The 55,823-nt window shown below is 69.9% G+C and carries 56 protein-coding genes (2 of these 56 cut by a window edge); 17 read left to right on the top strand and 39 right to left on the bottom strand.

What is annotated here, in order from left to right; all coding sequences use genetic code 11:
• From BLQ39_RS02130 to BLQ39_RS01990, 29 genes are all read right to left on the bottom strand, one after another.
• A protein-coding gene (locus BLQ39_RS02130) for a hypothetical protein (RefSeq protein WP_092321441.1) crosses the window boundary here: on the bottom strand, positions 1 to 417 show its 5' portion. The gene continues 465 nt to the left of window position 1, outside the view; only the first 417 of its 882 coding nucleotides appear in the window; its start codon is at positions 415 to 417; the stop codon falls past the left edge of the window.
• Complete coding sequence (locus BLQ39_RS02125) at positions 392 to 2,443, bottom strand: flagellar biosynthesis protein FlhA (protein WP_092321440.1); 2,052 nt, start codon at positions 2,441 to 2,443, stop codon at positions 392 to 394. The genes BLQ39_RS02130 and BLQ39_RS02125 overlap by 26 nt, the downstream gene beginning before the upstream one ends.
• Position 2,444: 1 nt before the next feature.
• Positions 2,445 to 3,608 (bottom strand): EscU/YscU/HrcU family type III secretion system export apparatus switch protein, encoded by a 1,164-nt coding sequence (locus BLQ39_RS02120; protein WP_092321439.1) that lies wholly within the window; start codon positions 3,606 to 3,608, stop codon positions 2,445 to 2,447.
• Entirely contained in the window at positions 3,608 to 4,366 is a 759-nt protein-coding gene (locus tag BLQ39_RS02115; RefSeq protein ID WP_092321438.1) for a flagellar biosynthetic protein FliR, read from the bottom strand. The genes BLQ39_RS02120 and BLQ39_RS02115 overlap by 1 nt, the downstream gene beginning before the upstream one ends.
• Positions 4,367 to 4,642: a flagellar biosynthesis protein FliQ gene (fliQ, locus tag BLQ39_RS02110; protein ID WP_092321437.1), complete on the bottom strand. Its 276-nt coding sequence runs from the start codon at positions 4,640 to 4,642 to the stop codon at positions 4,367 to 4,369.
• On the bottom strand, positions 4,642 to 5,433 hold the full coding sequence (gene fliP / locus BLQ39_RS02105) for a flagellar type III secretion system pore protein FliP (RefSeq protein ID WP_092321696.1): 792 nt from the start codon (positions 5,431 to 5,433) through the stop codon (positions 4,642 to 4,644). Before fliP ends, fliQ begins: the two co-directional genes overlap by 1 nt.
• Before the next feature lie 65 nt (positions 5,434 to 5,498).
• Positions 5,499 to 5,990, bottom strand: a complete 492-nt coding sequence (gene fliO, locus BLQ39_RS02100; protein WP_092321436.1) for a flagellar biosynthetic protein FliO — start codon at positions 5,988 to 5,990, stop codon at positions 5,499 to 5,501.
• A complete protein-coding gene (fliN, locus tag BLQ39_RS02095) occupies positions 5,991 to 6,698 on the bottom strand; it encodes a flagellar motor switch protein FliN (protein WP_092321435.1) in 708 nt (235 codons plus the stop codon).
• Positions 6,695 to 7,612, bottom strand: coding sequence for a flagellar motor switch protein FliM (locus BLQ39_RS02090; protein ID WP_241982775.1), 918 nt, complete (start codon positions 7,610 to 7,612; stop codon positions 6,695 to 6,697). The genes fliN and BLQ39_RS02090 overlap by 4 nt, the downstream gene beginning before the upstream one ends.
• A 61-nt stretch (positions 7,613 to 7,673) precedes the next feature.
• On the bottom strand, positions 7,674 to 8,546 hold the full coding sequence (locus tag BLQ39_RS02085; protein WP_092321434.1) for an OmpA/MotB family protein: 873 nt from the start codon (positions 8,544 to 8,546) through the stop codon (positions 7,674 to 7,676).
• Positions 8,543 to 9,307 (bottom strand): motility protein A, encoded by a 765-nt coding sequence (locus tag BLQ39_RS02080; protein WP_092321433.1) that lies wholly within the window; start codon positions 9,305 to 9,307, stop codon positions 8,543 to 8,545. Before BLQ39_RS02080 ends, BLQ39_RS02085 begins: the two co-directional genes overlap by 4 nt.
• On the bottom strand, positions 9,307 to 9,540 hold the full coding sequence (locus BLQ39_RS02075; RefSeq protein ID WP_092321432.1) for a flagellar FlbD family protein: 234 nt from the start codon (positions 9,538 to 9,540) through the stop codon (positions 9,307 to 9,309). The genes BLQ39_RS02080 and BLQ39_RS02075 overlap by 1 nt, the downstream gene beginning before the upstream one ends.
• Before the next feature lie 100 nt (positions 9,541 to 9,640).
• Positions 9,641 to 10,813 carry a flagellar hook protein FlgE gene (locus BLQ39_RS02070; protein ID WP_092321431.1) on the bottom strand — a complete coding sequence of 391 codons (1,173 nt, stop codon included), beginning with the start codon at positions 10,811 to 10,813 and terminating at the stop codon, positions 9,641 to 9,643.
• A 73-nt stretch (positions 10,814 to 10,886) separates the two neighbouring features.
• Positions 10,887 to 11,321 carry a flagellar hook assembly protein FlgD gene (locus BLQ39_RS02065; RefSeq protein ID WP_338419103.1) on the bottom strand — a complete coding sequence of 145 codons (435 nt, stop codon included), beginning with the start codon at positions 11,319 to 11,321 and terminating at the stop codon, positions 10,887 to 10,889.
• 15 nt (positions 11,322 to 11,336) lie between these two features.
• Positions 11,337 to 12,632 (bottom strand): flagellar hook-length control protein FliK, encoded by a 1,296-nt coding sequence (locus BLQ39_RS02060; protein WP_135109221.1) that lies wholly within the window; start codon positions 12,630 to 12,632, stop codon positions 11,337 to 11,339.
• Positions 12,633 to 12,649: 17 nt separating this feature from the next.
• Complete coding sequence (locus BLQ39_RS02055; RefSeq protein WP_092321428.1) at positions 12,650 to 13,285, bottom strand: C40 family peptidase; 636 nt, start codon at positions 13,283 to 13,285, stop codon at positions 12,650 to 12,652.
• Complete coding sequence (locus BLQ39_RS02050) at positions 13,282 to 13,716, bottom strand: flagellar FliJ family protein (RefSeq protein ID WP_092321427.1); 435 nt, start codon at positions 13,714 to 13,716, stop codon at positions 13,282 to 13,284. Before BLQ39_RS02050 ends, BLQ39_RS02055 begins: the two co-directional genes overlap by 4 nt.
• On the bottom strand, positions 13,713 to 15,041 hold the full coding sequence (locus BLQ39_RS02045; RefSeq protein WP_241986894.1) for a FliI/YscN family ATPase: 1,329 nt from the start codon (positions 15,039 to 15,041) through the stop codon (positions 13,713 to 13,715). The genes BLQ39_RS02050 and BLQ39_RS02045 overlap by 4 nt, the downstream gene beginning before the upstream one ends.
• On the bottom strand, positions 15,038 to 15,646 hold the full coding sequence (locus BLQ39_RS02040; RefSeq protein ID WP_167738511.1) for a FliH/SctL family protein: 609 nt from the start codon (positions 15,644 to 15,646) through the stop codon (positions 15,038 to 15,040). The genes BLQ39_RS02045 and BLQ39_RS02040 overlap by 4 nt, the downstream gene beginning before the upstream one ends.
• Positions 15,636 to 16,664, bottom strand: coding sequence for a flagellar motor switch protein FliG (gene fliG / locus BLQ39_RS02035; protein ID WP_092321425.1), 1,029 nt, complete (start codon positions 16,662 to 16,664; stop codon positions 15,636 to 15,638). The genes BLQ39_RS02040 and fliG overlap by 11 nt, the downstream gene beginning before the upstream one ends.
• Positions 16,661 to 18,256: a flagellar basal-body MS-ring/collar protein FliF gene (gene fliF, locus BLQ39_RS02030; protein WP_092321424.1), complete on the bottom strand. Its 1,596-nt coding sequence runs from the start codon at positions 18,254 to 18,256 to the stop codon at positions 16,661 to 16,663. The genes fliG and fliF overlap by 4 nt, the downstream gene beginning before the upstream one ends.
• On the bottom strand, positions 18,256 to 18,588 hold the full coding sequence (gene fliE, locus BLQ39_RS02025; protein ID WP_092321423.1) for a flagellar hook-basal body complex protein FliE: 333 nt from the start codon (positions 18,586 to 18,588) through the stop codon (positions 18,256 to 18,258). Before fliE ends, fliF begins: the two co-directional genes overlap by 1 nt.
• Positions 18,588 to 18,980, bottom strand: coding sequence for a flagellar basal body rod protein FlgC (locus BLQ39_RS02020; RefSeq protein WP_092321422.1), 393 nt, complete (start codon positions 18,978 to 18,980; stop codon positions 18,588 to 18,590). The genes fliE and BLQ39_RS02020 overlap by 1 nt, the downstream gene beginning before the upstream one ends.
• Positions 18,980 to 19,321 (bottom strand): flagellar basal body rod protein FlgB, encoded by a 342-nt coding sequence (locus BLQ39_RS02015; RefSeq protein WP_092321692.1) that lies wholly within the window; start codon positions 19,319 to 19,321, stop codon positions 18,980 to 18,982. The genes BLQ39_RS02020 and BLQ39_RS02015 overlap by 1 nt, the downstream gene beginning before the upstream one ends.
• A 153-nt stretch (positions 19,322 to 19,474) precedes the next feature.
• Positions 19,475 to 19,780, bottom strand: coding sequence for a hypothetical protein (locus BLQ39_RS02010; RefSeq protein ID WP_134574508.1), 306 nt, complete (start codon positions 19,778 to 19,780; stop codon positions 19,475 to 19,477).
• Positions 19,773 to 20,201: a flagellar export chaperone FliS gene (locus BLQ39_RS02005; RefSeq protein ID WP_092321420.1), complete on the bottom strand. Its 429-nt coding sequence runs from the start codon at positions 20,199 to 20,201 to the stop codon at positions 19,773 to 19,775. The genes BLQ39_RS02010 and BLQ39_RS02005 overlap by 8 nt, the downstream gene beginning before the upstream one ends.
• Positions 20,201 to 21,511, bottom strand: a complete 1,311-nt coding sequence (fliD, locus tag BLQ39_RS02000; protein WP_241982773.1) for a flagellar filament capping protein FliD — start codon at positions 21,509 to 21,511, stop codon at positions 20,201 to 20,203. Before fliD ends, BLQ39_RS02005 begins: the two co-directional genes overlap by 1 nt.
• A 162-nt stretch (positions 21,512 to 21,673) precedes the next feature.
• Positions 21,674 to 22,864, bottom strand: coding sequence for a flagellin N-terminal helical domain-containing protein (locus BLQ39_RS01995; protein ID WP_092321418.1), 1,191 nt, complete (start codon positions 22,862 to 22,864; stop codon positions 21,674 to 21,676).
• Between the two features lie 83 nt (positions 22,865 to 22,947).
• Positions 22,948 to 23,811 (bottom strand): sigma-70 family RNA polymerase sigma factor, encoded by an 864-nt coding sequence (locus tag BLQ39_RS01990; protein WP_092321417.1) that lies wholly within the window; start codon positions 23,809 to 23,811, stop codon positions 22,948 to 22,950.
• Positions 23,812 to 24,115: 304 nt separating this feature from the next.
• On the opposite strand from BLQ39_RS01990, the gene BLQ39_RS01985 reads away from it, so the two are divergent.
• The 5 genes from BLQ39_RS01985 (at position 24,116) to BLQ39_RS01965 (ending at position 28,134) form a co-directional block, all read left to right on the top strand.
• Positions 24,116 to 24,607 carry a flagellar protein FlgN gene (locus BLQ39_RS01985; RefSeq protein WP_092321416.1) on the top strand — a complete coding sequence of 164 codons (492 nt, stop codon included), beginning with the start codon at positions 24,116 to 24,118 and terminating at the stop codon, positions 24,605 to 24,607.
• A gap of 10 nt (positions 24,608 to 24,617) precedes the next feature.
• A complete protein-coding gene (gene flgK / locus BLQ39_RS01980; protein ID WP_092321415.1) occupies positions 24,618 to 26,075 on the top strand; it encodes a flagellar hook-associated protein FlgK in 1,458 nt (485 codons plus the stop codon).
• A 15-nt stretch (positions 26,076 to 26,090) separates the two neighbouring features.
• Positions 26,091 to 26,969, top strand: a complete 879-nt coding sequence (gene flgL, locus BLQ39_RS01975; RefSeq protein ID WP_338419102.1) for a flagellar hook-associated protein FlgL — start codon at positions 26,091 to 26,093, stop codon at positions 26,967 to 26,969.
• On the top strand, positions 26,966 to 27,349 hold the full coding sequence (locus BLQ39_RS01970; protein ID WP_092321413.1) for a flagellar assembly protein FliW: 384 nt from the start codon (positions 26,966 to 26,968) through the stop codon (positions 27,347 to 27,349). The genes flgL and BLQ39_RS01970 overlap by 4 nt, the downstream gene beginning before the upstream one ends.
• Positions 27,350 to 27,468: 119 nt before the next feature.
• Positions 27,469 to 28,134, top strand: coding sequence for a nucleotidyltransferase family protein (locus BLQ39_RS01965; protein WP_092321412.1), 666 nt, complete (start codon positions 27,469 to 27,471; stop codon positions 28,132 to 28,134).
• Between the two features lie 24 nt (positions 28,135 to 28,158).
• Here BLQ39_RS01965 and BLQ39_RS01960 read toward each other — a convergent pair whose 3' ends face one another.
• Positions 28,159 to 29,472 (bottom strand): glycosyltransferase, encoded by a 1,314-nt coding sequence (locus BLQ39_RS01960; protein ID WP_092321411.1) that lies wholly within the window; start codon positions 29,470 to 29,472, stop codon positions 28,159 to 28,161.
• A complete protein-coding gene (locus BLQ39_RS01955) occupies positions 29,469 to 31,709 on the bottom strand; it encodes a glycosyltransferase (protein ID WP_092321410.1) in 2,241 nt (746 codons plus the stop codon). Before BLQ39_RS01955 ends, BLQ39_RS01960 begins: the two co-directional genes overlap by 4 nt.
• A gap of 101 nt (positions 31,710 to 31,810) precedes the next feature.
• On the opposite strand from BLQ39_RS01955, the gene BLQ39_RS01950 reads away from it, so the two are divergent.
• Positions 31,811 to 32,149, top strand: coding sequence for a hypothetical protein (locus BLQ39_RS01950; protein ID WP_092321409.1), 339 nt, complete (start codon positions 31,811 to 31,813; stop codon positions 32,147 to 32,149).
• Between the two features lie 161 nt (positions 32,150 to 32,310).
• The gene (locus BLQ39_RS01945) at positions 32,311 to 32,679 is read left to right on the top strand and encodes a hypothetical protein (protein ID WP_134574511.1); all 369 of its coding nucleotides are present in this window, start codon (positions 32,311 to 32,313) and stop codon (positions 32,677 to 32,679) included.
• Here the strand turns inward: BLQ39_RS01945 and BLQ39_RS01940 are convergent.
• Positions 32,676 to 33,476 carry an HNH endonuclease family protein gene (locus tag BLQ39_RS01940; RefSeq protein ID WP_134574512.1) on the bottom strand — a complete coding sequence of 267 codons (801 nt, stop codon included), beginning with the start codon at positions 33,474 to 33,476 and terminating at the stop codon, positions 32,676 to 32,678. The genes BLQ39_RS01945 and BLQ39_RS01940 overlap by 4 nt on opposite strands.
• Positions 33,477 to 33,600: 124 nt before the next feature.
• Here BLQ39_RS01940 and clpS point away from each other — a divergent pair, with 124 nt between their 5' ends.
• Both clpS and BLQ39_RS01930 read left to right on the top strand, forming a co-directional pair.
• Positions 33,601 to 33,843: an ATP-dependent Clp protease adapter ClpS gene (gene clpS, locus BLQ39_RS01935; RefSeq protein WP_092321690.1), complete on the top strand. Its 243-nt coding sequence runs from the start codon at positions 33,601 to 33,603 to the stop codon at positions 33,841 to 33,843.
• An 8-nt stretch (positions 33,844 to 33,851) separates the two neighbouring features.
• Positions 33,852 to 34,415 (top strand): DUF2017 family protein, encoded by a 564-nt coding sequence (locus tag BLQ39_RS01930; RefSeq protein WP_166784342.1) that lies wholly within the window; start codon positions 33,852 to 33,854, stop codon positions 34,413 to 34,415.
• A gap of 24 nt (positions 34,416 to 34,439) precedes the next feature.
• On the opposite strand, the gene BLQ39_RS16305 is transcribed toward BLQ39_RS01930, so the two are convergent.
• Both BLQ39_RS16305 and BLQ39_RS01925 read right to left on the bottom strand, forming a co-directional pair.
• Positions 34,440 to 34,541 (bottom strand): MFS transporter small subunit, encoded by a 102-nt coding sequence (locus BLQ39_RS16305; protein WP_422386334.1) that lies wholly within the window; start codon positions 34,539 to 34,541, stop codon positions 34,440 to 34,442.
• Position 34,542: 1 nt separating this feature from the next.
• Positions 34,543 to 35,937 carry an OFA family MFS transporter gene (locus tag BLQ39_RS01925; RefSeq protein ID WP_092321405.1) on the bottom strand — a complete coding sequence of 465 codons (1,395 nt, stop codon included), beginning with the start codon at positions 35,935 to 35,937 and terminating at the stop codon, positions 34,543 to 34,545.
• Between the two features lie 149 nt (positions 35,938 to 36,086).
• Between BLQ39_RS01925 and BLQ39_RS01920 the strand changes: the two genes are divergently transcribed.
• The gene (locus tag BLQ39_RS01920; protein WP_092321404.1) at positions 36,087 to 38,399 is read left to right on the top strand and encodes an FdhF/YdeP family oxidoreductase; all 2,313 of its coding nucleotides are present in this window, start codon (positions 36,087 to 36,089) and stop codon (positions 38,397 to 38,399) included.
• Positions 38,400 to 38,555: 156 nt separating this feature from the next.
• On the opposite strand, the gene fdhD is transcribed toward BLQ39_RS01920, so the two are convergent.
• Positions 38,556 to 39,416: a formate dehydrogenase accessory sulfurtransferase FdhD gene (fdhD, locus tag BLQ39_RS01915; protein WP_092321403.1), complete on the bottom strand. Its 861-nt coding sequence runs from the start codon at positions 39,414 to 39,416 to the stop codon at positions 38,556 to 38,558.
• Positions 39,417 to 39,422: 6 nt separating this feature from the next.
• Entirely contained in the window at positions 39,423 to 40,532 is a 1,110-nt protein-coding gene (gene moaA / locus BLQ39_RS01910) for a GTP 3',8-cyclase MoaA (RefSeq protein WP_092321402.1), read from the bottom strand.
• A gap of 549 nt (positions 40,533 to 41,081) precedes the next feature.
• On the opposite strand from moaA, the gene BLQ39_RS01905 reads away from it, so the two are divergent.
• Both BLQ39_RS01905 and BLQ39_RS01900 read left to right on the top strand, forming a co-directional pair.
• The gene (locus tag BLQ39_RS01905) at positions 41,082 to 41,399 is read left to right on the top strand and encodes a hypothetical protein (RefSeq protein WP_092321401.1); all 318 of its coding nucleotides are present in this window, start codon (positions 41,082 to 41,084) and stop codon (positions 41,397 to 41,399) included.
• On the top strand, positions 41,396 to 44,779 hold the full coding sequence (locus BLQ39_RS01900) for a DNA polymerase III subunit alpha (protein ID WP_241982768.1): 3,384 nt from the start codon (positions 41,396 to 41,398) through the stop codon (positions 44,777 to 44,779). Before BLQ39_RS01905 ends, BLQ39_RS01900 begins: the two co-directional genes overlap by 4 nt.
• A 10-nt stretch (positions 44,780 to 44,789) precedes the next feature.
• Here BLQ39_RS01900 and BLQ39_RS01895 read toward each other — a convergent pair whose 3' ends face one another.
• A complete protein-coding gene (locus BLQ39_RS01895) occupies positions 44,790 to 47,117 on the bottom strand; it encodes a transglycosylase domain-containing protein (RefSeq protein WP_166784343.1) in 2,328 nt (775 codons plus the stop codon).
• Between the two features lie 201 nt (positions 47,118 to 47,318).
• Between BLQ39_RS01895 and BLQ39_RS01890 the strand changes: the two genes are divergently transcribed.
• The 5 genes from BLQ39_RS01890 (at position 47,319) to BLQ39_RS01870 (ending at position 53,544) form a co-directional block, all read left to right on the top strand.
• The gene (locus tag BLQ39_RS01890) at positions 47,319 to 48,158 is read left to right on the top strand and encodes a TIGR00645 family protein (RefSeq protein ID WP_135109219.1); all 840 of its coding nucleotides are present in this window, start codon (positions 47,319 to 47,321) and stop codon (positions 48,156 to 48,158) included.
• Positions 48,159 to 48,187: 29 nt separating this feature from the next.
• The gene (locus BLQ39_RS01885; RefSeq protein WP_166784344.1) at positions 48,188 to 49,669 is read left to right on the top strand and encodes a maltokinase N-terminal cap-like domain-containing protein; all 1,482 of its coding nucleotides are present in this window, start codon (positions 48,188 to 48,190) and stop codon (positions 49,667 to 49,669) included.
• Positions 49,670 to 49,804: 135 nt separating this feature from the next.
• Positions 49,805 to 51,538 carry an NAD(P)/FAD-dependent oxidoreductase gene (locus BLQ39_RS01880; RefSeq protein ID WP_166784345.1) on the top strand — a complete coding sequence of 578 codons (1,734 nt, stop codon included), beginning with the start codon at positions 49,805 to 49,807 and terminating at the stop codon, positions 51,536 to 51,538.
• On the top strand, positions 51,535 to 52,920 hold the full coding sequence (locus tag BLQ39_RS01875; protein WP_092321397.1) for an adenylate/guanylate cyclase domain-containing protein: 1,386 nt from the start codon (positions 51,535 to 51,537) through the stop codon (positions 52,918 to 52,920). The genes BLQ39_RS01880 and BLQ39_RS01875 overlap by 4 nt, the downstream gene beginning before the upstream one ends.
• A gap of 84 nt (positions 52,921 to 53,004) precedes the next feature.
• Entirely contained in the window at positions 53,005 to 53,544 is a 540-nt protein-coding gene (locus tag BLQ39_RS01870) for a flavodoxin domain-containing protein (protein ID WP_092321396.1), read from the top strand.
• A gap of 23 nt (positions 53,545 to 53,567) precedes the next feature.
• On the opposite strand, the gene BLQ39_RS01865 is transcribed toward BLQ39_RS01870, so the two are convergent.
• Together BLQ39_RS01865 and BLQ39_RS01860 are read right to left on the bottom strand one after the other, a co-directional pair.
• Positions 53,568 to 55,229: an ABC transporter permease gene (locus BLQ39_RS01865; protein WP_092321395.1), complete on the bottom strand. Its 1,662-nt coding sequence runs from the start codon at positions 55,227 to 55,229 to the stop codon at positions 53,568 to 53,570.
• A protein-coding gene (locus BLQ39_RS01860; protein ID WP_092321394.1) for an ABC transporter ATP-binding protein crosses the window boundary here: on the bottom strand, positions 55,226 to 55,823 show its 3' portion. 344 nt of this gene lie beyond the right edge of the window; 598 of the gene's 942 nt are visible here — the last part of the coding sequence; the start codon falls outside the window, past its right edge; its stop codon occupies positions 55,226 to 55,228. The genes BLQ39_RS01865 and BLQ39_RS01860 overlap by 4 nt, the downstream gene beginning before the upstream one ends.

The raw sequence follows: 55,823 nt of genomic DNA, 5'->3' as shown, positions 1-55,823 counted from the left end.
GTCGCCGGCTCCGGCGAGGACTGCCGGGGCCACACGTGCCTTCGCCGCGGCCGGCGGGGTTCCGCCGGTGGCAAAGGTCAGCTCGTCCATCAGCGCGGCGAACCTGTCCGACCCGGTGGAGAGGCGATCCGCGGCGGCCGGATCGTGCGCGCGGGCCTCCGCCTCGTCCGCATCATCCAGCAGGGCCGCGATACCGAGGCGAGTGGGCAGGGCCACGCTGTCGCGGGCGTGCAGAGGACGGCGCGCCGGCATCTCGACGGTGACCTCGTAGTGCTGGCGGGCGAAGAACCCGCGGATGCCGCCCACCGTGACCCGCTCGGCGGCGACGATGGTGGCCTCGGGCCCGTGTTCGGCGAGGATCCGGGCCTTCAGTTCGCGCAGCGTCGCACCCTCAAGCTGAAATCGATTCGGTTCCACGGACCACCCCCACGGTTTCGATGGTCACGTTTGCCGACGTGGCCTCGGGGTACGACAGCACCGGGAGGCCCAGGGTCAGGGTGGACACGAGGCGGCGCACGGCGGGCCGCAGGGCCGGCGCGCACACGAGCACGGCCGCCAGGCCGCTGGACTCGACGGCCGCGACCGACGCCCGCACCGAGGCGAGGACGGCCTCAATCCGGGCGGGGTCGAGCATGATCTGGGTGCCCTGGTCCGTCGGGCGCATGCCCTCCATCATCGACTGCTCCAGCGCCGGTTCGATCATGATCACCCGCAGCAGGGAACCGTCGAGGTACTGGGCGCTGAGCGCAGGTCCCAGGGCCTGGCGGGCCGTTTCGATCAGGCCCTCCGGTTCGACGGAGACCTTGGCCCGGAGCGAGAGCGCCTCGTAGATCCGCGGGAGGTCGTTGATCGGGATCTGCTCCTCGAGCAGCCCCTGCAGCACCCGCTGCACCTCGGCCAGGGAGAGCAGGCCGGGGATGAGGTCGTCAACGGCCGCCGGGTTGACCTGTTTGACCCCCTCGGTGAGCACGCGCACATCCTCCCGGGTCAGGAGCCGTGCCGCGTTGCTCGTGATGATCGAGGAGAGGTGGGTGATCAGCACCGAGACGCGGTCGATGACGGTGGCGCCGGTCATCTCCGCGCTGTGCCTCAGCTCGCTCGGCACCCACTTGCCGGCGAGCCCGAACACCGGCTCGACGGTCACGATTCCCGGGAGCGAGTCGAGCGCGTCGCCGAGGGCGAGCACCTTGCCGGCCGGCGCTATCCCCCGGCCAGCCTCAACGCCGGAGATTCGGATCACGTAGGTCGACGAGGGCAGCTCGACGCTGTCCCTCGTGCGGACCGGCGGCACGACGACCCCGAGGTCGAGTGCGATCTTGCGGCGGAGGCCCCGCACCCGGGCCAGCAGGTCGTCCGAGGCCCCGCTGACGATGTCGACGAGGTCGGCGGCGAGCAGGATCTCCAGCGGGTGGACCCGCATTTGTTCGATCAGGTCTTCCGGGGTGTCGGAGCGAGGGGCGACCTGGTCAGCCATCACGGCGGCATCCGTCGTGAGCTTCTCGGCGTCCTCACGCAGCTTGATCCGTTGCGAGACGATGACGAGCACAGCCCCCACGACGATGAACGGGATGATCGGCATGCCCGGGATGAACGCCATCAGGATCGCGGCCCCGCCGGCGATCATCAGCGCGTTGCGGGACTGCGTCAGCTGGGCCCCCGCGGCCTGGCCGATGTCGCTTTCGGCGTTGGACCGGGTCACGATCATGCCCGTCGACACGGCCATGAGCAGCGCCGGGATCTGCGTCACGAGGCCGTCGCCGATGGTCAGCAGGGCGTACGTGTCGAGCGCTTCCGTGATCGACAGCCCGCGCTGGAGCATCCCGATCGTGATGCCGCCGATGATGTTGATGATGATGATGACGATCCCGGCGATCGCGTCACCCTTGACGAATTTCGACGCACCGTCCATGGCGCCGTAGAAGTCCGCCTCGGCGGACACCTCGGCGCGGCGTTCCCGGGCCTCGGTGTCGGTGATCAGCCCGGCGTTCAGGTCGGCGTCGATGGCCATCTGCTTGCCCGGCATGGCGTCGAGGGTGAACCGGGCCCCGACCTCCGCGACGCGTTCGGCGCCCTTGGTGACCACGACGAACTGGATCACGACGAGGATCAGGAAGATCACCGCGCCGATGATCATCGACCCGCCGACGGCCACATGCCCGAAGGCCTCGATGACCTGTCCGGCGTAGCCGTCGCCCAGGACCAGGCGCGTGGATGCGACGTTGAGGCCGAGCCGGAACAGGGTCGCGACGAGCAGCAGCGAGGGGAAGACCGAGAAGTCCAGGGGCTTCTTGACGAACATCGTCGTGAGCAGGGTCACCAGCGCCAGCATGATGTTGACGATGATGAGCAGGTCGAGGACCGGCGCCGGCACCGGCACGACGAGCAGCAGGATGATCCCCACCACTCCCACCGGTACGGCGAGCTTTGCGAGATTGCGGTTCATGTCAACGGCCTCCGGTACGGGCTGGTTCGGCGGTGGGTTCGACGGTCGGTGTGATCAGGGCTGGTGGGGGTCCGGGAGGTTCGTTCATCGCCGGCTGCCGCATGGTGTGCACGCCGGTCGAGCGTGCCCGGGAGCCGAGCGCCATCACGAAGGCGAGCACCCTCGCGACGGCGTTGTAGAGCTCGAACGGGATCTCCTGCCCGATGTCGCAGGCACCGTGCAGGGCGCGCGCGAGCGGGATGTCCTGCACGATCGGCACCTTGTCGGTCACGGCCTGCTCCCGAATGCGCGTGGCGATGTGCCCGACACCCTTGGCGACCACGCGCGGCGCGGACTTGCCAGGCTCGTAGCGGAGGGCGACGGCCACATGCGTCGGGTTCACCAGCACGACGTCGGCGTCGGACACGGAGGCGATCATCCGGTTGCGGCTCATCTGGAACTGGCGGGCGCGGCGCTGCGACTTGATCAGCGGGTCGCCGTCGGAGTTCTTGTTCTCGTCCTTGACTTCCTTTTTCGTCATCCGGGTCTTCTTCCGGTTGCGGCGCATCACGACGAACATGTCGGCGGCCGCGAGGACGAGACCCGCGATGACGGCGGATTGCAGCAGTGAGCCGGTCCCGGCTCCCGCCGCGGTGAGCAGCGCCGAGACGGGAAGACCGCCGGCGGTCATCAGGATCGGCATCAGGCCCTGGATCACGATGACGAGCACGAACCCCACGACGGCGGTCTTGGCGAGGGCCTTCACACCCTGCCACAGTGCCTGGGTGCCGAAGGTCTGCTTGATTCCGTTGATCAGGTTGAACTGCTCGAACTTGCCGGCGAGCTTCTTGACATGGATGCCGCCCTGGCCGACGGCGCCGACCAGCACGACCACGACGACAATGACGAGCATCGGGGTCAGCGTGCCCGCCAGGGAGTCGAAGGCCTGTGCCATCGCCTGCACGGCGGCCGCCGGGTCGGGGTTCATCACGAGGCTCTTGACCGTGAACAACTGGTCGGTGGCGGCCTGGCCGCCGACCGCGATCGTGGCCGGGATCATGGCCCCCGCCGCGCCCACGCCGAGCCAGGCCGTCACGTCCTGCGACTTCGAGAGCTGCCCCTTGGAGCGGACCTCCTTCATCCGCTTCTGGGTGGCTTCTTCTGTGCGTTCCCCGGTGTCGGACATCAGCGCACCCCGGTCAGGGCGTCGACGGCCAGCCCGGTCAGGGACGCCACGATCCGGGGCAGGGCCACGAAGACCAGGCCGCCGAGCATGAGGGTCAGCAGGATCTTCAGCGGGAAGCCGAGCGCGAACGCGTTGAGCGCGGGTGCCACCCGGGTGAGCAGGCCCAGCCCGGCGTCGGCGAGGAACAGTACCACGAGCAGGGGTCCGGCGATTTGCACCGAGGCCAGGAACATCTGGGTGACCGCGCCGACGGCGGCCTCGACGGGGTGGGCGAGGTCGATGCCCCCGCCGAGCGGCAGCGCGCTGAACGTGCGCACCAGTCCGCCGATGATCAGCTGGTAGGCGTCGGAGGAGAACATGAGGGCCAGCGCGGTCATCTGGAAGAGCCTGGTGAACTGGGCGCCGTTGATCATCGACTGCGGATCGAAGGCCTGGGCCAGCTGGAATCCGCCGAACATGTCGATGAGGCCACCGGCAGACTGCACGGCGGAGAAGATCACGTAGACGAGGAAGCCGAGCACCGCGCCGACGAGCACCTCGAGCACGACCGCGCCGAAGAAGGCGGCGGTGTCCATGGAGACGTAGCCCGCGGTCACCCGCGGCGACACCGCCAGGGCGAGGGCGACGGCGAGCATGCCCTTGACCCGCAGCGGGATCGCGTTGTACGAAAACGGCGGGGCGATGACGATGAAGGCGACCATGCGAACACCGGCGAGCATGACCGCTTCCAGCCAGGCGAAGTCGAGGGCGAACGCCACCTAGCCACCGCCGAGGAGCGACGGGATCTTCTCGAACATCTGCCGGGTGAAGGAGACGGACTCGGCGATCATCCAGTGCCCGGAGACGAGCAGGGCGAGGGAGACGGCGATGGCCTTCGGCACGAAGGACAGCGTCACCTCCTGGATCTGCGTGATCGACTGCAGCAGCGAGATGGCGAAGCCGACGACGAGGGCGGTGACGAGCACCGGTGCGGAGAGCTTGGCGGCCAGGATCAGGCCCTGCAGGCCGATGTCCAGTACGGCGTTGGTGTCCATCAGCCCATCCGATAACTGGATATGAGGGAGGTGATGATGAGTCCCCAACCGTCGACGAGCACGAAGAGCAGGATCTTGAAGGGCAGGGAGATCATCACCGGCGGGAGCATCATCATGCCCATCGACATGAGGGCGGAGGAGACGACGATGTCGATGACCAGGAACGGGATGAAGATCACGAAACCGATGATGAACGCGGCCCGGAGCTCGGAGATCATGAAGGCCGGGATCAGGGTCGGCAGCGCGACGTCGTCGGGGCCCTGCGGGTTCGGCAGGTCGGCGGCGCGGGTCATCAGCGCCAGGTCTTCCTCGCGGGTGTTGGCGAGCATGAACTGCCGGAGGGGTTCGGAGGCCGCGGCGAGGGCATCCGTGAAGCTCATCGAGCCGTCGAGGTAGGGCGTCACCGCGAGGTTGTTGATGTCGGTGAGCACGGGCGCCATGATGAACAGCGAGAGGAACAGGGCCAGGCCCGCGAGCACCTGGTTCGGCGGGATGGACGGCAGCGCGAGCGCATTGCGGGTCATCGCCAGGACCACGAAGATCTTCGTGAACGAGGTCATCATCAGCAGCAGGGCCGGCGCAACCGACAGCAGTGTGATGCCGATCAGGGTGACGACCGCCGAGGACGGCGCGCCGTCCGGCCCGTTGAGGTCGATGGTCAGCCCGCCGCCGCCGCCGGGTGCGACGGGGGCCGTCGGGTCGGTCGGGTCCGTGGGCGGAACGGGGTCGCCCGGCACCGCATGGCCGGCCGAGGCGGTCGCGATGATGATGGCCGCCACGATCAGCAACATCAGGGTGATCAGGATGCCCAGCCGGACGGTTCGGTTACCCGTCCACGTGCGAGGAGCCCCGGCCCTCACCGTTCTTGCCGGAGCACGGCGGCCGTCTGCTGCCACGTTGCCGGCGACAGGATCGACCCGCCGAGACGACCGGCCTGCCCCGACTTGCGGCGCGGCCGGAACTCGAGCGGCGGCTCCGGCGCAGTGTCGCCTCCGGACAGGTCGCTGCCGGCCAGGTCGGTGCCGGCCAGGTCGGTGCCGGCCAGGTCGGTGCCCTCGGCCACCGACATCGACTGCGCGAAGGTTTCCGCGCGGTCCCCGACTCCCCCGCCGCCCTGCAGCACGGTCACCTGGGCCTCCGTCACGCCGAGGATGAGCCGCCGGCCGTCGATCTCGACCACCACGACGGACGCCTTGGAACCAAGGCTCTGCCGGCCGACCACGGAGACCAGGTTCGAGGCCCCGCGGGCGCGGCCTCCTCGCGACAGGCGTCGCTGCATGACCCAGAGCAGCCCGAGCACAACGGCCAGGGACAGCACGACGCGGAGTCCGACGAGGAGGGTGTCCACCTAAGCGAGCACCTCGGCGACGTCGAGGATCTTGGTGATTCGGACGGCGTAGTCCTGGTCGACAACGACGATCTCGCCGTGGGCGATCAGGCGGCCGTTGAGCAGCACGTCGGCCGGGGCGCCGGCGGAGCGGTCCAGTTCGATCACGGCGCCGGGTTCGAGGGAGAGCACGTCGCGCACCGACATCCGGGCGCGGCCGATCTCCACGGTCAGCGACATCTCGACGTTGTTGATCCGGCCGAGCTTGCCGGTCACCGAATCGGTGGCGCGCCTGCCGTCGCCGCCGACGACGCCGTTCTCCCTGAGCCGGATGGCGAACCAGCCCGTGACCGCGCCGTCCCCGGTCAGCTCGAACACGGTCGTGGAGGGATCGGCGAAGAGCGTCGACGCGTCTTCGACCCGGCTGTCGGCGAGCACGCCGGCTCCGAGCACCGCGGCGGCGCTTTCGAGGGCTGGGCGGAGCACGTCGTGACCGGACACGAGCGGCGACTCGGTGCCGGCGGCGGCGCCGAGCGTGTTCGGCTGGCTCAGCACCAGAGCGAGGTCGGCCGAGGTGGCTCCCACGAACGAGGCGACGACGGCTGCGGCGACCCGGCCGGCCGGGGCTGCGGCGCCGGAGCAGGCCGCGGAGTCCAGGGGCAGCCCGGTGGGCAGCACCCGCACGAGTGCCTCGACTGCGGCGGACGGTAGAGCGCGGGTGGTGCTCATCGGGGCTTCTCCTTCGATTCGATGATGATGCAGGCGAGGCGCGAGCCGTTGGAGCCGACCGCGGCCCTGGCCAGGGACAGGCCGTCAACGGCCAGGTCGAGCGGCCGGTGCTTCGGATGCGGGATCGGCAGGATGTCGCCGACGGCGAGGTCGAGGATCCTGCTGGGCAGCACACGCACCGGGGTGAGCCGCAGCGACACCTCGACCGGCACCCGGCTGAGCTGTGCCTGGAGCAGTTCCTTGGACTTGGCTCGCGATCCCGTGGGATGCACCTCGCCGAGTTGTTCCAGGAGGATTCGGGCCGGCAGCGCGACGGTGGCGATGCTGCTGCCCTCCCCCACCTCCAGCGCGAACGAGGCGACGATCATCAGGTCGGCCGTGGCCGCGGCCTGGGCGAACTGCGAGTTGTACTGGATCGCGTCGACGCTGATCGGCACCACGAGCAGGGCGCCGAGGGAATAGCGGAGGTCTTCGAGCGCATCGCTCATCAGACCCCGCACGAGGGCCTCCTCGATCTGGGTGAACTTGCGCTCAGGGGCGATCCGGTTGCCGCTGCCGCCGAGCATGTGGCTGACCCAGGTGAGGGCGGTGGACGCGGGGAACTGGATGACCGCCTTGGCGCTCGAGCCCTCGAGGTTGCACAGCACCATGGCCGTCGACGCCGGCAGGCTCGACGCGTAGTCGTCGTAGGTCTGCATGAGCACCTGGTCGCAGGTGACCTGGCAGACCATCCGCACCTTCGCGGTCAGCTGGGTGCCCCACTGGCGGGCGAAGGTTTCGAAGGCGAGTTCGAGCACGCGGGAATGCTCCCGGGCGAGCGTCGTCGGGCGTCGGAAGTCATAGACCTCGACCGTCTTCGTCGCCGCCGCGGCCCTCGCGGGCGCACTGATGCCGTACTGTTCCTGGACCGTCACGGTCGCCACTATCGGCCGGCGGATGGGCAATGTTAGGCGATCGCCATTCTTGCCAGGGGGATCACCCGTGCGAACTCTTCGCGGGGGCCGGTTTGTCGGCCTTGACCGCCTTCCTCGCCTTGGCGGGCGGCTCGATCGCGGTTCCGTTCACGACGCCGGGGATGAGTTTGCGGATGCTGTCGGGCTGGTTCGAGAGCACGACGACGTCGACCCGCCGGTTCCTGGCCATCGAGATCGGGTCGGCGCGGGCGGTGACGGGCCTGGCCGAACCGTAGCCGACCGCTGCGATGTGCTCCTGCGGCACTCTCCCGTGTTCGACCATGCGCCGGAGCACCTGGGTTGCCCGGCCCGAGGAGAGCTCCCAGTCCGTGGGGTAGATTCCCGTCGAGCCGTGGCGGTCGGCGTGTCCCTCGACCGAGATTTCGCGCTTCGAGGTCGCCAGCGGCGGCGCGATCGCGTCGAGGACCTGGATCGCCTTCGCGCTCAGGTCGACCCGGTTGCCCTGGAAGAACGTCTCGGTCCCGACCAGGCCCGCTGACAGCCCCCGTTCGTCGAATTTGAAATCGACGAGGTACTCCAGCCGCTGCTTCGCCAGGGCGGCGCGCATGGCCTCCTTGAGCGCGGTGAGCTTGTCGACCTCGAGCTGGGCCAGTTCGAGGTCGGTGAATCCTTCTGCCTCCTGATCGACGAGTTCCACGGGAACGACGACACCCTTCGCGGTGTCGATCGCCTGGACATCCGTCGCCCCGAAGCCGGTGGCGAGCGAATTGCGGAGCTGTTCGAACTTCTTCTCATCGACGGTCGACATGGCGTAGAGCACGATGAACATGCACATCAGCACGGTGACCATGTCCATGTAGGACGCCATCCAGCGCTCGTCGACGTGTTCCTCGTGGTCCTCGCCGAAATGGCGGCGGCCCGGGCGCGCGCTCATGCGGCTTTGGACAGCGCCTGTGCGGGAACCATCGCCCGCAGGCGCTCGCCCAGGAGTCGGGGCTGGCTGCCGGCCTGCACCGCCAGCGCGCCCTCGAGTACCAGCGTCATCCGGTCGACCTCGAGGTCGGAGAGGCGCTTGAGCCTGGCCCCGAGCGGAAGCCAGAGGAAGTTCGCCGAGAGGAGACCCCAGAGCGTCGCCACGAAGGCGGCCGCGATCATCGGGCCGAGCGTATCCGGGCTGTCGAGGTTTTCCAGGACGTGGGTGAGGGAGACGACGGTTCCAACGATGCCGACGGTCGGGGCATAGCCGCCCAGGGTCGTGAAGAATTTCGCCGCGTTCCGGTCGGACTTGGCCGTCGTGGCCATTTCGTCCTCCAGCAGCACGCGGAGTTCGTCGCCGTCCGTGCCGTCGGCGATGTTCTGCAGCGCGCCGCGCAGGAACGGGTCGTCGATCGCGTCGGCCTCCTGCTCGAGCGAGAGCAGGCCCGCGCTGCGAGCCTTCTCGGCCAGGCCGACGATCTGGTCGATGACCAGCTGCGGCGGGGTCGTCTTGCCCCGGAACGCCCTGGGCAGGGACTTGAAGGCCGAGAGGAAGTCCTTGATGGTTCCGCCGGCGAGTCCGACCGCGATGGTCGCGCCGAAGACGAGGATCATCGGCGCCGGCAGCAGGATGGCCGTGATGGACGAGCCCTCGAGGGTGATCATGGCGAAGAGGGCGCCGAACGCGACGGCAATGCCGATCAGGGTTGCCGGATCCATCAGATCTTCCTCGGGCCGAGGGGAAGGTCGCTCGCCGGCGGGGCGTAGGCGAGCGAGATCACGTGGGCGCGGTAGGCCGCGATGTTCTCGATGACCACGTCCATCGGCTCGGTCACGATGAACTTGGCGCCGTCGACCATGACCAGCGTCGTGTCGGGGTTCGAGTGGATGCGTTCGATCAGGTCGGGATTGATCGCGAACTGGCTTCCGTTGAGCCGCGTCAGAACGATCATGAACCCATCCCCGGTTGTGGACGGCCCCAGCGGCCGTCACACACCACTGTCGGCCGCCCGGCCTCCTCCGTAAGTTGCCGGGCGACCTTCCTCCGCGGGCTTACCTCTTCAGGTTGGTCAGTTCCTGCAGGACCTCGTCGGAGGTCGTGATGATGCGGGCGTTCGCCTGGAAGCCGCGCTGGGCGACGATGAGGTTCGTGAACTCCTGCGACAGGTCGACGTTGGACATTTCCAGGGCGCCGCCGGCGAGGGATCCGAGGCTGCCCTCGCCCGGTGCGCCGAGCTCGGCCGTGCCGGAGTTGAACGTCGACCGGTACCCGGAGGCGCCGGCCTTTTCGAGGCCGCCGGGGTTGACGAAGGTTGCCAGGGCAATCCGGCCGATCGCTTCCTGGCCGCCGTTGCTGAACAGCCCGACGAGGGTGCCGTCCTTGCCCAGCGTGTATGACTTGAGCGTGCCGGCGTCGCTGCCGTTGTCGCGGGTGGCCGTGGCGGTGGTGAGCCCGGCGTATCCGGTGAGCGCAGCGAGGTCGACGGCGATCCCGTTAACCAGGAGCGGACCGCCCGGGGTGAGGGTGCCTGTTCCGTTGTCAGCGAGGGTCGTGGCGCCGGCGGCGACACCGTCGCTGCCCGCGACGCCCCAGCCCGCGGCCGTGCGGGTGAACGACAGGGAGAGCGTCCGGGAGGCCCCTGCGGCGTCGAAGACGGTCACGTCGCGGACGATGCTCGTGCCGACGGCGGCGTCGGACGGGAGGTTGCCGACCACTGACGCGGCCGTCGTGGCGACCGCGGCGATGACGGACTGCAGCGGAAGCGTGATCGGGCCGACGGCGCCGCCCTCGGTGATCTTGCCGTTGACCGCGGTCCAGCCCTGCACGATCGCGCCGTCCGGCGCGACGAGCCGGCCCTGGGCGTCGAAGTCGAAGGCGCCGGCGCGGGTGTAGAGGGTTTCGCCGCCGAGCCTGGTGACGAAGAAGCCGTCGCCGGAGATCATGATGTCGGTGGAGCGTCCGGTGGACTGGGCCGAGCCCTGGGCGAAGTTCGTCGAGATGCCCGCGACCTGGACGCCCAGCCCGATCTGGGCCGGGTTGGTGCCGCCGACCTGAGCCTGCGGTCCCCCGGCGCCCTGCGACATCTGCGAGAGCGTGTCCTGGAACTGCGTGGCGGATGCCTTGAACGCGGTGGTGTTGACGTTGGCGATGTTGTTGCCGGTCACGTCGAGCATGGTCTGGTGGGAACGGAGGCCGGAGATTCCGGAGTACAGGGAACGAAGCATGGGATGCTGCCTTTCGGTCGGACGGTGGGATGCGTGTGTGAGTGGTGGGAAAACTGGACGAGGAGCCGGGAGATCAGGGCGCGGGCGGGGCCGCGACACCGGCGGAGACGCCGGCGACGGAGTCGAGGCCGATGTTCTCGCCGCCGACCGTGACCTGGGGAACCGAGCCGGCGTAGGACACCGCGGTGGCCGTGCCGCTGCCGGTGGTTCCGTCCGCGCGGGCGAAGGTGACATCCTTGCCCACGAGTGCGGCGGCGGCCATGCGCATCTGCAGGGAGAAGCTCTCCTGGTTCGTGTCCGCGAGGGCGCTGATCTTCTCCATCATGGCCAGCTGGGTGGTCTGCGCGATCATCTGGTTGGTGTCCATGGGTGAGCTGGGGTCCTGGTTGCGCAGCTGGGTGACCAGGAGAGACATGAACACCTCGGAGTCCATGGCTTGCTTGGGTGCCCGGGTGACCTCGCCGGTGTACATCCCGGGGGCTGGAGCTGCTACTGCGTCAATGGGCACGGTCGGTCTCTCTTTCTAAGCCATCACGTCGATGGTCGATGATGTGGCCGCGAGGGCCGATGGAGCAGTTCGTTCGGCCGCTGCGGCGGCACGGCGTCGGCCGGTTTCCTCGCGCGCTTCGTGCTCGGCCCGGTCCCGCCCGAAAGCGCCCCGGTCGGCACTCGGGTCGCCGGGCTGGTCTTCCGGCTGGCTGCCGGACGACAGGTTCAGCTGGGCGTTCATCCCCGATCCCGCGAGATCGCGGCGAAGGTCGGGGAGCATCGCCCGCAGGGCGTCGCGGCCCAGGTCCGTGGGTGCGAAGAGTTCGACCCGGATGTTGTCCCCGGTGATGTGCGCTCGCACGGTCACCGGACCGAGGTTGTCTGGCGCCACGTTGATCGTCAGCACATGCTCGCCCGATCGCGCCCCGGCCAGGGTGAACAGCGGGCCGGCGATCTGGCTGGCCAGCGGCGCGGGCGGGGCCGCGGGCGGAGCGGCCTGGGCCGCGACGGGGGCGGCGGACGTGGACGACAGACCGGGGAAGACGGGCGCGGCCGGCGCCGGCTGGGCGGCTGGGGCGGAGGGCGCGGCATCCGGGGCGAGGCTGCCGTCCGGTGCGACCGGCGCGACGTCCGCCACAGTCCGCGCGGAAGCCGCGACGGGCGGAGCCACCGCACTGCCCGGGGTGGCCGCGGAGGCTCCCGGGGTGGCGCTTGACCGGCTCGGCGCGGCCGATGCGACCGTCGTTGGCGACTGCGGCAGGGCGGTCGGCACCGCCGGGGTCAGCGATGCGGGGGTCAGTGACGCCGGGGTCAGAGACGCCGGGGTAAGTGAAGCAGAGATCAGTGACGAAGCAGGGATCAGTGACGCCGGGATCGCCGTGCGGGGCGCGGCGGGTTCCGTCCGCTGCGCCGGTGTGGGGCGGCGATCGGCCGGTGCCGGGGCGACAGCGGAGGCCGGTGCGAATGCGCTCCCCGCGGCCAGGGCGGACAGGGCGGGTGCGGTCAACTCGGGCTGGGCGGGCACGCCAGCCACCGGGACGGCCACCGGAACGGCGTTCCATGCTGCGTCGGAGACGGGGGCGACGACTCCGCTGCCGGGTTCGGACAGGGCACGTTCGACGCCGAGCCTGCGCTTAGCGGGCTCGGACTCCGCAGTCTCGGGCTCGGCAGGCGCGGGCTCGGCAGTCATGGGCTCGGCGGGCAGGTGTGCGGAGGTGTCTGCTTCGAGGGCGCCGGTCAGCACGGCGGCGAAGCCCGCAGCGCCGGCACGGGGATCGGCCGACGTCACCGGGCCGGCCGCGGCGGACGGCGGCGACGGGGGCGCGGTCATCCGCGCGAGGGAGAGGCTCACCTCGACCCGCCCGCCGCGAAGGCGGCCAGCGCGGCGCTGAAGGCGTCGCTGCCGCCGGACGGGAGCGATGCCGGCGCGGTCGCGGTCGGGATGACCCTGCGGATCGTGTCGATGTCGGAATCCTTCATGTAGGCGTCCACGAGGCTGACGGTCCTGCCGGGGTAGGGAGCGTGGATGACCTTGTTGTTGCCGGCGTAGATGAGGATGTGGGCGCCGCCGCCGGTCACGATGAGGTCGCCGGGCAGCGCCTGGGCCAGGGAGCCCACCTCGGTGCCGAGCTTCATCTGGCCGGAGACGAGGCGGGGAACCTTGACCCCGACGTCGGCGTAGACGCGCTGCACGAGACCGGAGCAGTCCATGCCTTCTCCGTCCTCCCCGCCGAAGACATAGGGCACGCCGAGGTATTTCTTTGCGGCGTTCGTCACGTCGGTGCCGGAGACGCCGGAACCGGACCCGGGCGTGGCCACGGAGGGCACCCCGGACGTGCCGGGTGTGCCCAGGGCCGTGGCCAGGTTCGCTGCGAAGGCGTCGACCGGAGCCGCGGCGGTCTCCTGCGCCGCCGGAACCCCGGAGAGCTGGATCAGGGTGGACTGGATCTCGGCGACCCGGCCGAGGGCGGCAACCATCGTCATCGCGCGGCTCCCGCCTGGCCCTGGTGCCAGCGGGTGGAGGCGATCTCGTCGAGCGCGGTCTGTTCGCCGTGGAGCTCTTCGGCGTTCCACGCCGCGGCGTGCCGGGTCTGGAGCTTTTCCAGTCCGATCGATTGCGCCCGGGCTACGTCGAAGGCGTTCTGCGCCTCCCCCACGGCGACGGCGTAGTTCCGGCCGAGCCCGTCGAGGTCGGCGAGCATGCTCCGCGACGACGCGCGCGCGGCCGCCATCGCGTTGAGTGCGGCGCTGGTGGTGGCCGACACCGGGATGTTGGCCATAGCGCTGTGGGTCTCGGTGCGGTGGGCGCTGTTCTCCGTGGCGTTCCGGTTCGCCGCGGCCAGAGCGCCGGCGGCTTCGTCCTGCTGGAGGTGGCGCAGCCGGAGCAACCCGGTGAGCGAGAATGCGCGATTCATGAGATGCCTTCCAGTGTGTTCGTAAGCCGGGTGAGGGCGTCCCAGGATGCCGAGGCCGGCGTCCGGTCGTCCATCGTCTGCTGCAGGAATGCCGTGATGGATGCCTCGTGGTCGACCGCGGCATCGACCAGCGGGTTGGTCCCCCGCCGGTACGCGCCGACGTCGAGCAGGTCCTGGGCGGCCCGGCGAGCGGCCAGCACGCGCCGCAGGACGCCGGCCACCCGGTTGCGTTCGGCGGTGTTGACCCGGGACGCGACGCGGGAAATGGAGCCCAACACGTCCACGGACGGGAAGTGCCCGGTGATCGCGAGTTTGCGGTCGAGCACCACGTGCCCGTCGAGAATGGATCGCGCGGCGTCGGCGATGGGCTCGTTGTGGTCGTCACCGTCGACGAGGACCGTGTAGATGCCGGTGATCGACCCGGTCGCGTCGGTCCCGGCCCGCTCGAGCAGCCGGGCGAGCACGGAGAAGGTGGAGGGCGGATAACCGCGCGTCGCCGGCGGTTCGCCGACCGACAGGCCGATCTCGCGCTGGGCCATGGCGACCCGGGTGAGCGAGTCCATCATCAGCATCACATCGGTGCCGCGGTCCCGGAAGGACTCCGCGATGCGCGTGGCGGTGAAGGCGGCGCGGAGCCGCATCATGGCCGGCTCGTCGGAGGTGGACACGACGACGATGGAGCGGGCGAGGCCCTCGGGGCCGAGGTCGTCTTCGAGGAACTCGCGTACTTCCCGGCCGCGCTCCCCCACCAGGGCGATCACGGACACCTCGGCATCCGTGCCGCGGGCGATCATCGAGAGCAGGGAGGACTTCCCGACACCGGATGCCGCGAACAGGCCCATCCGCTGGCCCTTGCCGACGGTCGTCATGGTGTCCAGCACCCGCACGCCCAGTTGCAGCGGGGTGTCGATGCGGGCGCGGTGCATGGCAGAGGGGCTGTCGTTGTCGAGGGAGACCATCCCGTCGTTCCGGAGGGGCCCCTTGCCGTCGATGGGACGGCCGAGCCCGTCGAGCACGCGCCCGAACAGGCCGGTGCCGGTGGGGACGAGCAGCGGAGTCCCGGTGGACCTGGCCGTCGTGCCGATCCTGACCCCGGTCATCCGGCCGAGCGGCATGCAGCGCACTCCCTCGCGCGTCGTCGCGACGACTTCGGCGTCAATGCCGGGGCCCTCGCCGATCGTGACCAGGTCGCCGATCGAGGCGGGCAGACCGGTCAGCTCGACGCCGAGGCCGACGATCGAGGAGACCACGCCCATTCGCTGGGGCCTGGCCGCGTGGAGGGCCGCGTCGAACTGCCGCGCCTGCGGGCGCCAGGTCGTGGTCACTGCCGGACTCCGTCGAGGGCTGCCCTGGCCCGCCGGAGGGCCGTGCCGATTCTCGCGTCGAGGAATCCTTCGCCGAATTCCGTCATGGCGTCGCCCCGCGCCAGCTGCGGGTCGGCGGTGAACCGCACGCCGGCGCGGGCGGCGATCTCGGTGCCGAGGAGTTCGAGGTCGTCCGGATGCATCCGCACGGTGTGCACTTCGGGCGCGTGTTCGTGGTCGAGCGCGCGGCGCAGGGCCAGGCGGGCCGCCGACTCCCGGTCGCCGAGTTCGGCGCCGATGACGGCCTCGGCCAGGTCGACGGCCGACCCGACGATCGCGACCTCGACGCCCTGGATGAGGGGAAGTGCGCTCGCGTCCAGGGCGCGCGCGGCGGCGGCCAGCAGCTCGACCATCCGGTCCGCCTTCGCCTCGGCGTGCCGGAGGACCGCGGCGTGGTCGGCCTCGAGTCGCAGCGACTGCTCGTGCATCCGGGTGGCGGCCAGCCGGAGGCCTTCCGCGTAGCCCGCGGCGTGGCCCCGGGCCCGGGACTGCTCGTCGATGACCTCGCGGCCGTCCTGTCCGAGGTTGGGGAAGGCCACGCGGGAGAACGCCATGTCAGTAGACATATTCTTCCTCGTCCCCGCGGACGACGGTGATGCTGCCCTGCGCGGCGAGATCGCGGATCGCGCGCACGATCTCGGCGCGGGCATCCTCGACATGCGACACGCGCACCGGGCCGATCGCGGCGATCTCGTCGTCGAGCGTTGCCCGGTTGCGCTCGGACAGGTTCGCCCGGATGACCTCGATGACCGATTCGGAGGACCCCTTCATGGCGGCGGCCAGGATGCCGGAGTCGATGCCGCGGAGCACCTGCTGCACGTCGCGGCTCTCGAGCTTGACGATGTCGGCGAAGGTGAGCATCCGCGAGCGCACCTCTTCGGCCAGGGCGGGGTCGCGTTCGTCGAGGGCCTCGAGCATGGCCCGCTCGGTGGCGACGTCGGAGCGGTTGATGATGTCGACCAGCGGCTGGACCCCGCCGATGACCTCGGCGGCCTCGCTCGAGCCGACGACGGAGCCCGCCCGCAGCTTGAGGGTGTCGGTGACGATGCGAACCGCCTCGGGCGTTGCCGTCCCCATAGTCGCGATGCACTGGGCGACGTCGGTGCGGCGGGAGGCGTCGAGCCCGGCGAGCACTGCGGATGCCCGCTCCGGCCGCAGGTGGGCCAGCACGAGGGCGATCGTCTGCGGGAGCTCCCCGTCGAGGAGAGTGAGCACCTGGCCGGGTTCAGCGGCGTCGAGGAACTCGAACGCCTTGCCCGCCATCGACGAGGCGACCCGGGTCATGACTCCGGCCGCCTTCTCTGCTCCGAAGGACGCTTCGAGCAGCCCGAGTGCGAAGTCGTGCCCGCCGTGCGACTGGCGGGCGCCCGTCGCCATCAACCGATGGAACTCCGTCAGGGTTTCGTCGGCGACGGTGTCGTCGACGCGGCGCAGGCCGACGATCTCCGCGATGATCGCGGCTGCTTCGAGCTCGCTGAACTCCTTCATCACCTCGGCGGCATGCTCCTGGCCGAGGTTCATCAGCACGATCGCGACCTTCTGGGTGCCCGTCAGGGTCTTCGCGGTGGTCGCGGCGGCGCTCATGCCGGCTGCCGTTCGTCCATGAAGCCGCGCAGGTACTGCGCCGTGCCCTTGGGGTCGCGCTGGGCGAGGGCGTCGATCTCCGACCGCAGGTTCTCGGCGTCGGTCGCCTCGTAGGCGATCGACGGTCCCGGGTTGATGATCCGTGGGGTGATCGACGGGGCTCGGACCAGCGGAACCGTCGGTGCGTCCAGGGCGCTGCGGAACTCCGACAGGTCGCCGACATCCATCGGTTCGCGGCTTTGCCGGCGCGACCGCCTGGCGTACACGATCAGGCCGAGGATGAACGGGATGACGAGGGCGGCCGCGATGATGGCGATCCGGATCAGCCCGGCGACGCGGTCGGCGTTCTCGGCCGCCTCGGCGGCGGCGAGGGCTGCCGCGGCATCCTGTTCCCCGGCCGTGTTGAAGCTGACGACCTCGACCGTCACTTCGTCACCGCGGGCCAGGTCGATCCCGGCGGCCGAGGCGACGAGGGACGACAGGTCCGACACGTTGAGGTCACCGGCCGCTTCGGAGTTCACCGCGACGGAAACGGTCTGCCGCTTGATCGCGCCGGACGGGATCGTGCGCGATTCGGTGACCTTGTTGACGGCGTTGTTGCGCGTGCTGTCCTTGGACGTGAAGGTTCCGTCGCTGTCCGCTCCGGCCGGCACGGAGATGTTGTCGGGGCCGAGCACTCCGGCCGCGCCGCCCTTGCTGCCCGCGTACGTCTCGGATTTGACCGCTTCGTTCAGCGCCGGGGCATCCGTGGGTGTCGTGAAGGTCTCCTCGACTCGCTCGGCGGACTCGTAGCTCAGGTCGGCGGCGACCACGACGCTGGCATTGCCCGGCCCGACGATCTTGTCGAGCATGGCCTGCACCGAGCCCTGCACGCGTTCCTCGTACACCGAGGACTGCTTGTCGGCGCTGCCGGTCGCGCCGACGCCGACGGCCGAGAGCACGGCGCCGCCGGCGTCGACAACGGCGACGTCGGACGGGGCCATGCCGTCGATCGAGGAGGAGGTGAGGTGCACGATGGCCTCGACCTGCTCGCCCGTCAGGGTGATGCCGTTTTCGGTTTCAATGAAGACGGATGCCGTGGGGTCGTTCGCCTCGGCGACGAACACGCTTTCCTTGGGGATGGCCAGGCGCACCGAGGCGGTCCGTACTCCGTCGAGCGCCTCGATCGTGGCGGCGAGCTCTCCTTCGAGGGCCCGCTTGTAGGTCACCGACTGCTGGAATTCCGAGGCGGTGACGCCCATCTTGTCCAGGAGTGCGTATCCCCCGGTGCTCGAGGAGGGCAGCCCGGCCGACGCGGCCTTGAGTCGTTCGTCGTAGACGCTCTTCTCGGGAACCAGGATGGTCGCGCCTCCGTCGCTGAGCTCGTACGGCACGCCGTCGGTGCGGAGCTGGTCGACGATCGTGTTGGCGTCCGAGCCGCTTAGGCCGGAGAACAGGGGCGTGAAGGCGGGCTTGGTTGCCCACATCGAGAGCGCGGCGATGCCCAGCACGAGCACCGCCACACCGATGAGCGCGACCGTGCGCTGCGCGATGGTGAACTCGCGCAGCGCGTTTCCGAATCGCCGGAACGCCGAGGTGACCTGAGCCGGCATCAGGCCTGCATCCGCATGATCTCGTTGAACGCGTCAACACCCTTGTTCCGAATGCCGGCGACGAGTTCCATCGTCACCTGGGCCCTCGTCGAGGCGATCATGGCGGTGTGAATGTCGTTCAGGTCGCCGGTGACGGCCTGGATGGCGAGGGAGTTCGAGGCGGACTGGGTCTGCTGGAGGTTGTCGACCGCCCCGGTGAGCGCGCTCGCGAACCCGGCGCCGCCGGCATCCTGCGTTCCCTGGGTTCCCTGGGTGGCCAGCAGGCCCTGCAGGCCGGAAAGCACGCCGGTTCCGGCCGTGCCCTGCACACTGTCAATGGCGCCGAACGGCATCAGGAACGTCCAATCTGTAGTGCTGCTTCGTAGCTGGTCTTCGCGCGGTCGACGACGGCGGCGTTGGCCTGGTAGCCGCGCTGCGCCATGATGAGCTGGCCCATCTGGGTGGCCATGTCGATGTCGGGCAGGCGCACGTACCCGTCCTTGTCGGCGAGGGGGTGGTCGGGCTGGAAGGAGAGCCGTCCCTCCGCGTCGCCGAAGGCCGCCCCGGCGACGTACGCGCCGGAGTTGCCCTCGCCCTCCTGGGCGACGACGTAACGGGCCTGGAAGGCGCTCCCGTCGGTGCTCTTGACCGTGTTGATGTTCGCCATGTTGTCGGCGACGGCGTCGAGCCACTTGCGGTGCAGCGTGAGCCCGGTTCCGGCGATCCCGATCGCGTCGAAGGTCATCAGCTGGTCCGAAGGGCGGCGCGAACGGCGCTGAACGGGGCGTCGGCGGCGCGGGCGGCGAACTGGAACCGCAGCACCGTGTCGATGTTCGAGAGCGTCTCGGTGTCGAGGTTGACGTTGTTGCCGATTTCGTTCGTCGGCTCGAGGGAGCGTTCCGTGGTGGCCGAGGCGTGGCCGTCGCCGGCCGCTACCGACTTCGCCAGGGCGCCCTCGAAGGCGACTCGCTTGGCGTGGTAATTGGGGGTGTTGACGTTCGCGATGTTGTTCGCGATGGTGCGCTGGCGCAGGGCCAGCCCATCCAGGGCACTCGCCAGGGCGCTGGCGGTCACGGATTCAAGCACGGAGTCCCGCTTCGTCAAAGGAACAGACGGCCGATCCGTGGCCAGTGAAGAGCAATCCGTGCTCAGAGTCAGCTATCGGGCGCGCCCAGGGCTTCGTTAGGCAATCATCGGAAGTTCACCCGGACGGGGGGTCTGCGCCCGCTCAGGACGTCGTCAGCTCATCACGTCGACGTACACGGATGTCTCGGCGCTGCGAGCCGCCGAGACCGCGCGCACCGCCGCGAGGTGCCGCCCGGCCGCCTGCTGTGCGGCCTCGATCTCGCGCACCAGCTCCCGCTGGCCGGCCAGGACCTTGTGTGCGCGACCGACCAGGGCGGGCGGCAGCGGACCCAGGCGAACGGGGGCCGTCCACGGCGTGGCGTCCAGGCCGTCGCCGAAGGAACCGAGGAACCTTTCGAGATCGTCGAGCACGCGCATCCACTCGTCGTGTGGGTTCTCCGCCCAGTCCGCGCTAGCCAATTCCGAGCCCCCCACCCGTGGAGCGCGCCGGCTGTGCGGGCATCGACTGCGCGGCCTCGTGCCAGGCCTGGCGCAGCGGTTCGAGCAGCGCGATGCTTTCGCGGGTGCGCTCGACGTCGCGGTGGATGTTGCCGTTGACCAGCGAGTTCGACACAAAGGTGTAGAGCGCGAGCAGGCCTTCGCCGCCGTCCCAGAGCTCGACCTTGAGCGACCCGGAGAGTTCGCTGACGATCGCCTGGGCGTGCAGCAGGTTCTCCGAGGCGACGGCCCAGTTCGCCGCGATCTGCGCGGCTTCGGCCCGGCCGAGGTCGAGCATCAGCCGGTCGTAGAGCATCGTGAGCAGCCGCACGGGCGTGGCCGAGAGCACGGCCTCGCGGTTGTAGCGCAGTTTCTGGGCCTCGGCCCCTGCCGTCATGCTCATCAGGCGCCGCCCGACGGGAGGCCCGCGATCTGCGCGCTGAGCCAGGACGACTGGGAGTTCATCTTGCTCAACTGCACCTCGAGGGCGGCGTAGGTGCGCTCCAGCGAAGACTTGCGAGAGGCCAGCCGCAGATCCCAGTCGGCGATCCTGTTCCCGAGGTCCTTCACGAGCGACTGCTGGCCGGTGACCTTCGCGGTGATCTGGCCCGAAAACTTGTCGGATGCCGAGCTGGCCGCGACGGAGACCCGGGAGGCGATCTCCTGCAGGGTTGCCTCGACGCCGGCCGGGTCCTTCTGCAGGGCGGCGGCGAACTTCGTGGCGTTGAATTCCATGGTGCCGGTCTTCGAGATGCTGATCCCGATTTCCGAGGGCGAGCGTCCGTTCACCGGGAGCGAGGCCGCGGAGAGGATGCGCTGGTTGATGTCGCGCACCGTGCTGTCGCCGGTGAAGACACCGCCGGAGACAACAGCCGCCCCTGAGCCGTTGGTGCTGTTCACCACCGCCGACTTCGTGGCGATCAGGGCGAAGACCCCGTTGAGGCCGTTGACGAGGTCCGAGGCTACCGTGCTGATCGCCGCGTCATTGCGGGCGACCTTGACGGTGACCGGGTCAACCGAGACCGCGGAAACGGTGATTGCGACCCCCGGGAGCAGGTTGGCGAAGGTGTTCGTGGACGAGGTGATCGCCTGTGCGGCGCTGGTTCCGGCCCACAACGTGACCTGGGCATCCTGGCCGGCCTTGACCTCGGTCATCGCGGCGGCCGTGCCGGAGACGGTGAAGCTGCCCGCCGCACCGCTCGCGGTCGCGGTGAGTTGCAGCCGGAAGCCGGCCGCGCCGACGGCGACCTTGGTCGCGGTGACGCCTGCTCCGGCGGTGTTGATCGCCGAAACCACGTCATCCAGCGAGGTCGAGGCCGCGGTGATCGTGGTTGCCGTGCCGCCGGCGCCGGTGATGGTCAGGGTGGTGTCGGGCCAGGCGGTGAGCGCGTCGGAGACCGACACCTGGGTCTGGGCGAGTTTGCCGACGACGAGGTCGATCTGGCCGGCGGTTGCGCCTGTCGTCACCGCTGCGGTGACCGTGGGGGTGCTGCTCGACGCGGTGAAGAGGTCGAGCGAATCGGTCTTCGCCGTCTTCGTTGCGAGGGTGGCGAGGCCGGCGACGCTCGTGTTGAGGCCCTGGAGGGCGGAGATGAGCGCCGTTGACTCGGAGACCTTGTTCTTGAGCAGGGTCTGGGGAACCGCTTCGAGCTGCATGAGGGACTTGATCAGGCCCGTGGTATCCAGGCCGCTGACGAGACCATCGATTGCCATCGACACGATGTGTTCCTCTCCTACTGTTCGATGCGAAAGTGCTTCAGTGATGCTGCGGAAAGCGCCTGGCGACAATCGCGGGAGAGGTCCAGTTCTCCCTCGATTGCCACCAGGCGCCGTTCACCGTGCGAGAGCGCGGATGAGTTGGGCAACCCCGCTTAGTTAGCGGAGGAGCTGCAGAACGCCCTGGTTGGACTGGTTCGCCTGCGCGAGCATGGCGGTACCGGCCTGGGTCAGGATGTTCGAGCGGGTGAACTTGACCATTTCCTCGGCCATGTCGGTGTCGCGGATGCGAGATCCGGCCGCCGTCAGGTTCTCCTTGGAGACGGCCAGGTTCTTGATGACGCTCTCGAACCGGTTCTGCACGGCACCGAGCTCGGCGCGAGCGGTGGACACGTTCTTGATCTGAGCATCGATCGAGGTGATCGCGGCCGCAGCACCGGCCGCGGACGTGAAGTCCAGGCCAACGCCGGCAGGCGCGGTTCCAGCGGCGCCACCGAGAGCAACGCCAGCGGCGGGCGCAACGGCGGTCGAGACAACTCCACCGTTCAGGGCCTGGACGGTGATGCCGGTGCCGGCACCGTTTCCGTCCCTGGTCACGCTCACGCTGAAGTTGGCTGCGAAGTTCGCGTCGGCACCCAATGCCGTTGCGTACTCGTCAACGCTCTGGAAGCCGGCACCACCGACGGCGTCGCTCAGAGTCGCGGTAGTTACGGACGTCGTCACGCCGGCAGCCGTCGTGCTCGTGAAGGTAGCCGCGCCCACCGTGAGAGCGGTGATGTCGGCAATCGCGAAGGCCGAACCTGTTGCACCCGAAGCTGCGCCGGTCAGCGCCGTGGCGATGCCCTTGACGTTCGCCCCGGACAGGTTCACTACGATCTGGCTGCTCGCGTCGCTGTTTGCGCCGACCTGGAAGCTCAATGAGGTGCTGGTACCGTCGAGGAGCTTGGTGCCGTTGAAGTTCGTCGACTCACCGATGCGGGTGAGCTCCTTGGTCAGGGAGTCGACCTCGGTCTTGATCGCACTGCGCGAGTCGGCGTTGTTCGAGTCGTTACCGGCCTGAACGGCGAGGTCTCGAACGCGCTGCAGGATCGACTGCACCTCGTTCAAGGAACCTTCAGCGGTCTGGAGGACCGAGATGCCGTCCTGGGCGTTGCGGCTCGCGACCGTGAGGCCACCGACCTGCGACTTGAGGCCCTCGGAGATGGCGAGGCCGGCCGCGTCGTCCGCAGCGCGGTTGATGCGGAGGCCGCTGGACAACTTCTCCAGCGACTTGGACATGTCGTTCTGCGTTGCGGCGAGGTTGCGGTACGAGTTGTTCGCCGCGAGGTTGGTGTTGACCTGCATACCCATGATGATTTCCTCCGTGATTGGGTCGTGTTACCGGCCCATCCATGGCCCGGCACAATGAACCATCGGCCGGGTGCGGAGGCGCGTTAGCCGTTCTGCGAGGAAAGTTCCTTGGACGACACTCCGGGCGCGGAGATCGCGGCGATCGCGGCCGGCACCCGGTCGTGGGCGAGGCTGGCGATGCCGATCATCGCGTGGTCAGCCAGCCGGGCCAGATAGGCGCTGCGACGGGCCGGCGCGACACGCGACTCCGGCACATACGCGGTGTCGGAGTCATCGGAGTAGTGGGTACCGAGGCCGTCGCGCAGCAGACGGATGGCCTCCGCGCGCTGCTGCGAGACCGCGGAGTGCGTGATCCCCAGCTCTGCGGCGATGTCTTTGACCGGCCGGTCGTCGAAGTAGATCTGCTGCACGACGAGGCGCATGTTCTCCGGCAGGGCCGCGATGGCCGCGCGGAGGTAGGCGAGCCGTTCCTCGGAGAGGAGCGACTCCTCGGGGAGCGCTGTATCGGCGACGAGGAACTCGGCGGTCGTGTCATCCAGCGTGGACAGCGTGCGCGAGGCGTCGGCCAGGCCGGCGGCCGCGGTTTCGCGATCGACCCCGAGGGCCGCCGCGATCTCGTCGACGGTGGCGGTGCGACCGAGCGCCGCGGCCAGGGTCTCCTGCACGGCGACGGTCTCCTTGATCCGCCGCCTGGCCGAGCGGGTCGCCCAGTCGCTGGAGCGCATGTCGTCGGCGAACGCGCCGATGATGCGTCGCCGCGCGAACGCGCCGAACGGGACCCCGAGGTCGGGATTGAAGGCATCCGCCGAGGTGATCAGGGCCAGGGCGCCGGCCGAGGCCAGGTCGTCCCTGGAGAGGTGGCGGGCCTTGGCCCACACCTCGGAAACAAGGTAGCCAACCAGCGGGAGGTTCTCGACCACGAGCTTGTTGCGCTCTGCACGATTCACTGGTGGGACCCTTTACGACGGTGCAAACGGACTATTGGGACTATTAGCCGGACGGGATTCGGACCCCTGAGAGGGGTTCATCCCTCGCTTAGATCCAAGCTAACAAGCACGACGGCCGGGGGTAGACCGGATGCGCCCCCCACAACGGGTCAAACCCTGTCCTCTCTTCAGAGGACAGCCTTTAGAGTTGAACATGCCTCGAATCACTAACATTGTGCCTGCGCCTGCCGACAGTCCCCACCAAGGGACCGGAAGCCGTACCTCCGTACGAGCAGTCCGCACGAGCCGGAAGGGTGGATGACACATGGGCGCCAATGAACTGTCCGCCTTACTCTGGCGAGAGCGCGAATTGCTCGACCTCCTCGTCTTCAAGCTCGAGGAGGAACAGCTCCTGCTTCAGGGCGGCAAGGCCCGCTGGCTGCAGCACGCCACCCGCGAGGTCGAACAGGTACTCGGCCTCGTGCGCGAAGCCGGCCTCGGCCGCTCGGTGGAAGTCGCGGCCCTCGGCCTCGACTGGGGAACGGGCGACGACGCCACCCTCCGCGAACTCGTGGCCAGGGCTCCGGCCGGCCCGTGGGCCGACATCTTCGCCGCGCACCTCGCCGGGATGACCGTGCTCACCACCCAGATCAAGGAACTGCGCGACACGAACGAACGGTTCCTGCGCGCCGCCGCCCGGTCCACCCAGGAGACCCTCGCCGGACTCCAGCCCGAGGCAGACGCCAACACCTACGACGCCACCGGCGCCGCGGGCTCCGCAGCGACGGGCTCGCGCCTGATCGACCGAAGCCTGTGAGGAGAATCACGTGAGCACCTTCAGCGGACTGAACACCGCCTATTCCGGACTGGTTGCCGCGCGCCAGGGTCTCGACGTCGTGGGCCAGAACATCGCCAACGCCAACACCGAGGGCTACACCCGGCAGCGCGTGACCACCTCCTCCGTCGCCGCGGCCGCCGACGCCGGGCGGCTCGACGGCGGAGTGCGAGCCGGACAGGGCGTGTCCGTCGACGGGATCGCGCGCCTCGGCAGCGCCCCGTTCGACTCGCAGGTGCGCTTCTCCGCCGCGGAAGCCGGGTACTCGGCCGTGCGGGCGAACGCGCTGAGCGCGCTCGAAACGTCGCTGCGCGAACCCGGCGACAGCGGACTGTCCACGCGGCTGCAGGAATTCTGGGGCGGCTGGCAGGACATGTCCAACCGAGCCGGCGAGGCCGCGCCGGCAGCGCTGCTCCTCGGCCAGGCCGGCGACCTGGCGACGCAGGTCTCGCAGGGCTACCAGGCCGTCACTGCCCAGTGGTCCGGCCTGCGCGCGGATGCCGTCGGCATGGTGTCCGAGCTCAACAATGCCGCCACCCAGGTCGCCGAGCTGAACGGGCGCATCCGGATGGTGCTCGCGACCGGCGGATCGGCCAACGAACTGATCGACCAGCGCAGCGCCTTGACGACAACGATCGCCGCGCTGAGCGGCGCCACCGTGCGCGAGCTTCCCGACGGCACGGTCGACGTTGGGATCGGCGGAAACGCGCTCGTCTCGGGCGACCGAGCCCGCGCGATCGCCGTCACCGGCTCGACCCGGCTCGAGGGGGCGGCGGCCGACGCGGTGCGCCTGGTCTGGACGAACCCCGCCACCCCGGTTTCCCTCGACGGCGGCGAACTCGCCGGCGCCCTGTCGGTGCTTGCGGCCGCCAACGGCAGCGGCACCGGCGGCGCACTCGCCGAGGCAGCGGCCTCGTACAACGCCTTCGCGACGCACCTGGCCACCACCGTCAACGACATCCACCGCCTGGGCGCGACCTCCACCAACTCCACCGGGCTCGCGGACGGCCTGGACTTCTTCGCCTTCGACCCGACCAGGGCGGCCTTGAGCCTCCGGGTCATCCCCACCGACCTCAGCGGGATCGCGGCGGCCCGGCCCGGAGCCGGAGCCCGCGACGGGTCCATCGCCGATGCCATCGCCCAGCTCGGCGCAGGCAAGGCAGTCGACGCCTCCGGCGCCGCCATCGCCTCCCCCGACACCGCCTGGGCCTCGTTCGTCACGGCCGTGGCCGTGGACACGCGGATGGGGCTGCAGCAGGCACGCCTCGCCGACCTCACCGCGACCTCCGCCCGGGGCCGGCAGCTCTCCAACTCCTCCGTCGACCTCGACGAGGAGAACGTGAACCTGCTCATGCTGCAGCACGCCTACCAGGGTGCCGCCCGCGTGATGACGGCCGTGGACGAGATGCTCGACACCCTGATCAACCGCACCGGACTGGTGGGAAGGTAAGCCATGATCGCCCGCGTGACCAGCCACACCCAGATGCGCGCCGCGCAGCGCAACCTGCACGACAACATGGCCCAGCTCGCGAAGTTGCAGGACCAGGCGAGCTCGCTCAAGGCGATCACCCGCCCCTCCGACAACCCGACCGCCGCCGCGGACGCGATGAAGGTGCGCGCCGAGCTGCGCGCCACCGAACAGTACGGCCGCAACGTCGACGACGGGAACGGCTGGATGTCGACCCTCGACGCGACCCTGTCCGCGGCATCCGCAACCATGAACCGCGTGCGCGACCTGACCGTGCAGGGGGCCAACGACGGCGCCCTCTCCCCCGCGGCGAAGGAAGCCATCGCGATGGAGCTCGACGGCCTGCGCCGCGAGATCCTGGGCCAGGCCAACACGTCCTACCTCGGGCGCAGCGTCTTCGCCGGCAACTCCGACACGGGCGTCGCCTTCTCGGGCGCCCCCGGCTATGCGCACAGCGGGGCGCCGGGAAGCACGGTCGAGCGCCGGATCAGCCCCGACACCACGGTTCGGGTCGACGCCGACGGCGCGGCCGTCTTCGGCGCCGGCGCGGGTTCGGTCTTCGCGCTCATCGACGCCATTGCCGCGGACCTGCGCAACGGCACGAACGTCGGCTCCCGTCTGACGGAGATCGACGCCCGGATGAGCGCCATGACCACCGAACACACCCGGGTCGGCGCCCAGCAGGAACAAATCGAGCGAGCGGAAGAGTCCCTGATGGAGCAATCCGGCCTGCTCGAGTCCCAACGCGCCGGGATCGAAGACCTCGACCTCGGCCAGGTCATCCTGGACCTCAAACTCCAGGAGGTCACCTACCAGGCGGCCCTCGCCGTCACCGCCCGCGTGCTCCAGCCGACCCTGATGGACTTCCTCCGATGAGCGCGACACTGACCTTCGTCACCCCTCCCCCGGGCTTCGCCCCGCTGACGGACTTCTCGCTCGACGAGATCGAGGGCGCCGACGGCCTGTACTCCCTGCGCGCCACGGAGGCGCCCGGCACCCGGATGTTCGTCGTCGACGCCGGCGTGCACCTCACCGACTACCAGCCGGTCATCTCGACCGAGCAGTGCACGGCGCTGGCGCTGACCGTTCCGGAGGATGCGTTCGTGCTCGTGGTCGTGAACCCCGGCGAGGCCGGGACCACCGCGAACCTGATGGCGCCGATCGTCGTCAATGCCACAACCGGCGCGTGCGCGCAGGTCATCCTCGACGGGCAGGACTGGCCTCTCCAGGCCGCACTCGGAGCCCGCGCGGCCTGACCGACGCCGGCTGAGTTGCGGACAAAGTACCTTCCTGTCGCCCGGGAAGGTACTTTTTCCGCAACTCAGTCGGGCGATGGTCGCGCTCGATGGAACGTCCGCTGCGTACGATGGCAGGCATGGACAGCGCCCCTCCGCCCAGCGTCCCGGCACCGAGCGCCCCGGCACCGATCGCACAGACCCCGATCGCCGGGCTCCTGCTCGCCGCGGGAGCCGGATCGCGGCACGGCAGTCCCAAGGCGCTCCGCCGGGGCGACGACGGGCGGCCGTGGCTGCTGCGTGCCATCGACGCGCTCCGCGAGGGCGGATGCTCCCCGGTGATCGTCGTTCTCGGCGCGCGGGGCGACGAGGCGGAATCGCTGCTGCCCGGCCGGGGCGAGACACCTGCACGAGGCGGCGGCCTCGTCGTCGTGCACGCCGTCGACTGGGCCGAGGGCGTCTCCGCCTCACTGCGGGCCGGCCTCGCTGCGGCGGCCGCCCTCGAACCCGCCCCGGCAGCCGTCGCGGTGGTCCCGGTCGACGTTCCCGACCTGGACGGCAGGGTCGTGGCCCGGCTCATCGGGGCCGGGGACGACGACGACGCGACATCCGTGGGCCCCGACACCCTCCGCCAGGCGGGCTTCGACGGCCGCCCCGGTCACCCGGTCGTGATCGGGCGCCGGCACTGGGCGCCGCTCGGCGAGCGTCTCGCCGGCGACACCGGGGCCCGCCCCTACCTGGTGGAACACGGGGTGCGGATGATCGACTGCGCCGACCTCGGAACGGGCGCCGACGTCGACGACTGAGGCCCGCCGGGTCGCTCGGCCGAATCAGCGCAGGTCCGGCACCACCCGGAGCGCGTCGAAGGCCCGGGCCGGGCCCGCATCGTCCGCGAGGGAAGCGGACAGGCGGTCGAGGCGCTCCCGCGCCTCACCCCCGAGGGCGAGCAACCGGATGGCGGCCTCCCTGATCCTCTCCGGCGGCGCGGCGTTCGGGTCCAGCGCCTCGCCGAGCCCGGCCGCCTCGACGGCGGCGGCGCCCGCGAACTGGTCGGTCGAGAAGGGCAGCAGCAGCATCGGGACGCCGTGGGTCATCGCCTCGGTGACGCTGTTGTTGCCGCCGTGGGACACGGCCAGGGCCGAGCCGCGCAGCAGGCTGACCTGCGGCAGGAACTCGCGCACCAGCCACGAGCCGGGAATCGGACCCAGCTCGGCCGGGTCGGTCGATCCCGCCGCCAGCGCCACCCGCACGTCCAGTGGGCGCAGCGCCTCCACCACGCGGGCGAGCACATCCCCGCGCACCGAGAGGAAGCTGCCGAAACTGACGTAGACAACGGGGGCGGCGTCCCGGGCGAGCCACTCCCGCGTTTCGGCATCCGACTCGTCGTCACGCACCGCAGAGCCCAGGAAGACGTGCGGCGGAAGCAGCAGCCCCCGGGCCGCGGGGTGGAGTTCGGCGGGATAGTTGAGCAGGAGCACATCGCCTGACTCGGTGAACGCGTCGGCCGCCGGCGTCGCTCCGGGGTCGAGGCGGATGAGCGCGTCGTTCCACTGCACCGTGAACGAGTCGCGCACCCTCCCGCACAGCCTCCGCAGCGAGTCCAGCTCGTCGTGGCCCGGCGTGAATGCCTCCGGCCAGGTTGACACGAACCCGTAGATCTCCGTGCCGACCGGGAGGGCCGTCGGATGCCCGAGCACGACGTCCGCATGGCTGATCCCCGCGCTCTTCAGGGCCAGCCGCGCGCTGAACGCGAGGTGGTCGACAATCACGTGATCCGGTCGGACGCGCTCGACGACGCGCTGCACGTCCCCGGCCACCTCGACCGGGTTCCAGAGGAGGTCGCTGCTGCGCGCCTCGGCCTGGAACCGCAGCGTCTCGACCATCCCGTTGCGGGTGGCCGCGAAGAAGCCGCGCAACGCGTCATCCTCCCCGGTGGGTTGCTGTTCGGCCCTGATCACCCCCGGATTGGAGCCTCGGCCCAGTTGCAGCGGCACGTGGTCGTAGCCGAACGACCGGACGATCCCGGCGGTGGCTTCGCCCGTGGCCACCACCACCCGCTCGCCCGCGTCCCGCCACGCGGTCGCCAGGGCGGCAAGCGGGTAGAGGTGGGAGGCGTAGTCGGGGCTGATGACAAGCACGCTCATGAGGCGCTCAGCTTACCGGCCGCCGGGTCCGCCGGCGCGGCGGCGGCGCGGTAGACCAGGGAGAGGGCATCCGCCATCGTCTGGATGGCGAAGTCCCGCGCCACCATGGCGTGCGCCCGCTCCGCGTTCTCGGCGCCGCGCGCCCCGCCGGACAGGTCCAGGGCGCTGGTGATCCCGCCGGCCAGCGCGCGGGCGTCGCGGGTGTCGACGAGGAACCCGGTCACGCCGTCTTCGACGAACGTCGCCGGTCCCCCGCCGGCGGGCGCGACCACCGGCAGCCCGGTCGCCAGCGCCTCGAGCAGGGCGAGACCGAATTCCTCCTTGACGCTCGCACACACGTACGCGCCATGCGGGGCGGCCAGGCCCGGGCGCCCGTAGCGGGCGGCCGCCAGCCAGCGCGCCACGGTGCCGTTCGCCCGGTGCCCCGCGAGCAGGAGTCCGCGGGCGGCCGCCTCGGCACGCGGCAGGGCCGCGTCGATCCGGTCCAGCTGGCGTCGTTCCTCGCCCGACGGATGTTCCAGGTCGCCCCCGACGAGGAGCAGGTTGCAGCGTGCGCGCAGCGCGGGGTCACCCAGCCAGGCCTCCACGAGGGTCGCCATACCCTTCACCGTGTGCAGCCGACCGACCGTGATGGCCAGGGGCAGGCCCCGCCGATTCGCCGGGAGTCCGCCGAGCACAGCGTCAAGGGCGTCGAAGTCAGGATGCCGGGCGCCTCCCGGCTCGGATGCGGCGAGCGCGTCGGCACCGGCCCGCTCGATCACCTGGAGGTCGATTCCTTCGGGCACCACGGCGAAACGCTCCGGGTCCAGGTCGATGTCGACCCCCACCAGCTGCCGAAGGTCCCGCCGCAACTCCGGCCGAGGGAAGAGCACGACGCGCGCGGATTCGGCGGTCACGCGCTGCGCCAGTCGCGTCCGGAACCAGAAGTGCTCCTGCACGTCGGCAGCGCCGAAGTCCTGCCGCGTCAGCTCCCCCGCCGCCTCGAGGGCGTGGATCGCCGCGTGGGGATCAGGCGCCAGCGTGAAGACCACCGGGATCCGGAGTTCGCGCGCGACCGTCACCGCTGCGAGAGTGCCGACATCGGCCATCCGGAGATGGACAGCGTCGACCGTCCCGGCCGCGCGAAGAATCCGGCGGAGCCCGCGCTGCGCCTCGACGCGACGCGGCCACGCGTCCACCGAGGCCACCGGTTCGCCGAGGAACGGAACCGTCGCGAAGACGTGCCCGAGCCGGGAGGAGGCGAGGTCGGCCAGGCCGCGCAGGGCGTCGGCGTGGTTCCCCCTGGACAGGGTCAGCACCCGTGAGACCGGCGCGGGGGCGTGCGCATCGGCTGCGCGGCCGGTCGACGCGCCCGCTTCGACCAGCGCGTCCCCGAGCCGCACGAGCAGCGTCGCGATGCCGCCGTTGTCACCCGAGCCCACCTGGGAGAGCTCCCGGTCGATGTCGGCGGGCAGGAACACCTGCGCGATCGTCACGCCGGGCCTCCTCGGCCCCACGACGTCGGAGTGTGCGGCCGGCCCGCTCGACTCGGCCGGGTCGGCCAGGTCGGCCAGGTCGGCCAGGTCGGCCAGCGCGAGCCTCGCGACATCGGCCAGCGAGTCGGTCCCGCGGGCGAGGTCGGTCACGATCCGAGTCCCGGCCTGGTTCGCCCCGAGATCGCCGAGCGCGGCGATCGCCGCCGCACGCACCTCGGTGGCCTCGGCCGGGTCGAGGGCCACCCGACGGATGAGCCGCCCGGGGATTCGTCCGGGCACGAGCCCGGCGGTCTCAACCAGCCGCGCCCTCGCCCCGGGTTCGCTGAGCCCCAAGAGCGCGCCGTCGAGCGCGAGCGCCACTCGTTCCGGTGCCGACGCGCCCCAGCGCTCGAGGCTGCGTTGCGCGATCATCCCGGAGAAGCCACCGGCGGCGACCAGGGCCACAAGCCCGGAGATCGCGTCGGCACGGGGCGGCCGCCCGCCAAGCGCCCACGCCGCATGCTCACGGAGAAAGGGTTCGTCCCTGGCGAGCAGGGACACGAGCGCGCTCCCGGCCGACTCGTCGGGCAGCGGCGCGAGGGCGTGGATCGCGGCGATGGCGGTGAGCTGATCCTCGGGGTCGGTCGCCGCGCGCAGGAGGAGCCGCACGTCCCGCGCCCCGCCGTGCCGGCGCACGGCTTCGGCCAGGTCGTCGGCACCCCGCATGGCCTCGAGGATGGAGCCCGCGGTCCGCACCGCGTCCAGTTCAGCCTGCGTGCCCATGGACACTCCCCTCCCTGCAGCGGAATTCCCCGCGACTTTACCACTGCGCCTTGGGCATGCAATGGGTTGTGCTCGGCCGACGACGAGTAAAGAGTGGTCGCATGATGAGGGTGAGCTATGCCGGGGCGTCGTTCCTCACGAGCGACGACATCGCGAACGGGCTGTTCCGGTTCGTGGCAGCGCTTGGGGAGAACCATGAGGCCGAGTCCCTGGAGATCCCCGCCTTCACGGATGACGGGAAGGCCGTGCTTGTGCGCATGGTCGTCGGTCCCGCCAGCGAGCTGGTCGGCGTTCCGGAGGAATCGGTCCTCGAGGAGCCGAACACCGTCGACTTCGTCTCCGAGCTGCACAAGCGCACCCTGGCCCTGTCCTCCCCCAGGCCGGTGATCGACACGGAGGTCGGCTTCAGCACGGCGTACGACTGGGACGACCTGGAGTAGCAGTTCCGCGCGCAGGCCTGCCAACTGGATTAGGACGGGAGGCCCAACGCTGTTGACGGGCGGCCGCTTCTGAGTAGGGTTTTCTATGCAGCCGGATCGGGGGCGGCATCAGCACGCGGTTGCGGCTCTTATGCACTGTCAACCATTCCGAAGGAGTAATCGTGTTGAGAAAAACCCTCGCCGCAGCCGCTCTCGCGGCTGCCTTTGTGCTCGTCCCCACGGCCGCGCAGGCTTTGGACTGTGTCAATGTCTCGAAGCCACCAGCCGCGTGCGGCTCCAACTGCACCAGCGGGCCGATCATCCACGGCAACTGGGCCTGGCTGCCCAGCGTGTTCCCCGGGGCCCCTGAAGTCTGGGCCTTCGTACCCCCCGGAACCATCCAGGGCTTCGGCCTCGCCGGTGAGAAGGGCAACTTCCAGAACGGTGAAGGCTACGCGCTTCTCGTGAATGCGATCTGCGACTCCCAGGGCTCGGTCCTGGTCAACCGGCAGACCGAGCACGGAATCCAGCTGCTGGAAGGATGTCCCTAGCAGGTTCTGAGCACGGCTGACATGGCCGCCCGGTCCTCCGGAGTCACCCCGAGCTCGTACGCCACGAACACCGGAACCAGCTTCTTCACATACCAGCACTGCAGCGCCGTGTCGGAGGGCAGATCGTCCCAGACGACCCGCTGGCCCGCATCGTGCCGGTCCGAGACATCCGGGTAGACCCCGGGCAGCCACTCGCTGGGGAGGGAGTCGGACTTCGAGCCGTTCTCGGAGCCCTTCACCGCCAGCAGGTTCACCGGGTCGTTCGCGAGCGCCCGGCGCTTCTCGAACGTCCAGGCCGCTCCCCCGGTGGCATACACGGCCTTGAGCGGCAGCAGGTGGTCGATCTGCACGTCATCCGACGTGTCGGCGCCGTGCACGAAGCCGATGCTCTCGCCGCTGTACGGGTCGGCGAGCGTGCCGGTCTCGACGACACAGCGGGCCGGTTTGAGGCTGACGGCCGTGAGGTCGCGGCTCAGGATGTCGTTGCGCGCGTCGCAGCCGTTCCGGTCGAAGTCGAAGGACCAGGAGTCACCGAACAGGTCGTCCCGGTGGCCGGCATAGCTCCCGTCGTCCCGGTATGCGGCGTCGGGAAGTGCGGCAACGGCGGCGACCGCGGCCGCGGAATCCAGCGTCGGACCGGCCGGGGCCGGCACGGTGGCACCCGCGGACGCGCCCGGGGGCGGGGCGGGTGCAGAAGCAGGCGCATCCGTGAAGTAGAGGAACGCGGCCAGAATGACCGCCGCGATGAGCCCTGCGCTCGCCAGGGACCCCTTCGAAGTTCTCCGCCGGCGGGTCATCGAGGGCTCACGCGAGGCATCCCGCCATCCTCCCACGCGGCGGCGGGTGGCACTGCGCGCCGGACCGTGTGAAGCTGGGGGCGTGTCCCTTCCCGCCCCGCTCCCGGACCTTCGCGACGCCCCGATGCTGGCGCGTCCGTGGGTCACGATTGTCTGGGACGACCCGGTCAATCTCATGTCCTATGTGGCCTACGTGTTCCGCAGCTACTTCGCCATTTCGGCGCACGAGGCCGAACGGCTCATGCTCCAGGTGCACAACAACGGCCGAGCCGTGGTGGCCACCGGCAACCGCGAAGAAATGGAACGTCACGTGGAAGCGATGCACGACTACGGCCTCTGGGCCACCCTGGCCAGGGCCGAAGGATGATGCGGTTCGTGCGCGACGCGACCGGCGCCGTGTCCGCGCAGTTCGTTCCGGTGGAGGTCGAGCTCCTGCGCCTCGCCGTGTCCCAGCTGGTCGGCCTGCTGGATGCCGCGGCCAGCCACGCGCTGGGGGCATCCGCCGACCCCGCGGTGCGCCGCCTGCTGCCCGACGCCTACCGCGAGGACGCGGAGGCGGCGGCGGAGTTCCGGCGGTTCACGGCCGACGGCATCCTCGACCGCAAGGAGCGCAACGCGCGCGCGGTGCTGGCCTCGCTCGGCGACGACGAATACCAGGGCGACGACTACCCGGGCGGCGAAGACGACGGTAACGAAGACGAGAGTGACCGTGGGGACGACGTGGACGACCAGCCGCCGGTGACGATCGAGCTCGACGACGCGGCCGTTCAGTCCTGGCTGCGCACCCTCACCGACCTGCGGCTGACCCTCGCCGAACGGCTCGAGCTCTCCTCGGACGGCGTGCAGCACCTCACCGGCGAGGAGGCCCCGTTCCTGGCCAACGTGTACGAATGGCTGGGCATGGTGCAGGAGTCGCTGGTGCACGCGATCGACGTCTGACGGCCTGACACCGCCGGCGCCCGCCTAGCCGAAGAGCGCCGAGACCCTGGTCAGGGTCATGAACACCCCGTAGGCCAGCGGAATCCCGACCAGCGCCCAGGCGAGCGTGAGTTTTGTCCTCGTCATGTCAGGACTCCAATGCTGGTTCGCGCACCGTCGACGGCGTCGCTACGGGTTCGTGGAAGGTGGAATGGACCGGACGGACGAACAGGTTCGCGATGAAACCGATCACCAGCAGCCCCACCATCGTGAGCAGCGCCGGCTGGTACGCCTGGGCGGTGAGCTCCCCCGGGGTTCCCTGGGCGTCCAGGAAGCCGTTGACGATCAGGGGACCTGCGATCCCGGCGGCGGACCACGCGGTGAGAAGCCGGCCGTGGATGGCGCCGACCTGGAAGGTGCCGAAGAGGTCGCGCAGATAGGCCGGTACGGTCGCGAAACCGCCTCCGTAGAAGGAGATGATCACGAAGGCCAGCAGCACGTAGAGCGCCGTCGTTGACGAACCGACGAGGGCCAGGAGGAGGTACAGCACCGTGCCGACCCCCAGATAGACCATGTAGATGTTCCGGCGCCCGGTCTTGTCCGAGGTGGCGGACCAGGCGAACCGGCCGCCCATGTTGGCGATGGAGAGCAGGCCGACGAAGCCGCCGGCCACGACGGCCGACACGAGAGAGCTGCCGTCCGGCTGGCGGAAGAAGTCCTGGATCATCGGCGCCGCCTGCTCGAGGATCCCGATGCCGGCCGTGACGTTGCAGAAGAGCACGACCCAGACGAGCCAGAACTGCCGGGTGCGGATCGCGTTGGCCGCGGAGACGTTGTTGCTCGTGACGAGCGGCTTCGCCGCGATCGTGGCCGGGTCGAAGCCTGCGGGCTTCCAGCCGGCGGCGGGAACCCGGATCGTGAACGCGCCGAACATCATGTAGGCGAGGTAGACGACCGCGAGGGTGAGGAAGAGCTTGCCGACCGCGTCGCCGCTGGCCACCCAGCCCTCCGCTCCCGAGTTCGGGTCGTAGAGGCCCAGCAGAGCCGTGGAGACCGGGCTGGCGATCAGGGCGCCGCCGCCGAAGCCCATGATGGCCATGCCGGTGGCCAGGCCCGGACGGTCCGGGAACCACTTGATCAGGGTGGACACGGGGGAAATGTAGCCAATGCCCAGTCCGATCCCGCCGATGAATCCGTACCCGAGGTAGACGAGCCAGAGCTGGCCGGAGAAGATGCCGAGCGAGCCGACGAGGAAGCCGCCCGACCAGAACAGCGCCGACACGAACATCGCCTTGCGCGGGCCGTTCGTGTCGACCCAGGTTCCCATCACCGCGGCCGAGAGCCCGAGCATGACGATCGCAATCGAGAAGATCAGGCCGATCTGGGTCAGGCTGACGCCGAAATGCGCGACAAGTGCGGTCTTGTAGACGCTCGTCGCGTAGGCCTGGCCGATGCACAGGTGAACGGCGAGCGCCGCCGGCGGAATGAGCCAGCGGTTGAATCCGGGAGGTGCGATCGTGCGCTCTCGATCAAGCCAGCTCATGGTGATTCCCTCATCACAGGAGAGCTGGTTCCCACAGCTCCATTGCCATCGGCAAAAACGCCGTAACGCACAGCCTATCGTGCTCCAGCGCAACATCCGGATGGGCGCGGCGTTGGGCATCCGGCCCCGCTGGGGGCAGGATGGGGTTCATGACACATAAAGCCCCGGTAGAGGACATCAACGAGAACAACCTCGTCGTCAAGAAGCCCAAGACGTCCGCGGCCGGGCTCGAGGCCGTGATCGTGGCCCTGGACCGCGGGATCGCCCAGGCCGGCGTGGCCCGCACGGCCCGGTCGCTGCTGCGGCTGAACCAGCGGAACGGCACCGACTGCCCCGGCTGCGCCTGGCCCGAGTCGCAGGGCCACCGCAAGACCGCGGAGTTCTGCGAGAACGGCGCCAAGGCCGTCGCCGAGGAGAGCACGCTGCGCACGGTGACCCCGGCCTTCTGGGCGGAGCATTCCATCACCGAGTTGTCCGAGAAGACCGAGTACTGGCTGGGCAACCAGGGGCGCATCACGCATCCGGTCGTCATCCGCCCCGGCGACACGCACTACTCGCAGATTTCCTGGAACGACGCCTTCGAGCTCATCGGCGAGCAGATCAGGGCGACGACGCCCGAGCGCACCGTGTTCTACACCTCGGGCCGCACCGCCAACGAGTCCGCGTTCATGTACCAGCTGTTTGCCCGGTCCATCGGCACCAACAACCTGCCGGACTGCTCGAACATGTGCCACGAGTCATCCGGCTCCGCGCTGAACCCCACGATCGGCATCGGCAAGGGCACCGTCTCGCTCGAGGACATCCACCAGGCCGAACTGATCTTCGTGATCGGCCAGAACCCGGGCACGAACCACCCCCGGATGCTGTCGGCCCTGGCCGAGTGCAAGGACAACGGCGGCAAGATCGTCGCCGTGAACCCGCTGCCGGAGGCCGGGCTGTTCAATTTCAGGGACCCGCAGACCCCCTCCGGACTTGTCGGCAAGGGCACCGACCTCGCCGACGAGTTCCTGCAGATCAAGGTCGGCGCCGACCTGGCCCTGTTCCAGGCGCTCGGCCACCTGCTCCTCGAGGAGGAGGAGCGCGTGCCGGGCTCCGTCGTCGACCACGAGTTCGTCGCCGCCAACACCGACGGCATCGACGCGTACCGGGCCGCCCGCAAGACCATCGACTGGGACGAAACCGAAGCGGCGACCGGCCTGTCCCGGCTGCAGATCGCCACGGTCGCCGGAATGATGGTGAAATCCAGGGCCACGATCATCTGCTGGGCGCTGGGACTGACCCAGCAACCGCACTCGGTCAACACGCTCAAGGAGATCATCAACCTGCTGCTGCTGCAGGGCAACTTCGGCAAGCCCGGCGCAGGCGCCTGCCCGGTGCGCGGCCACTCGAACGTGCAGGGAGACCGCACGATGGGCGTGTGGGAGAAGCCGCACGAGTGGATGCTGGATGCCCTGGACAAGGAATTCGGGATCGATGCCCCGCGCGCGCACGGCCTGGATTCCGTCGACACGGTCGAGGCGTTCGAGAACGACGACGTCGACGTGTTCGTGTCGATGGGCGGCAACTTCGCCCTCGCTGCCTCGGACACCGAGGCGCTGGGGGCCGCGCTGCAGCGCGTCGGCCTGACCGTGCACGTGTCCACCAAACCGAACCGTTCTCACGTGGTGCACGGCCGGACCTCGTTGATCCTGCCGACGCTCGGCCGCACGGACACCGACGACAAGCATCCGGGTGGCCGGCAGGTGCTCTCGGTCGAGGACTCCATGTCCGTGGTCCGCACCACGCAGGGGCGGCTGGAGCCGGTGTCGGAGCACCTTCTGGCCGAGCCCGTGATCGTGGCCCGGATGGCCACGGCGACCCTCGGCGAGGACCACCGCATCGACTGGAAGGCGATGGCCGAGGACTACGACGTCATCCGCGACCACATCTCGCGCGTGCTGCCGGGCTTCGAGGACTTCAACCGGCGCCTGCGCACGAAGAACGGCTTCGTGCTGCCCAACCCGCCGCGAGACTCGCGCAGCTTCGCCACCGACATCGGCCTGGCCCGGTTCACGGTCAGCCCGCTGGAATACCTGACCCCGCCGCCCGGGCACCTGATCCTGCAGACCATGCGCAGCCACGACCAGTACAACACGACGTTCTACGGGCTGGATGACCGCTACCGCGGCATCTCGGGCGGCCGCCGGGTCATCCTGATCAACAAGGACGACGCCGCCGACATGGGATTCGCGGACCGCGACCTCGTGGACGTGATCAGCACCTTCCAGGGCGAGGAACGTCGGGCGGACAGCTTCCGTCTCGTGTTCTACCCGACCCCGCGCGGCTGCGCGGCGGCGTACTTCCCCGAGGCGAACGCCCTGATGCACCGCGAACTCGTCGCCCGCGAGTCGAACACGCCCGGCTACAAGGCGATGGCCGTTCGCTTCGTGCCGCGCGCTGAGGACACCCCGCAAATGAGTTAGGGCGCGCGCCCGACCCCGCCCACAGCGACGCCCGCAGCATTGACTTGCGGAGAAAGCACCTTCCCGCGCGAAATGAAGGTACTTTCTCCGCAACTCAACCAGCATCGTCGCGGGTCAGCGCGCATGGCTCAGCTCGCGGAGCTCAGCGCGCATGGCTCAGCTCGCGGGGCTCAGCTCGCCCTGCTCGATGCGCTCTCCGCCGGCGTAGACCACCATCGAGTTGCCGCGCAGGAACCCGACGAGCGTCATCCCGACCTCGGCCGCGAACTCGGCGGCCAGCGACGACGGCGCCGAAACGGCCGCCAGCACCGGGATGCCGGCCATCAGCGCCTTCTGGGCCAGCTCGAAACTCGCCCGGCTGGAGACCATCAGAACCGTGCCGCGCAGCGGCAGCCGGTCTTCCTTGAGCGCCCAGCCGATGACCTTGTCGACCGCGTTGTGCCGGCCGACATCCTCCCTGAGCACGAGCATCTCCCCCGTCGTCCCGTCGAACAGGGCCGCCGCGTGCAGCCCGCCGGTCTTGTCGAAGACCGCCTGGGCCGCGCGCAGGGTGTCCGGGAAGGTGACGAGAAGTTCCGGTTCGATTCGCATCGAGTCATCACGGATGTCCCAGGCCGACCGGGTGCGCACGGCGTCGATGCTGGCCTTGCCGCAGAGCCCGCAGGAACTCGTGGTCAGGAACGACCTTTCCGCGCTCGGATCGGGCGCGGCGACCCCGGGCGCCAGGGTCACCTCGAGGACGTTGTAGGTGTTCACGCCCTCGTCCGTCGCCCCGGCGCAGTAGCGGGCCATCGCGAAGTGCTCACCGCGGGTGATGACGCCCTCCGAGACCAGGAACCCTGCGACGAGGTCGAAGTCATTGCCCGGGGTGCGCATCGTCACCGCGAGGGCGCGGCCGTTCACGCGCATTTCCAGCGGCTCCTCGACGGCGAGCGTATCTTCCCGCGTGACCCGGGACGCCGCGGAATCGCCGACGGTCACCCGGATGGTCTGGCGGCGGGCGGTAATCCGGCTCAACCCCGCTCACCCGCCAATGTAGGACATCTCGATCTTCTTCTTGCCGGTCGTGCGCAGCTCCCGGGTTTTCGAGCTCCGCAGGTCCGAGTAGCGATCCGTGCGCTCGCGCCAGATGGTGCCCATGACCTCGGTCAGCGCCTCGTCCGAGCATCCGGCCCGCATCAGGGCCCGCAGGTCGTGGCCCTCGGTGGCGAACAGGCAGGTGAACAGCTTGCCGTCGGTCGAGACCCGCGCCCGGGAGCAGGACCGGCAGAACGACTGGGTGACGCTGGAGATGACCCCGATCTCGCCGCTCCCGTCGAGGTAACGCCACCGGGCGGATGTCTCGCCGTCGTAGTTGGGCGCGATCGCCTCGAGCGGGAGCTCGGCCGTGATCCGGCTGATCACCTCGGCGGAGGGGACGACCTCGTCCATCTTCCAGCCGTTGCTCGTGCCGACATCCATGAACTCGATGAACCGGAGGATGTAGGGCGAACCCTTGAAGTGGCGGGCCATTGCGACGATGTCCTGGTCGTTCTGGCCGCGCTTGACCACCATGTTGATCTTGATCGGGCCGAGGCCGGCCGCGTGCGCCGCGTCGATGCCGCCCAGGACCTTCGCGACGGGGAACTTCACGTCGTTCATGGCCTGGAACGTGGCTTCGTCGAGGGAATCGAGCGACACCGTCACCCGGTCGAGCCCGGCGTCCCCGAGCGCCTGTGCCCGCACCGCGAGCGCGGAACCGTTCGTCGTCAGGGCGATGTCGATCTTGCGCCCGTCGGGCGTGCGGAGCGCGGCGAGCGAGCCCACGAGTTCCTCGAGCCCCTTGCGCAGGAGCGGCTCTCCCCCGGTGAGGCGGATCTTCTCGACACCGTGGGCGACGGAGATCCGGGCGAGCCGGGTGATCTCCTCGAAGCTGAGCAGCTCGTCTCGGTCCATGAAGGCGAAGTCCCGGCCGAAGATCTCCTTGGGCATGCAGTAGACGCAGCGGAAATTGCACCGGTCGGTCACCGAGATGCGCAGGTCGCGCAAACGGCGACCGTGGGTGTCCGTCACCGTGTCCGGCATTTCCGCGTCCGACAATTCGGCGTGCGCGGAATCGCCCGGTACCGGGGCGAAGACGTCGACGCTGGTCATACCTCGAGACTAACCCCCCGCCGCGGTGGGTCGCGTCAGTCCAGTTGGGTGCAGGTGACCGTTCGTGCGCGCAGCCACCGTTCGCCAACGTACAGATACGTGTGAGTCGACGGATCTTCTGCGCAGTCGGCGGGTCGATTTCCACCGGGAAGTTCGACGGGTGTTCCCGCTCTCGCTGCACGCGGTCAGTGCGGGAATGGTCAAGACCATCGCAGCAATCGCGATCCCGGCGGCCCGTTGGCCGCGACCTGGCCAACGAATGTTTCGATTGCGGATTCGGATTCCCCCCAACATCGAAGCGGACTGTATTTGCGAATATTTGCCGGGTGAAGACTGCGGCGTCAAGGGTCTGGTTCGGTCCTTGATCAGCCGCCGCGAAAAGGGAGACGTGCAAACTCCGCCGGGAATAGCGGGTGTCGGAGGTGTGGCGTACACTTTTCACTATCGAACATACGTTCGAGTTCATGCGAGTGCATAAACGCTGCACGAAGCCGAGTGCATGAACGCTGCACGAGGCAGGCTGCACGAGGCAGTCAGAGAGGTCGGGCCATGTCGCAGGTCGCATTTCCACGGATCACATCTCCCCAGATCACATCTCCCCAGATCATCGACGCGCGGGTCGACGTGGAGCTCTCCGCGGACGGCGATCCGCGCTCGTTCATCTGGAATCGATTCGAACACACCGTCATCGGGCAGCCCCAGGCGGTCTTCTCCCGCACCAGCTGGTGGGAGAACGACGGGGTGCCCACCCGCATCGACACCGAGCTGTGGCGCCTCGATGCGTCACGCGGAGGCGAGGAACAGCACCGTTACGACCTGCGACACGATGTCGACGGGTCCTGGGTGCTGGCTCTCGACTGGGGATGACACCGGGCATGGCCTTCCCGCACCTCCACGTCGCCAGCGCGTACTCCCCGCACTACGGCGTGACGCTCCCGGAGACCCTCGCCGAGCAGGCCGCGGCGCAGGGCGCCGGATTCCTCGCCGTGACCGACCGGGACGGCCTCTACGGCGCGGTCAAGCACGTGCGCGCGTGCGTGGCGGCGGGCATCCGGCCGGGGCTCGGCGCCGACCTGGCCGTGCATGACGACGAGCACCGGCCCATCGGGCGGGTGGTGGTGCTCGCGCACGGCAGCACGTCCGGCCGCGGCTACGCCGCCCTCTGCCGCGCGGTCTCTGCTTGTCATGAATCCGGCTCCGCCCACCGGGCCGGCAAGACACCGTCGATCAACCGGGCCCGCCTCGCCGAGCTGGCCGGCCTCCGCGCCCTCACGGTGCTCATCGGTCCCGACTCCGACGTGGGCGCCGCCCTGCTCCGCCGCGACACCGCCGAGGCCCGTGCCCGCCTGGCGTCGTGGCTTCGGACGATGCCCCCCGGGTCGCTGGCCCTCGAGGTGGTCTGCCACCTCGCCGACTCCGGCCGGCCCGGCAGCGTGGCGCCGGCCACCCGGATGCTCGGCCTCGCCGAACACGCAGGACTGCCGGCCGTGCTCACCAACGCCGTTCGCTACGGCACCCCGGAGGAGGCGGTCACGGCCGACCTCGCCGACGCCGCCCGCGCGCTCACCCCGCTCGCCCAGCTGGAGCAGCTGCAGTCCAACGGCCAGGCGTGGCTGAAGCCGGCAGCGCTGATGCGGCAGGTCGCCCGGATGGTGGTCGACGCCGGCACCCACGAGGGTGGAGCCCTCGAGCGTCTGCTCCGGGACACCGAACTGCTCGCGGAACGGTGCGCGCTCGACCCGGTCGCCGACATCGGCCTCGGCCGGCCGCGCATGCCGGAGGCGAGCGTCATCGGCGTCACCGGCGACCCGGTCGCCGAGTTGTGGCGGCGCGCCCGGCACGGCATCGACACCCGGTACGCCGGAACCGGCCAGGTCGAGGCCGCGCACGCCCGCCTGGCCCACGAGATGAAGACCGTCGAACACCTCGGCTTCGCCAGCTACTTCCTCACCGTGGCCCGGGTCGCGGACCTCATCCGGGATATGGGCGTGCGCATCCAGGCGCGCGGCTCCGGCGTGGGCTCCGTGCTCAATTACGCCCTCCACACCTCGTCGGTGGAACCCCTTTCCAATGGGCTGCTCTGGGAGCGATTCCTCTCCCCCGAACGCCAGACCCTGCCTGACATCGACCTGGACGTGGAGTCGGCCAGGCGGCACGACATCTACCGGGCCATCTTCGCCACCTTCGGCAGCGACCGGGTCAGCCTGATGTCGATGACCAACGCCTACCGGGGGCGCGGCGCCGTGCGCGATGCGGGCCTGGCCCTGGGGCTGCCCGACGACCAGGTCGCCGCGATCGCGAAACAGATGTGGCGCTTCAACGCCCGCGACTTCCGGCGCGCCCTCGACGAGAAACCGGAGCTCGAGGCGCTGGCCGCCGAGGTGCGCGAGTCGCAGCAGCTCGACCTGCTCGTCGACCTCACCGCGAAACTCGACCGGCTCCCCCGGCACATCTCGGTGCACCCCTGCGGCGTCATCCTGTCCGACGCCTCGCTGCTGGACCGCACCCCGGTGCAGGCATCCGGGATGGGCCTGCCGATGTCCCAGTTCGACAAGCACGACATGGACCCGATGGGCCTGATCAAGCTCGACATCCTCGGCGTGCGCATGCAGTCCGCGATGGCCCACGCCGTCGCCGAGCACCGCCGGCTCACCGGGGAAACCATCGACCTCGACCGGGTGCCGCTGGATGACCCGGCGACCTATGAGCTCATCCGCTCCACCCGCACGCTCGGGATCTTCCAGCTGGAGTCCCCCGGCCAGATGGAGCTGGTCGGCAAGCTGCAGCCCGAGGTGTTCAACGACCTCACCGTCGAGATCTCGCTCTTCCGGCCCGGGCCGATGCAGAACAACATGCCGCTGCTCTACCTGCAGGCGCGGCACGGCGAGGTCGCTCCCGATTACCTGCACCCCCGGTTCGAAGCGATCCTGCGGGAAACCAAGGGTGTCGTCATCTTCCACGAGCAGGTGATGCGCCTCTTCGACGAACTGACCGGCTGCGGCCTGGGCAAGGCGGATGTCTTCCGCCGCCACCTGGGCAAGCCCGACCAGCTCCCCGAGATCGAGGCCTGGCTGAGGGAACGCGCCCTCGAGCGCGGGTTCCCGCCCGCGGTCATCAGCCGGGTCTGGAAGGTGCTCGCCGGGTTCGGCAGCTTCGGGTTCGCCAAGGCCCACGGCGCCGCATTCGCCCTGCCCACCTACCAGTCCGCGTGGTTGAAGACCCACCATCCGGCCGTGTTCCTGGCCGGCCTCCTCACCCACGACCCCGGCATGTGGCCCAAGGACCTGCTCGTCGCCGAGGCGCGCACGCTCGGCGTCCCCGTGCTGGGGCTCGACGTGCAGCACAGCGCCCTCGATTACCGGGTGGAAGAACTCGTCGACGGACGGCAGGGCATCCGGCTGGCGCTGCCGGAACTGGCCGGCAGCAGCGAGACCGAGCGCGCCAGGATCGCCCGGCATCAGCCCTTCACCTCGCTGCAGGACTTCCGGGACCGCGTGCGGCCGAGGCGCAGGTCGTTCGAGGCCCTGGCCCGGGTCGGTGCGCTCGACAGTTTCATCGGGTACGACCGTGATCGCCGCCACGAACTCCTCGCCCACATCCAGGGGCTGCAGGGCACCGCCGTCGCCATCGACGACGACCAGCTCGCCTTCGATGTGGACCTGCCCGTGCCCGACTACCTCGGCGCCGTCACCTCACTCGACCTGCGGGGCCGCACGCAGACCGACCTGGAACTGCGAGACCTCCACCTGGCCATCGGCCACCACCAGATGGAACGCTTCCATTCCCTCTTCGCCGAGCTCGGCGTGACCCCGGCGTCGGCGCTCGGGTCGCTGCCCGGCGGCACCGAGGTGCTCATCGCCGGAGTCCGACGCGCCACCAATACGCCGCCGATGCGGGGCGGACGACGGGTCGTCTTCGTCAGCCTCGACGACGGCACCGGCCCGGTCTCCAACGTGGTCTTCTTCCACGACGCCCAGGAACGCGTCGGCGGGCAGGTGTTCTCGACGAACTACATGCTCGTTCGCGGCCGCACCCGCCGGTCCGGCGCGAAGGGCGTTTCCGTCACCGGTGAGAACCTCTGGGACCTGTTCGAGGTGGCCCGTCAGGTCGCCCAGCGCCAGGCGGCGGATCGGCTGGCGACCGCGAAAGCCGATGCGGCACAGGCCGCGGAGACCGCGGGCGCCCTGCGCACAGCGGAGCCGCACCACAACGTGCACCACCTGTGGCCGGCGACGCGGCGCGCGTGAGCCGAGTCGCCTACCCGCCCTTCGGGTTCTTCCCCCGCCCATTCTGGTCGGGCTTCGGCTTCTCGACCGGCGGTGTGGCGGGCTCCGGCTCGGCGGGCGGCGCCTCCGGCTTCGGCTTGGACGGCGTCGCATCCGGTTTCGGCGCCGCCGGCTTCGGGATCGCCGGCTTCGGGGTCGGTTTCGGCTTCGGCGCCTCCACCTTGCCGATGACCGAGCCGGAGGCCTCCGGGAAGGAACCGCCCCCGTACTTCGCGTTCGCGACCGACATCACGGCCGGCCACATCCGGTGGCGGGCGGTGGCGGCGTAGCCGCTATCGAAGGAGAATTGCCGCTGGTTGAGGGTGCCGGTGACGGCAACGACCCCGACGACCGTGGCGACCTTGGTGGTTGCCCCGCTCATCCAGGTGTCTTTCGCACCGTCAGTGGTTCCCGTCTTGCCGATCATCGGCACCCGGGGGGACGTGTCGGCGTAGGACTGCTGCGCGGTGCCGTTCGTCATCACCCGCTGCATGGCGTAGGTCATGCCGGCGATCAGCTTCGGGTCCAGGGAGCGCTTACAGGTGGTCTTCGGCACCGGAATTTCGGTGCCGTCGACCCCGACGACGCGGTCAATAGCGACCGGTGAGCAGGTGGTGCCCCTGTTGGCGATCCCGGCGAAGGCTACGGCCATCGTCAGCGGCGCGATCTCGTTCGTCCCAATCACCGAGCTGGCGCCCTGATCGAGCGGCTTCCCGTTGGCGCGGTGCACCCCGAACGACTCGGCCGTCTTGCGGATGCCGCAGAGGTCGAGCTTCTTCGCCATCCCGATGAAGCCGGTGTTGATGGAGCCGATCGTCGCCTGCAGCGCGGAGTAGTTCGACCCGGACTCGTTCTGGTCGTTTCGCGGGTTGAACCCCTGGGAGTCGTAGTTCTGCGGCCCGAGGCAGCTGTCCCGGAACGTTCCCCAGTTCGACTTGCGGCGGGTGTCGGACCGTTCGTTGAGGGTGTGCCCCTCCTTGAGCCACTCGGCGAGCGTGAAGACCTTGTAGGTGGACCCCGGCTGGAACCCGCTCGAGCCGCCTTCGGTGTAGTCCGTGTTGTAGTTGATGCCGGTGTAGTTGCGGCCCTTCGCCTGCACGGCCGGATCCTGGCTGTAGTCCTTGTTCTGCACCATCGCGAGCACGCGGCCCGTGCCGACCTGCACGCTGGAGATGACTCCCCCGACGTCGCCCCGCGCGAAGACCTTCGGGATGTTCTTGTTCATCGCGGTGATCGCGGCTCGCTGCAGGTCCAGGTCGAGGGTCGAGAAGACGTTGTAGCCGCCGCGGCGGAATTTGAGCCTGCGCTCTTCCGCATCCTCGCCGAAAACGGGATCGTTCAGCAGCTTCTTCGTGACGTAGTCGCAGAAGTAGGCGCTGGAACCGGCGCTCTGGCAGCCGGTGCTCGGCTCCGTGATCTTCGGCTCGACCGGCGTGGCGACCGCCTCCGTGTAGGCCGCCCTCGTGATCTTGTCCTGCTTGTACATCTCCGTGAGGATGTAGTCGCGGCGTTCCCGATTGGCCGCATACCCGTTCGCCGTTCCGTTGCTTGCGCCGGTCGGGTAGTCGAGCTGGAACTTGACCGGGTTGTTCACGATCGCCACCAGGCTCGCGGCCTGCGGCAGGGTCACCTTCGCCGCCGTCGTGCCGTAGTAGTAGTTTGCGGCCGCCTCGATGCCGTACACCGTTCCGCCGAAGCCGGTGATGTTGAGGTACTGCCGAAGGATCTCGTTCTTGGAGTACCGTTTCTCGACGCCGATCGCGAGTCGCATCTCCTTGAGTTTGCGTTCCGGAGTCGTCTCGGTCGCGGCGAAATAGCAGGCGTCGTGTTTCCTGGCATCGGCAATGGCCTCGCATTTCTGCACCAGGACGTTCTTCACATACTGCTGGGTGATGGATGACCCGCCCTGGGTCTGACCGCCGGCGGCGGTCTTCACGGTCGCTCGCACAGTGCCCTGGAGGTCGACTCCGCTGTGCTCGAAGAAGCGAGGATCTTCGCCTGCGACGGCCGCATCCTTCACGTACTGGCTCATCGAATCGAACGGAACCTCGACCCGGTTCTGGTCGTAGAACGACGCGAGGAGCACCTTCGTCCCGTTGGCCTCGGTGGCGTAGATGTTGCTTTTCTGGGCGAGCTGGTCGATGGCCACGTAGTCGGGCAGGTTTTCGAACACGGTGATCGTGTTCGTCGCGGCCATCCCCGTCACTGCCAGGACCGGGGCGATGCCCGCGGTGACGAGCACCCCCGCCATGGCGCTCACGATCACGAGCCCGATGAATCCGCCGAGCACGCCACCGGGCGTTCGGTGCTCATCGAACATCGAATTCCGTGACCGTCTGGACATCACCCGATTACCCCCAAGCTGGAAGCCTCATCCACCCGCAAGCGGCCGACGGCGAACTCGCCATCGGCAATCCAGCATCATCCGGACGCCGGCTTCGGTCAAGGGGGTCGACAGCCCTCGTTCCAGCTGAGTCCGGTCACAGCAGGCTCCCATCCGACCGTGGCCTAAACTCGGACGGTGACCCAAACACCCGAACCGCGCCTTTTCCGTGAGCAATCCCGTTGGGTGCAGGGTGTCGGATTCATGATCTTCTTCAGCCGCTGGCTGCAGGCACCGCTCTACATCGGCCTGATCCTCGCGCAGATCATCTACGTCGTCGTGTTCATGGTCGAACTGTTCCACCTCGGCTCCGGCGTGGTGGAATCCCTCCTGAACCCCGGGTCACACGGGATCGAGATCGACGAAGCCAAGATCATGCTCGCGGTCCTCGGCCTGATCGACGTCGTCATGATCGCGAATCTCCTGATCATGGTCATCATCGGCGGCTACGAAACGTTCGTGTCCAGGATCCGCATCGAGGGCCACCCCGACCAGCCGGAATGGCTTTCCCACGTCAACGCCAACGTGCTCAAGGTCAAGCTCGCGATGGCCATCGTCGGCATCTCGTCGATCCACCTGCTCAAGACGTTCATCGAAGTCGGCGACCTGGCAGCCCGGGGTGCCACACCAAGCGCAGGCCAGGACAACGTCACCGGCGAGACCTACACCTGGGACGGGGTGCTCTGGCAGGTCATCATCCACATGGTCTTCATCCTCTCCGCCATCGCCCTGGCCTGGATCGACCGGATGTCCCAGTCGGCCGGGCACGCGCCGGCGGTCTCACCGTCCGCCGCCTCACCCGTCCTGGCCGCGGGACCGACGCCGCGCCTGGCCCTGGACGCACCGCACCACGCGAACCCCGCGCTGGGATCTGCGGCCGCGAGCCACCTGCTCCAGCTCGGGCAGCTCCGCGACGCCGGAGTGGTGACCGAGGACGAGTTCGAGGCCAAGAAGTCCGAACTGCTGGCGCGCCTGTAGCCGGGCCGGGCTGGCGTACTGTGACCGATATGGGTGAGCGAGGGTCCGGCCGGGACGCAGAGGCGACGGGGCACCTCGCTTTCGGCCGCGGCACCGCTCTCCCGGAGTACGTCAACCTGTGGGTCTCGCGGCAGCGCTGGTACGGGGGCACGGGGCGCGTCGCCGCCCTGCGGAGCATCGGCGAGTGGACCCTGCCGACGACCGAACCCGGGGTGAGCATCCGCACCCACCTCGTGCTCGACACGGCAAGCCCGGAGCTGCCGCTGTTCCAGCTGCCGCTCACCGAGCGCGGATCGCCCCTGGCACAGGGACAAGCGGCCCTCGTGGGCAGGGGCACCGGGGACGTATTCGTCTACGACGCCCCGCACGACCCGGCGTATGCACCGGCGCTGATGAGCTTCATCCTGGGCCGGGCATCCTCCCCAGCCGCCCGGGATCACGACGCGTCCGCCCATGGCGAGACGCTGCCGGCGGGCGCGGCGGATGCGCACTCGCACGCGCACGCGGCGACCGTCGTGGCCAGCCGGGTGGTCAGCGGTGAACAGTCCAACACCTCGATCATCGTCGACACCGCCGATGCTCACGGGAACCCCTCCCGTCCGATCATCTGCAAGGTGTTCCGGGCCGTCCACCACGGCGAGAATCCCGATGTCGTCCTGCAGCCCGCCCTGGCCGAGGCCGGTTCCCGGTTCGTGCCGGCCCCGCTCGGCTGTGTGGTGGGTGAGTGGGACGACCCCGGGCAGCCTGGGGGGCGCGCTCGTGGCCACCTGGCATTCGCCCAGGAGTTCCTGCCGGGTGTGGAGGACGCCTGGCGGGTGGCGCTCGGCGCCGCCGAGGCCGGCGAAGATTTCAGCGCCGCGGCACGCACGCTCGGCGAGGCCACCGCCTCCGTGCATGCCGACCTCGCGCGCGCCATGCCGACCCGCGAGGCCACGCCCGAGTTCATCCAGGGCGTGTTGGAGGGCATGCGCGAGCGCCTGCGCGCGGCCGCCCAGGAGGTGCCCGCCCTCGCCGCCCACGGCTCGGCGATCGAGGCCGTCTTCGGCCGGGTGCGGTCGGCTCCCTGGCCCAGGCTTCAGCGCATCCACGGCGACTACCACCTCGGCCAGGTCCTGCACGCCCCGGGGCGAGGCTGGGTCCTGGTGGACTTCGAGGGTGAGCCCCTGCGGCCCATGCACGAACGCGACCAGCCGGATGTCGCCCTGCGCGATGTCGCGGGCATGCTCCGGTCGTTCTCCTACGCGGCGGGCACCATCATCATGGCCCACCCGGAACGCGATCCTGCCCGGGCAGCGGAGTGGGCCACGGCCTGCCGCCGGGCGTTCCTCGATGGCTACGCGGCACGCTCCGGGCGGGACGCGCGGGGCGACGCTGCCCTCCTCGACGCATTCGAGCTGGACAAGGCCGTCTACGAGACGGTGTACGAGACCCGCAACCGGCCCGCGTGGCTGCCGATCCCCCTGGCCGCGGTCAGGAGCCTCCTCGAGGCGGCTGGCGGCGCCGCCCGCTGAGCCTCGCCACTGCCGCGGGCCCCGGCCGCCGACTCCGACCCGATGGCCGGGGCGACTGGCCGAGAGTACACTCGGCTCCGCCGGCCTGTCCGGTCGGCTCAGCCAGGGGTGTCAGCCCGGGGTGGAGGAGCGGAAATGGTTGCGGTCACCGGGTCGCCGAAGCGCGGGTCACCGCAGCGGCCCGTCATCCTGTTGTCCATCGGGGAGGCCGGCGCCAGGGCCAGCGTGCGTGGCGAGCTGGAACGCCGCTACTCAGCCGACTACGGGATTACGGAGTCTGGCACCGCCGCCCGGGACGGCGAGGCCTTGCGCGAGGCCGCCAACCGCGGCGAACAGGTGGCGCTGCTGCTGGCGGACGACCCGAGGCTCCTGCCCGGCGGCGAGACGGTTTTCGCCGAGGCGCGACGCCTGTTCCCGGACATCCGGCGCGGGCTCCTGATCAATTGGGGCGCCTGGGCGGATCGGGAAACGGCGGAGAGTGTCCTCCAGCTCATGGCGACGGGCCAGATCGACTACTACGTGATCAGGCCGTGGCAATCGCCGGACGAATACTTCCACCGCACCGTCACCGAGTTCCTCCTCGAGTGGGAGCGGGCGATCGGCCTGCGGCCCCGCGAGGTCACCGTGATCGGCGACGACGCGCAACCGCGAGTCCATGATCTGCGCAGCGTCCTCGCCCGCGGAGGCGTCCCACACGCCTACGCTGCCCCCGACTCCGACGACGGCAGGAGGATGCTGGCCGAATCCGGAGCGGAGTACGCCGGAGTCCCCCTGGTGTGGGTGCGGGGCGGTCGGATCCTGAGCGACCCGAGCTACGCGGAATTGGCGCAGGCTTACGGGCTGACCACCGAGCTGCCGGAGGCCGCCGAGGTCGACGTCGCGATTGTCGGCGCCGGGCCGGCCGGACTGGCGGCGGCCGTCTACGCGGCATCCGAGGGACTCCGGACCTTCGTGACTGAACGCGAATCGATCGGCGGCCAGGCCGGTTCCAGCTCGCTCATTCGCAACTACCTCGGCTTTGCCCGCGGCATCTCGGGCTCGGAGCTGGCCGCGCGTGCCTACCAGCAGGCGTGGGTCTTCGGCGCCGGCTTCGCCCACTCGCGCGACGTCGTCGGCCTCCAGGCCGACGACGTCGCATTCCGGATCACCGTCGCACCAGGGGAGGTTCTTCGCGCGCGGTCGGTCGTGATCGCCGCCGGGGTGTCGTACCGCCGGCTGGCGGTGCCCGAGCTGGCCGAGCACGTCGGCGTCTCTGTGTTCTACGGGGCGTCGGCGGTCGAGGCCCGGGCGCAGGCCGGGAAGGCCGTACACGTCGTCGGCGGAGGCAACTCCGCCGGCCAGGCCGCGCTGCACCTGGCGCGCTATGCCAGGTCGGTCACCCTGCTCGTGCGGGGCCTGACCCTTGCCGAGAGCATGTCCCGGTACCTCATCGACCAGATGGAGGCCGCCGGCGTCCGGGTGGAGACGCATGTGGAGGTCGTCGGCGGCGGCCCGTCCGGTCGCCTCGATCACCTGGTGCTGCGCGACCGCGCGACCGGCGTCGACCGCGTCGTGCCCAGCGACGCCCTCTTCGTGCTGATCGGGGCCGCGCCGCACACGGAATGGCTGCCGGAGAGCGTCGTCCGCGACCGCTGGGGGTACATCCTCACCGGCGCCGACGTCCTGGCCGAAGGCGGCCGCCGGGCCTGGCCGCACGAACGGGAGCCCGGCGCCCTGGAGTCCTCGCTGCCGGGCGTGTTCGCGGTCGGGGATGTTCGCCGCGGCTCGGTCAAACGGGTGGCGTCCGCGGTCGGCGAAGGTTCGGTTGTCGTGTCCTCCGTGCACGAGTACCTGGCGCGCGCCGGCGCCGGCGACCCACGACACACATGAGCCGCGGCACGGGCGGCCTGCCCCTGGCACGGGCCGTCCCAACAGCGGCCCTCCTGCTCGCGCCCCTGGGCGGGCTCGCCCTGCTCGTCTTCCGGCCCGACCTGGACGGCACCTGGGAGCACCACCCGGCACACTTCTGGCTCGTCCTGGGGATCGGCGGAATCAACGCGGCGCTGGCCTACGCGACCGGATCCGCGGCCCGGCTGCGCGGTGATGCCAGGCTGCTGCTCGTGTCGCTCGCGTTCCTCGCCGCCGCGGGCTTCCTCGCCTTGCACGCCCTCGCCACACCCAGGGTGCTTCTCGACGCGCCCAACCCCGGTTTCGTGCTCGCGACGCCCGTCAGCCTGCTCGTCGCGGCCGGGTTCGCCGCCGCATCGAGCCTGCGCCTCGGCGATGATCGCGCCCTCGCCATCGTGCGGCGGGGTCCCTGGCTGCTCTGGGGGCTCGTGGCCCTGATGCTTGCCTGGGGCGTCGCCTCGCTGGCCGGCGTCGGTCCGCAAGGCCAGGCCGTGGCCGAGAGTGCATCCGGTCCGCTGGTCTGGCTTGCCGTGGCGGGCTTCGCCCTGTACGCCACTGCGGTCTACAAGTACCTGCGCCTGCCCCGTTCCGCGGGATCAACACTTCCCCTGGCCATGGCTGCGGCGTTCACGCTGCTGGCCGAGGCGGAGATCGCCATCGTCTGGGGCCGGAACTGGCATGCGTCCTGGTGGGAATGGCACCTGCTCATGCTGGCCGCCTTCGTCGTGATCGCCATCGCCGCGCAGCGGTCCTGGCGCGAGGAACGGTGGGCCGGACTGTACCGCGCAGAGACAGCCTCCTCCGAACGACCCATATCGGTAGTCTTCGCCGACCTGCAGGGCTTCACGACGTTCTCTGAGAAGCACTCGCCGGCGCAGGTCACCGAGATGCTCAACCAGTACTTCACCGTGGCGATCCCGCCGATCGTGGATCGGTTCGGCGGCCAGATCGACCGGATCATCGGCGACGCGATCATGGTGACGTTCAACACCCACGGGGACCAGCCCGACCACGCCCAGCGGGCATCCGGCGCGGCGCTGGCCCTGCAGGCCGCGGCCTCGGCCGTCGCGGAGGCGCACCCGGGCTGGCCTCGGTTCCGTGCGGGGGTCAACACGGGGGTTGCGACAGTGGGCGTCGTCGGAGCCGCAGGCGGACGCACCTACACGGCGATCGGCGACGTCGTGAACGTGGCCTCCCGGCTCGAGGCGCTCGCCCCGGTCGGCGGCGCCGTGGTGAGCAGCGAAACCCTGGCCGGCCTGTCCGGCGCCGAAACGACCCCGCTCGGACGGATCCCGGTGAAGGGGCGCACGGAACCCGTCGACGTGCACCTGCTCGTGGCGCTCTACGCCGAGCAGGACACCTGACTCATGACCCCTGACTGATGACACCTGACTGATGCTCGGACGGGGACCGAGTGTACTGTCGCGAAGAGACAGGGAGGAGCCCCCATGACGGTACTCGTCGGGTACTCGAGCAAATACGGCGCCACCGAGGGCATCGCCGAACGAATCGCGGCCACGCTGCGGGCGGCCGGCCTGGAAGCGGATGCGCGTCCGCTGGCGACCGTGGGCGACCCCGGCGCCTACGATGCCTTCGTGATCGGCGCGGCGGCCTACATGGGCTCGTGGCGCAAGGACGCGACCAGGTTCGTGCGGCGACACCGCGACCTGCTCGCCGCCCGCGCGGTGTGGCTGTTCAGCAGCGGCCCGCTCGGCACGGATCATACGGATTCCGAGGGCCGGGACATGCTCGTGGAGTCACAACCGAAGCAGTTCGCGGAATTCGCGGAGAGCATCGAGCCCCGCAACGTGCAGGTGTTCTCTGGCGCGATGGACCTCTCGAAGCTCCGGGGGCGCGACCGCCTGGTCAGCAAGATTCCGGCGGTCGAGAAGATCCTTCCAGACGGAGACTTCCGGGACTGGCCGGCGATCGACGCGTGGGCGGCAGGCATCGCCCGGGACCTGGCGTCTGCACCGACCGGGACTTAGCCCACCGGGGCCTGGCCCACCGCTCATCCCCGGCGCGGCTCCCAGCGGAAGAATCGCACCGCCAGCGCAGCGGCGCCGGCCGCCCAGGCGAGGAGCACCGCGTAGTGGACCCAGTCCAGCACCGGTCCGCCCGGATCCCAGGCGTCGGCCAGGGCGTTCTGGAGGTGCTTGAGCGGGAACAGCGAGCCGAAGGTGCCGAGCCAGTCCGGTCCCCCGCCGCCGATGAACACGTCGGAGGCGAAGGAGAGCACGAACAGGAACATCAGTCCCACCGCCCCGACGGCGCGAGCGTTGGGCACCAGTGCCGCCAGCAGGAATCCGCAGGCGGCCAGTGTGAGCGTCCCGATCAGGATGACCAGCGCCCCGAGAGCCAGGCCCGCCGCCGGGATCCGCAGTCCGAAGAAGACGTACCCGGTGGCCGCGACGAGCACGGCGATCAGGAAGGTCAGGGCCAGCCCAGCGGCGGTGACCCCGACGAGGTACTGGCTCGCCGACAGCGGCGTGCCGCGCAGGCGCTTGAGCCCGCCCCGGTCGCGCGCGCGGGCGACCGCCTCTGGCAGGTTCATGAACACGGCCGTGCCGGCCCCCCAGGTGATCATGCTGGCGGCGAAGAAGGTGGCGAACGGCATCCCGCCCGGCAGCACCACGTTGCCCTGCATCGTCAGGAGCAGCGCGTAGAGCCCGACCGGGATGACGACGAAGAGGAGGGATCCCGGATCGCGCCAGGTTGCCCGGTTCGCTGCACGCGCCTGGTCGAAGACCAGCCGCGACGCCGAAGGTCGCCGGACCGTGCGGGGCGGGCTGCTGTCGCCGGCGTTCCCACGCCCGGTCGGCACGGTTCGGGCGGCGCCCGGTTCGCGCGTGCGCACGGCGCCCGGCTGCCGGCGAAACGCCCACGCTGCGACGAGGGTGCCGGCAACCCCCCAGCCCGCGATGATCGCCAACGCGCCCAGGTCCCAGCCGAAGCCGTCCTCGAACGGGTCGAACTGTGCCTTCAAGGCATCCGTGTAGGGCTTGAGCGGGAAGGCTGAGGCGACGCGGGACAGCCAGTCGGGAAGCTCGCCGCCGATGACGAACATGCCGGAGATGAAGGCCAGCACGATGGATGCGCCGATAGCGATCGCTTGTGCCATGGCGGCCGTGGCGGACACGGTGGCGACGGCCAGGCCGAGCGCGGAGAAGGACGCGAGGCCCACCAGGAGGGTCACCAGCAGGGCCGGTGCGGTCTCCGCCCGCACCTCCACGCCGTAGGCGACGACGGCGACCGTCAGGGTGACCGCGAGGGAGGCCAAGGCGAAGATGAGGGCGGCGCCGATCTGCCCGACCAGGTAGGCCCAGGCGGGCAGCGGTGTTCCGCGCAGGCGCTTGAGCACGCCGCCCTCCCTGGCCTCGGACAGCGAGGTCGCCAGGGTGGGAAAGGTGGCGAAAAACGTGCCCATCGCCACCGCAACCGGCGTGGCGAACTGCATCACGCGAACGCCGGATACCGCGTCGACGGTCTCATTCCCGGCCACGATGCCGATGACCACAAGCCACACGATGGGCATCGCGAACGTGAAGATGAGAACCATCCTGGTTCGCCAGAGAGCCCTGACCGCATAACCGATCTGGTCCAGGGCCAGTCGAGTCGCGGCCGGACGCCCCGCCTGGATCGCCTGGGCCGTCGCGGCCGGCCGCCCGGTCATGGCTGCCGCGACGAAGCCGGTGCTGAGACGTCCTCCCCGGTGCCCTCGCCCCAGATCAGCGCCAGGTAGGCGTCCTCAAGAGACGGGCGGCGCACGCTCAGCGCGGGCAGTTCCACCCCGCGGTCCAGGGCCCACCCCGTCAGGGTATGGAGCACGAAGGCCGGACGGTTTGTTTCCATGGCCCATCCTGCGCCATCCGCGGCGGGGGCCGCCCCCAGCGGCGGGAGTTCCCCGATGCCCACGTCATCCGGCAGTCGGAAGGAGACCACGGCGGCGTGATGCTCGGCGGCGAGTTCGTCGGGCGTGCCCAGCGCCACCAGCCGTCCGTGAACGATCACGGCAACTCGGTCGGCGAGGTGTTCGGCCTCGTCCAGGTAGTGCGTGGTCAGCAACACCGTCTTGCCCAGGTCGCGCAGCCCTTCGACGAGGCCCCAGGCACGTCGACGAGCCGACGGATCGAAGCCGGTCGTCGGTTCGTCCAGGAACAGCATCTCCGGGTCGCCCACGAGTCCCAGGGCGAGATCCAGTCGTCGGCGCTGCCCACCGGAAAGCGTCTTGACGCGCGCGTTCTGCTTGTCGGTCAAGCCGACCTGT

The organism is Cryobacterium psychrotolerans (assembly GCF_900101115.1).
Lineage (GTDB): Bacteria > Actinomycetota > Actinomycetes > Actinomycetales > Microbacteriaceae > Cryobacterium > Cryobacterium psychrotolerans.
Note: the sequence above shows the minus strand (reverse complement) of the source record. Positions and strands in the feature narration are given on the sequence as shown.

Bases quoted from the DNA above. Each gene is read 5' to 3' on its own strand.
- BLQ39_RS02125 (WP_092321440.1), bottom strand. From the start codon at position 2,443: ATGAACCGCAATCTCGCAAAGCTCGCCGTACCGGTGGGAGTGGTGGGG.
- BLQ39_RS02120 (WP_092321439.1), bottom strand. From the start codon at position 3,608: ATGTCCGACACCGGGGAACGCACAGAAGAAGCCACCCAGAAGCGGATG.
- fliQ (WP_092321437.1), bottom strand. From the start codon at position 4,642: ATGGACACCAACGCCGTACTGGACATCGGCCTGCAGGGCCTGATCCTG.
- fliP (WP_092321696.1), bottom strand. From the start codon at position 5,433: ATGTTGCTGATCGTGGCGGCCATCATCATCGCGACCGCCTCGGCCGGC.
- fliN (WP_092321435.1), bottom strand. From the start codon at position 6,698: ATGAGCACCACCCGCGCTCTACCGTCCGCCGCAGTCGAGGCACTCGTG.
- BLQ39_RS02085 (WP_092321434.1), bottom strand. From the start codon at position 8,546: ATGAGCGCGCGCCCGGGCCGCCGCCATTTCGGCGAGGACCACGAGGAA.
- BLQ39_RS02080 (WP_092321433.1), bottom strand. From the start codon at position 9,307: ATGGATCCGGCAACCCTGATCGGCATTGCCGTCGCGTTCGGCGCCCTC.
- BLQ39_RS02075 (WP_092321432.1), bottom strand. From the start codon at position 9,540: ATGATCGTTCTGACGCGGCTCAACGGAAGCCAGTTCGCGATCAATCCC.
- BLQ39_RS02070 (WP_092321431.1), bottom strand. From the start codon at position 10,813: ATGCTTCGTTCCCTGTACTCCGGAATCTCCGGCCTCCGTTCCCACCAG.
- BLQ39_RS02060 (WP_135109221.1), bottom strand. From the start codon at position 12,632: ATGACCGCGCCCCCGTCGCCGCCGTCCGCCGCGGCCGGCCCGGTGACG.
- BLQ39_RS02055 (WP_092321428.1), bottom strand. From the start codon at position 13,285: ATGACGATGGTTGCCGCCCTCGGCCGGGTCGCCGAGATCCAGTCCACC.
- BLQ39_RS02050 (WP_092321427.1), bottom strand. From the start codon at position 13,716: ATGAATCGCGCATTCTCGCTCACCGGGTTGCTCCGGCTGCGCCACCTC.
- BLQ39_RS02040 (WP_167738511.1), bottom strand. From the start codon at position 15,646: ATGTCTACTGACATGGCGTTCTCCCGCGTGGCCTTCCCCAACCTCGGA.
- fliG (WP_092321425.1), bottom strand. From the start codon at position 16,664: ATGAGCGCCGCCGCGACCACCGCGAAGACCCTGACGGGCACCCAGAAG.
- fliF (WP_092321424.1), bottom strand. From the start codon at position 18,256: ATGCCGGCTCAGGTCACCTCGGCGTTCCGGCGATTCGGAAACGCGCTG.
- fliE (WP_092321423.1), bottom strand. From the start codon at position 18,588: ATGCCGTTCGGCGCCATTGACAGTGTGCAGGGCACGGCCGGAACCGGC.
- BLQ39_RS02020 (WP_092321422.1), bottom strand. From the start codon at position 18,980: ATGACCTTCGACGCGATCGGGATCGCCGGAACCGGGCTCACGCTGCAC.
- BLQ39_RS02005 (WP_092321420.1), bottom strand. From the start codon at position 20,201: ATGAGCATGACGGCAGGGGCCGAGGCCCAGAAACTGCGCTACAACCGC.
- fliD (WP_241982773.1), bottom strand. From the start codon at position 21,511: ATGGCAATCGATGGTCTCGTCAGCGGCCTGGATACCACGGGCCTGATC.
- BLQ39_RS01995 (WP_092321418.1), bottom strand. From the start codon at position 22,864: ATGGGTATGCAGGTCAACACCAACCTCGCGGCGAACAACTCGTACCGC.
- BLQ39_RS01985 (WP_092321416.1), top strand. From the start codon at position 24,116: ATGGGCGCCAATGAACTGTCCGCCTTACTCTGGCGAGAGCGCGAATTG.
- BLQ39_RS01970 (WP_092321413.1), top strand. From the start codon at position 26,966: ATGAGCGCGACACTGACCTTCGTCACCCCTCCCCCGGGCTTCGCCCCG.
- BLQ39_RS01965 (WP_092321412.1), top strand. From the start codon at position 27,469: ATGGACAGCGCCCCTCCGCCCAGCGTCCCGGCACCGAGCGCCCCGGCA.
- BLQ39_RS01960 (WP_092321411.1), bottom strand. From the start codon at position 29,472: ATGAGCGTGCTTGTCATCAGCCCCGACTACGCCTCCCACCTCTACCCG.
- BLQ39_RS01955 (WP_092321410.1), bottom strand. From the start codon at position 31,709: ATGGGCACGCAGGCTGAACTGGACGCGGTGCGGACCGCGGGCTCCATC.
- BLQ39_RS01950 (WP_092321409.1), top strand. From the start codon at position 31,811: ATGATGAGGGTGAGCTATGCCGGGGCGTCGTTCCTCACGAGCGACGAC.
- BLQ39_RS01940 (WP_134574512.1), bottom strand. From the start codon at position 33,476: ATGACCCGCCGGCGGAGAACTTCGAAGGGGTCCCTGGCGAGCGCAGGG.
- clpS (WP_092321690.1), top strand. From the start codon at position 33,601: ATGCTGGCGCGTCCGTGGGTCACGATTGTCTGGGACGACCCGGTCAAT.
- BLQ39_RS16305 (WP_422386334.1), bottom strand. From the start codon at position 34,541: ATGACGAGGACAAAACTCACGCTCGCCTGGGCGCTGGTCGGGATTCCG.
- BLQ39_RS01925 (WP_092321405.1), bottom strand. From the start codon at position 35,937: ATGAGCTGGCTTGATCGAGAGCGCACGATCGCACCTCCCGGATTCAAC.
- BLQ39_RS01920 (WP_092321404.1), top strand. From the start codon at position 36,087: ATGACACATAAAGCCCCGGTAGAGGACATCAACGAGAACAACCTCGTC.
- moaA (WP_092321402.1), bottom strand. From the start codon at position 40,532: ATGACCAGCGTCGACGTCTTCGCCCCGGTACCGGGCGATTCCGCGCAC.
- BLQ39_RS01905 (WP_092321401.1), top strand. From the start codon at position 41,082: ATGTCGCAGGTCGCATTTCCACGGATCACATCTCCCCAGATCACATCT.
- BLQ39_RS01900 (WP_241982768.1), top strand. From the start codon at position 41,396: ATGACACCGGGCATGGCCTTCCCGCACCTCCACGTCGCCAGCGCGTAC.
- BLQ39_RS01895 (WP_166784343.1), bottom strand. From the start codon at position 47,117: ATGTTCGATGAGCACCGAACGCCCGGTGGCGTGCTCGGCGGATTCATC.
- BLQ39_RS01885 (WP_166784344.1), top strand. From the start codon at position 48,188: ATGGGTGAGCGAGGGTCCGGCCGGGACGCAGAGGCGACGGGGCACCTC.
- BLQ39_RS01880 (WP_166784345.1), top strand. From the start codon at position 49,805: ATGGTTGCGGTCACCGGGTCGCCGAAGCGCGGGTCACCGCAGCGGCCC.
- BLQ39_RS01875 (WP_092321397.1), top strand. From the start codon at position 51,535: ATGAGCCGCGGCACGGGCGGCCTGCCCCTGGCACGGGCCGTCCCAACA.
- BLQ39_RS01870 (WP_092321396.1), top strand. From the start codon at position 53,005: ATGACGGTACTCGTCGGGTACTCGAGCAAATACGGCGCCACCGAGGGC.
- BLQ39_RS01865 (WP_092321395.1), bottom strand. From the start codon at position 55,229: ATGACCGGGCGGCCGGCCGCGACGGCCCAGGCGATCCAGGCGGGGCGT.